The organism is Haloechinothrix halophila YIM 93223, from assembly GCF_000504245.1.
Classification (GTDB): Bacteria; Actinomycetota; Actinomycetes; order Mycobacteriales; family Pseudonocardiaceae; genus Haloechinothrix_A; species Haloechinothrix_A halophila.
Window position 1 is genome coordinate 115,344 of the sequence record NZ_KI632509.1, and the last position, 55,052, is coordinate 170,395.

61 protein-coding genes and 1 pseudogene (2 of these 62 cut by a window edge) are annotated in these 55,052 nt (G+C 67.3%); 20 read left to right on the forward strand and 42 right to left on the reverse strand.

Annotated elements, in window-relative coordinates; genetic code table 11:
- Together AMYHA_RS00525 and glmS are read right to left on the reverse strand one after the other, a co-directional pair.
- A protein-coding gene (locus tag AMYHA_RS00525; RefSeq protein ID WP_034266819.1) for a bifunctional ADP-dependent NAD(P)H-hydrate dehydratase/NAD(P)H-hydrate epimerase crosses the window boundary here: on the reverse strand, positions 1-1,236 show its 5' portion. The gene continues 234 nt to the left of window position 1, outside the view; 1,236 of the gene's 1,470 nt are visible here — the first part of the coding sequence; the start codon lies at positions 1,234-1,236; the stop codon falls past the left edge of the window.
- A 53-nt stretch (positions 1,237-1,289) separates the two neighbouring features.
- Positions 1,290-3,152 carry a glutamine--fructose-6-phosphate transaminase (isomerizing) gene (gene glmS, locus AMYHA_RS00530; RefSeq protein WP_034266821.1) on the reverse strand — a complete coding sequence of 621 codons (1,863 nt, stop codon included), beginning with the start codon at positions 3,150-3,152 and terminating at the stop codon, positions 1,290-1,292.
- Positions 3,153-3,272: 120 nt separating this feature from the next.
- On the opposite strand from glmS, the gene AMYHA_RS00535 reads away from it, so the two are divergent.
- Positions 3,273-4,091 carry a dienelactone hydrolase family protein gene (locus AMYHA_RS00535; RefSeq protein ID WP_034266823.1) on the forward strand — a complete coding sequence of 273 codons (819 nt, stop codon included), beginning with the start codon at positions 3,273-3,275 and terminating at the stop codon, positions 4,089-4,091.
- 35 nt (positions 4,092-4,126) lie between these two features.
- On the opposite strand, the gene AMYHA_RS00540 is transcribed toward AMYHA_RS00535, so the two are convergent.
- The 10 genes from AMYHA_RS00540 to AMYHA_RS00585 form a co-directional block, all read right to left on the reverse strand.
- Complete coding sequence (locus AMYHA_RS00540) at positions 4,127-4,582, reverse strand: hypothetical protein (RefSeq protein ID WP_034266826.1); 456 nt, start codon at positions 4,580-4,582, stop codon at positions 4,127-4,129.
- Between the two features lie 14 nt (positions 4,583-4,596).
- Positions 4,597-7,569, reverse strand: coding sequence for a WXG100 family type VII secretion target (locus AMYHA_RS25385; RefSeq protein ID WP_051399393.1), 2,973 nt, complete (start codon positions 7,567-7,569; stop codon positions 4,597-4,599).
- Positions 7,569-7,898, reverse strand: a complete 330-nt coding sequence (locus tag AMYHA_RS00550; RefSeq protein ID WP_034266828.1) for a hypothetical protein — start codon at positions 7,896-7,898, stop codon at positions 7,569-7,571. The genes AMYHA_RS25385 and AMYHA_RS00550 overlap by 1 nt, the downstream gene beginning before the upstream one ends.
- 374 nt (positions 7,899-8,272) lie before the next feature.
- Positions 8,273-9,607, reverse strand: a complete 1,335-nt coding sequence (glmM, locus tag AMYHA_RS00555; protein ID WP_034266831.1) for a phosphoglucosamine mutase — start codon at positions 9,605-9,607, stop codon at positions 8,273-8,275.
- A gap of 135 nt (positions 9,608-9,742) precedes the next feature.
- Entirely contained in the window at positions 9,743-10,210 is a 468-nt protein-coding gene (rpsI, locus tag AMYHA_RS00560) for a 30S ribosomal protein S9 (RefSeq protein ID WP_196776810.1), read from the reverse strand.
- 17 nt (positions 10,211-10,227) lie between these two features.
- On the reverse strand, positions 10,228-10,686 hold the full coding sequence (rplM, locus tag AMYHA_RS00565; RefSeq protein WP_034266836.1) for a 50S ribosomal protein L13: 459 nt from the start codon (positions 10,684-10,686) through the stop codon (positions 10,228-10,230).
- 262 nt (positions 10,687-10,948) lie between these two features.
- Positions 10,949-11,233, reverse strand: a complete 285-nt coding sequence (locus tag AMYHA_RS00570) for a WXG100 family type VII secretion target (RefSeq protein WP_051399394.1) — start codon at positions 11,231-11,233, stop codon at positions 10,949-10,951.
- 57 nt (positions 11,234-11,290) lie between these two features.
- Positions 11,291-11,605: a WXG100 family type VII secretion target gene (locus tag AMYHA_RS00575; RefSeq protein ID WP_034266838.1), complete on the reverse strand. Its 315-nt coding sequence runs from the start codon at positions 11,603-11,605 to the stop codon at positions 11,291-11,293.
- Between the two features lie 259 nt (positions 11,606-11,864).
- Positions 11,865-13,871, reverse strand: a complete 2,007-nt coding sequence (locus AMYHA_RS00580; protein ID WP_034266839.1) for a type VII secretion-associated protein — start codon at positions 13,869-13,871, stop codon at positions 11,865-11,867.
- On the reverse strand, positions 13,868-17,893 hold the full coding sequence (locus AMYHA_RS00585) for a type VII secretion protein EccC (protein ID WP_034275288.1): 4,026 nt from the start codon (positions 17,891-17,893) through the stop codon (positions 13,868-13,870). The genes AMYHA_RS00580 and AMYHA_RS00585 overlap by 4 nt, the downstream gene beginning before the upstream one ends.
- Positions 17,894-18,308: 415 nt before the next feature.
- On the opposite strand from AMYHA_RS00585, the gene AMYHA_RS26130 reads away from it, so the two are divergent.
- A complete protein-coding gene (locus tag AMYHA_RS26130; RefSeq protein WP_034266842.1) occupies positions 18,309-18,497 on the forward strand; it encodes a hypothetical protein in 189 nt (62 codons plus the stop codon).
- Here the strand turns inward: AMYHA_RS26130 and AMYHA_RS27485 are convergent.
- From AMYHA_RS27485 to AMYHA_RS28325, 5 genes are all read right to left on the reverse strand, one after another.
- The gene (locus AMYHA_RS27485; protein ID WP_051399395.1) at positions 18,460-21,162 is read right to left on the reverse strand and encodes a phage tail tape measure protein; all 2,703 of its coding nucleotides are present in this window, start codon (positions 21,160-21,162) and stop codon (positions 18,460-18,462) included. The genes AMYHA_RS26130 and AMYHA_RS27485 overlap by 38 nt on opposite strands.
- A gap of 67 nt (positions 21,163-21,229) precedes the next feature.
- Positions 21,230-21,430 (reverse strand): hypothetical protein, encoded by a 201-nt coding sequence (locus AMYHA_RS26705; RefSeq protein ID WP_157361683.1) that lies wholly within the window; start codon positions 21,428-21,430, stop codon positions 21,230-21,232.
- A 155-nt stretch (positions 21,431-21,585) separates the two neighbouring features.
- A complete protein-coding gene (locus tag AMYHA_RS00605) occupies positions 21,586-21,807 on the reverse strand; it encodes a hypothetical protein (protein ID WP_034266849.1) in 222 nt (73 codons plus the stop codon).
- The gene (locus AMYHA_RS00610) at positions 21,804-22,406 is read right to left on the reverse strand and encodes a hypothetical protein (protein ID WP_034266852.1); all 603 of its coding nucleotides are present in this window, start codon (positions 22,404-22,406) and stop codon (positions 21,804-21,806) included. The genes AMYHA_RS00605 and AMYHA_RS00610 overlap by 4 nt, the downstream gene beginning before the upstream one ends.
- Entirely contained in the window at positions 22,391-22,564 is a 174-nt protein-coding gene (locus AMYHA_RS28325) for a helix-turn-helix domain-containing protein (protein ID WP_169732881.1), read from the reverse strand. The genes AMYHA_RS00610 and AMYHA_RS28325 overlap by 16 nt, the downstream gene beginning before the upstream one ends.
- A 128-nt stretch (positions 22,565-22,692) precedes the next feature.
- Between AMYHA_RS28325 and AMYHA_RS00615 the strand changes: the two genes are divergently transcribed.
- The 3 genes from AMYHA_RS00615 (at position 22,693) to AMYHA_RS00625 (ending at position 24,517) form a co-directional block, all read left to right on the forward strand.
- On the forward strand, positions 22,693-22,956 hold the full coding sequence (locus AMYHA_RS00615) for a hypothetical protein (RefSeq protein ID WP_034266855.1): 264 nt from the start codon (positions 22,693-22,695) through the stop codon (positions 22,954-22,956).
- 43 nt (positions 22,957-22,999) lie between these two features.
- A complete protein-coding gene (locus AMYHA_RS27705) occupies positions 23,000-23,236 on the forward strand; it encodes a hypothetical protein (protein ID WP_034266858.1) in 237 nt (78 codons plus the stop codon).
- A 279-nt stretch (positions 23,237-23,515) separates the two neighbouring features.
- On the forward strand, positions 23,516-24,517 hold the full coding sequence (locus AMYHA_RS00625; protein WP_231104586.1) for an XRE family transcriptional regulator: 1,002 nt from the start codon (positions 23,516-23,518) through the stop codon (positions 24,515-24,517).
- A gap of 157 nt (positions 24,518-24,674) precedes the next feature.
- Here the strand turns inward: AMYHA_RS00625 and AMYHA_RS27710 are convergent, their stop codons facing one another.
- Positions 24,675-24,971, reverse strand: coding sequence for a hypothetical protein (locus AMYHA_RS27710; protein WP_231104587.1), 297 nt, complete (start codon positions 24,969-24,971; stop codon positions 24,675-24,677).
- Here AMYHA_RS27710 and AMYHA_RS28330 point away from each other — a divergent pair.
- From AMYHA_RS28330 to AMYHA_RS00690, 12 genes are all read left to right on the forward strand, one after another.
- Entirely contained in the window at positions 24,942-25,232 is a 291-nt protein-coding gene (locus AMYHA_RS28330) for a helix-turn-helix domain-containing protein (protein WP_407919897.1), read from the forward strand. The two genes, AMYHA_RS27710 and AMYHA_RS28330, sit on opposite strands and share 30 nt — an antisense overlap.
- Before the next feature lie 274 nt (positions 25,233-25,506).
- A complete protein-coding gene (locus AMYHA_RS27305) occupies positions 25,507-25,728 on the forward strand; it encodes a helix-turn-helix domain-containing protein (RefSeq protein ID WP_034266866.1) in 222 nt (73 codons plus the stop codon).
- A 451-nt stretch (positions 25,729-26,179) separates the two neighbouring features.
- The gene (locus tag AMYHA_RS25395; RefSeq protein ID WP_051399396.1) at positions 26,180-27,256 is read left to right on the forward strand and encodes a P-loop NTPase family protein; all 1,077 of its coding nucleotides are present in this window, start codon (positions 26,180-26,182) and stop codon (positions 27,254-27,256) included.
- 935 nt (positions 27,257-28,191) lie between these two features.
- Positions 28,192-28,620, forward strand: coding sequence for a hypothetical protein (locus AMYHA_RS00655; protein WP_034266871.1), 429 nt, complete (start codon positions 28,192-28,194; stop codon positions 28,618-28,620).
- Between the two features lie 5 nt (positions 28,621-28,625).
- Positions 28,626-29,072, forward strand: a complete 447-nt coding sequence (locus AMYHA_RS25400; RefSeq protein ID WP_157361685.1) for a hypothetical protein — start codon at positions 28,626-28,628, stop codon at positions 29,070-29,072.
- Positions 29,073-29,137: 65 nt separating this feature from the next.
- Positions 29,138-29,323 carry a hypothetical protein gene (locus AMYHA_RS00665; protein WP_034266876.1) on the forward strand — a complete coding sequence of 62 codons (186 nt, stop codon included), beginning with the start codon at positions 29,138-29,140 and terminating at the stop codon, positions 29,321-29,323.
- Positions 29,320-29,571: a hypothetical protein gene (locus tag AMYHA_RS00670; protein WP_034266878.1), complete on the forward strand. Its 252-nt coding sequence runs from the start codon at positions 29,320-29,322 to the stop codon at positions 29,569-29,571. Before AMYHA_RS00665 ends, AMYHA_RS00670 begins: the two co-directional genes overlap by 4 nt.
- Complete coding sequence (locus AMYHA_RS26710; RefSeq protein ID WP_157361687.1) at positions 29,564-29,773, forward strand: hypothetical protein; 210 nt, start codon at positions 29,564-29,566, stop codon at positions 29,771-29,773. The genes AMYHA_RS00670 and AMYHA_RS26710 overlap by 8 nt, the downstream gene beginning before the upstream one ends.
- Positions 29,766-30,239: a hypothetical protein gene (locus AMYHA_RS00675; protein WP_034266881.1), complete on the forward strand. Its 474-nt coding sequence runs from the start codon at positions 29,766-29,768 to the stop codon at positions 30,237-30,239. The genes AMYHA_RS26710 and AMYHA_RS00675 overlap by 8 nt, the downstream gene beginning before the upstream one ends.
- The gene (locus AMYHA_RS00680) at positions 30,239-31,453 is read left to right on the forward strand and encodes a tyrosine-type recombinase/integrase (protein ID WP_034266884.1); all 1,215 of its coding nucleotides are present in this window, start codon (positions 30,239-30,241) and stop codon (positions 31,451-31,453) included. Before AMYHA_RS00675 ends, AMYHA_RS00680 begins: the two co-directional genes overlap by 1 nt.
- A gap of 91 nt (positions 31,454-31,544) precedes the next feature.
- A complete protein-coding gene (gene eccD / locus AMYHA_RS00685) occupies positions 31,545-32,948 on the forward strand; it encodes a type VII secretion integral membrane protein EccD (RefSeq protein ID WP_034266886.1) in 1,404 nt (467 codons plus the stop codon).
- 204 nt (positions 32,949-33,152) lie between these two features.
- Positions 33,153-34,754, forward strand: coding sequence for a type VII secretion-associated serine protease mycosin (locus AMYHA_RS00690; protein WP_084037507.1), 1,602 nt, complete (start codon positions 33,153-33,155; stop codon positions 34,752-34,754).
- Between the two features lie 19 nt (positions 34,755-34,773).
- Here AMYHA_RS00690 and eccB read toward each other — a convergent pair whose 3' ends face one another.
- Positions 34,774-36,390 (reverse strand): type VII secretion protein EccB, encoded by a 1,617-nt coding sequence (gene eccB / locus AMYHA_RS00695; protein ID WP_084036659.1) that lies wholly within the window; start codon positions 36,388-36,390, stop codon positions 34,774-34,776.
- A 767-nt stretch (positions 36,391-37,157) separates the two neighbouring features.
- Here eccB and eccE point away from each other — a divergent pair.
- Both eccE and AMYHA_RS00710 read left to right on the forward strand, forming a co-directional pair.
- The gene (eccE, locus tag AMYHA_RS00705) at positions 37,158-38,342 is read left to right on the forward strand and encodes a type VII secretion protein EccE (protein ID WP_034275299.1); all 1,185 of its coding nucleotides are present in this window, start codon (positions 37,158-37,160) and stop codon (positions 38,340-38,342) included.
- Positions 38,343-38,484: 142 nt separating this feature from the next.
- On the forward strand, positions 38,485-39,207 hold the full coding sequence (locus AMYHA_RS00710; RefSeq protein ID WP_034266892.1) for a hypothetical protein: 723 nt from the start codon (positions 38,485-38,487) through the stop codon (positions 39,205-39,207).
- 31 nt (positions 39,208-39,238) lie between these two features.
- Here the strand turns inward: AMYHA_RS00710 and AMYHA_RS00715 are convergent, their stop codons facing one another.
- The 11 genes and pseudogenes from AMYHA_RS00715 to AMYHA_RS26150 form a co-directional block, all read right to left on the reverse strand.
- Positions 39,239-40,084, reverse strand: coding sequence for a tRNA pseudouridine synthase A (locus AMYHA_RS00715; RefSeq protein ID WP_084036661.1), 846 nt, complete (start codon positions 40,082-40,084; stop codon positions 39,239-39,241).
- 59 nt (positions 40,085-40,143) lie between these two features.
- Positions 40,144-40,884 carry a 50S ribosomal protein L17, sunset domain variant gene (gene rplQ, locus AMYHA_RS00720; RefSeq protein WP_034266897.1) on the reverse strand — a complete coding sequence of 247 codons (741 nt, stop codon included), beginning with the start codon at positions 40,882-40,884 and terminating at the stop codon, positions 40,144-40,146.
- A complete protein-coding gene (locus AMYHA_RS00725) occupies positions 40,884-41,960 on the reverse strand; it encodes a DNA-directed RNA polymerase subunit alpha (RefSeq protein WP_034266899.1) in 1,077 nt (358 codons plus the stop codon). Before AMYHA_RS00725 ends, rplQ begins: the two co-directional genes overlap by 1 nt.
- 109 nt (positions 41,961-42,069) lie before the next feature.
- Positions 42,070-42,675, reverse strand: coding sequence for a 30S ribosomal protein S4 (rpsD, locus tag AMYHA_RS00730; RefSeq protein WP_034266902.1), 606 nt, complete (start codon positions 42,673-42,675; stop codon positions 42,070-42,072).
- Positions 42,676-42,700: 25 nt separating this feature from the next.
- Complete coding sequence (gene rpsK, locus AMYHA_RS00735; RefSeq protein ID WP_034266904.1) at positions 42,701-43,102, reverse strand: 30S ribosomal protein S11; 402 nt, start codon at positions 43,100-43,102, stop codon at positions 42,701-42,703.
- A 19-nt stretch (positions 43,103-43,121) separates the two neighbouring features.
- Complete coding sequence (locus AMYHA_RS27715; RefSeq protein WP_084036663.1) at positions 43,122-43,307, reverse strand: hypothetical protein; 186 nt, start codon at positions 43,305-43,307, stop codon at positions 43,122-43,124.
- A gap of 2 nt (positions 43,308-43,309) precedes the next feature.
- A complete protein-coding gene (gene rpsM / locus AMYHA_RS00740) occupies positions 43,310-43,684 on the reverse strand; it encodes a 30S ribosomal protein S13 (protein WP_034266905.1) in 375 nt (124 codons plus the stop codon).
- Between the two features lie 209 nt (positions 43,685-43,893).
- Positions 43,894-44,007, reverse strand: a complete 114-nt coding sequence (rpmJ, locus tag AMYHA_RS00745) for a 50S ribosomal protein L36 (RefSeq protein ID WP_034275301.1) — start codon at positions 44,005-44,007, stop codon at positions 43,894-43,896.
- A gap of 70 nt (positions 44,008-44,077) precedes the next feature.
- Entirely contained in the window at positions 44,078-44,299 is a 222-nt protein-coding gene (gene infA / locus AMYHA_RS00750) for a translation initiation factor IF-1 (protein WP_005443304.1), read from the reverse strand.
- A 325-nt stretch (positions 44,300-44,624) separates the two neighbouring features.
- Positions 44,625-45,572 (reverse strand): trypsin-like serine peptidase, encoded by a 948-nt coding sequence (locus AMYHA_RS00755; protein ID WP_034266908.1) that lies wholly within the window; start codon positions 45,570-45,572, stop codon positions 44,625-44,627.
- Positions 45,573-45,758: 186 nt separating this feature from the next.
- Positions 45,759-46,242: pseudogene (locus AMYHA_RS26150) on the reverse strand (IS30 family transposase); the annotation flags it as partial.
- Between the two features lie 262 nt (positions 46,243-46,504).
- Here AMYHA_RS26150 and AMYHA_RS00765 point away from each other — a divergent pair.
- The gene (locus tag AMYHA_RS00765) at positions 46,505-47,707 is read left to right on the forward strand and encodes an IS110 family RNA-guided transposase (protein ID WP_034266911.1); all 1,203 of its coding nucleotides are present in this window, start codon (positions 46,505-46,507) and stop codon (positions 47,705-47,707) included.
- Between the two features lie 5 nt (positions 47,708-47,712).
- Here AMYHA_RS00765 and AMYHA_RS00770 read toward each other — a convergent pair whose 3' ends face one another.
- From AMYHA_RS00770 to rplE, 12 genes are all read right to left on the reverse strand, one after another.
- Positions 47,713-48,282, reverse strand: a complete 570-nt coding sequence (locus tag AMYHA_RS00770; protein ID WP_169732882.1) for an IS30 family transposase — start codon at positions 48,280-48,282, stop codon at positions 47,713-47,715.
- A 337-nt stretch (positions 48,283-48,619) separates the two neighbouring features.
- Positions 48,620-49,414, reverse strand: coding sequence for a type I methionyl aminopeptidase (gene map, locus AMYHA_RS00775; RefSeq protein ID WP_034275305.1), 795 nt, complete (start codon positions 49,412-49,414; stop codon positions 48,620-48,622).
- Between the two features lie 20 nt (positions 49,415-49,434).
- The gene (locus AMYHA_RS00780; RefSeq protein ID WP_034266913.1) at positions 49,435-49,986 is read right to left on the reverse strand and encodes an adenylate kinase; all 552 of its coding nucleotides are present in this window, start codon (positions 49,984-49,986) and stop codon (positions 49,435-49,437) included.
- Positions 49,983-51,302 carry a preprotein translocase subunit SecY gene (gene secY / locus AMYHA_RS00785; RefSeq protein ID WP_034266915.1) on the reverse strand — a complete coding sequence of 440 codons (1,320 nt, stop codon included), beginning with the start codon at positions 51,300-51,302 and terminating at the stop codon, positions 49,983-49,985. The genes AMYHA_RS00780 and secY overlap by 4 nt, the downstream gene beginning before the upstream one ends.
- 264 nt (positions 51,303-51,566) lie before the next feature.
- Positions 51,567-52,010, reverse strand: coding sequence for a 50S ribosomal protein L15 (gene rplO, locus AMYHA_RS00790; RefSeq protein WP_034266917.1), 444 nt, complete (start codon positions 52,008-52,010; stop codon positions 51,567-51,569).
- Positions 52,010-52,192 (reverse strand): 50S ribosomal protein L30, encoded by a 183-nt coding sequence (gene rpmD, locus AMYHA_RS00795; protein ID WP_034266919.1) that lies wholly within the window; start codon positions 52,190-52,192, stop codon positions 52,010-52,012. The genes rplO and rpmD overlap by 1 nt, the downstream gene beginning before the upstream one ends.
- A 1-nt stretch (position 52,193) precedes the next feature.
- Entirely contained in the window at positions 52,194-52,829 is a 636-nt protein-coding gene (gene rpsE, locus AMYHA_RS00800; RefSeq protein WP_034266921.1) for a 30S ribosomal protein S5, read from the reverse strand.
- Between the two features lie 32 nt (positions 52,830-52,861).
- Positions 52,862-53,293 (reverse strand): 50S ribosomal protein L18, encoded by a 432-nt coding sequence (rplR, locus tag AMYHA_RS00805; protein ID WP_034266923.1) that lies wholly within the window; start codon positions 53,291-53,293, stop codon positions 52,862-52,864.
- Positions 53,293-53,832: a 50S ribosomal protein L6 gene (rplF, locus tag AMYHA_RS00810; protein WP_034266925.1), complete on the reverse strand. Its 540-nt coding sequence runs from the start codon at positions 53,830-53,832 to the stop codon at positions 53,293-53,295. Before rplF ends, rplR begins: the two co-directional genes overlap by 1 nt.
- A 13-nt stretch (positions 53,833-53,845) precedes the next feature.
- Complete coding sequence (gene rpsH / locus AMYHA_RS00815; protein WP_034266927.1) at positions 53,846-54,244, reverse strand: 30S ribosomal protein S8; 399 nt, start codon at positions 54,242-54,244, stop codon at positions 53,846-53,848.
- Positions 54,245-54,314: 70 nt separating this feature from the next.
- Positions 54,315-54,500: a type Z 30S ribosomal protein S14 gene (locus AMYHA_RS00820; protein WP_034266930.1), complete on the reverse strand. Its 186-nt coding sequence runs from the start codon at positions 54,498-54,500 to the stop codon at positions 54,315-54,317.
- Positions 54,501-54,504: 4 nt separating this feature from the next.
- Positions 54,505-55,052, reverse strand: the 3' portion of a protein-coding gene (rplE, locus tag AMYHA_RS00825; protein ID WP_034266933.1) for a 50S ribosomal protein L5. Its footprint extends 16 nt past the window's final position; only the last 548 of its 564 coding nucleotides appear in the window; its start codon lies beyond the right edge, outside the window; the stop codon is at positions 54,505-54,507.

Here is a 55,052-nt window from a genome sequence, read left to right on the forward strand (position 1 = left end):
CACGCGGCCGTCCTGGTCGGCGATGACCGTGCTGTGGCCCTTGAGCAGCACGACGGCGTCGCAACGTTTCGCGGCGGCGACGACCGCGGCCACGTGGTCGTCGCCGATGTCGCCAGCCAGCCGGGCGAACTCGCGCTCGTGCGGGGTCAGCACCAGCGGCGTGCCCGGCTCGCGGGCGTCCCACAGGTCCGGGTGGGCGGCGAGGAGGTTCACCGCGTCGGCGTCCGCGATCACCGGAACATCGGCGGCCAGCACCTCGCGCACCGTCTCCCGCGCGCCGCTCGCGGTACCGAGCCCCGGCCCGGTCACCCACGCCTGCACCCGTCCCGCGTCGGACAGCGAGCCGGTCGCGATGACCTCGGGCCAGCGGGCGCGCACCACGTCGGCGGCGCTCCCCGCGTAGCGAACCATGCCGGACTTGGTCAGCACTGCCCCACTGGTGGTCAGCACAGCCGCGCCGGGATAGGTACTGCCACCCGCGGCGACACCCACGACGCCCTGCGTGTACTTGTCGTCGGCCGGTTTCGGCAGCGGCAGTCGCGCGGCGACGTCGCCGGGGTCAAGCACGCGGAAGTCCGGCTCGCCCAACTCGGGGCGCAGGCCGATGTCGATCAGGTGCACCTCGCCGCAACGGCTGGCGGCAGGGGCGAGCACGTGCAGCGGCTTGTACGCGCCGAACGTGACGGTGGCGGCCGCGGCGACTGCTGGTCCGGTGACCGCACCGGTGTCTGGGTCCACGCCGCTGGGCAGGTCGACGGCGATGATGGGCGCGGTCACCCGCTCGACCAGCGCTGCGGCGTCCGGGCGCAGCCCACCGCGTGCGGCGAGCCCGACGATGCCGTCGATGACCAGGTCGGCGGTGGCAAGCGCATTGGAGTCGCCGTCCGAGCGCTCGCTGCTGACGTCCGCCGCCGTCACCACCCTGCCGCCAGCGCGGCGCAGCGCGGCGAGCCCTTCGGTATGCGTCTTATCCGGAGCGAGCAGGACGGCGGTCACGCCGACCCCGCGCCTGCGCAGGAATGCCCCGGCCCACAGCGCGTCGCCGCCGTTATTGCCAGCGCCGACCAGCAACGCCACACGGCAACCAGCCACCCGGCCAGAACGTTCCCGCAACATCCGCGCGGCGTGCACCGACACGGCGAACGCCGCGCGCCGCATCAGCGCACCGGGCTGTGTTCGCGCCAGCACGACGTCCTCGGCCGCCCTGATCCGGCCGGTCGTCCACACCTCACGCATCACGGCTCCTCACGCTCGGGCGCGCCCGTCGTCATGCACGCTACCGGCGCGGGCTACTCCACCGTGACGGACTTCGCCAGGTTGCGCGGCTTGTCGATGTCGTAACCGCGGCTGCGGGCGATCTCGGCGGCCAGCACCTGCAACGGCACCGTCGCCACCAGCGGTTGCAGCAGCGTCGACGTCGCGGGAATCTCGATCAGCGAGTCGGCGTACGGCCGGACCGCGTCGTCACCCTCCTCGGCGATGACGATGGTGCGGGCGCCGCGCGCCTGGATCTCGCTGATGTTCGATACCAGCTTCGAGTGCAACACCGCCCTGCCCTTTGGCGACGGCATCACGACCACGACCGGCAGATCCTGCTCGATCAGCGCGATCGGACCGTGCTTCAGCTCGCCAGCCGCGAAGCCCTCGGCGTGCATGTAGGCGAGTTCCTTGAGCTTGAGCGCGCCCTCCAGCGCCACCGGGTACCCGACGTGGCGGCCGAGAAACAGCACCGCCTTGGAGTCGGCGATCTCACGACCGAGCGCACGCACCTGCTCGGTGGTGGCCAGCGTCTTCCGCACCGCGGCAGGGGTGTTGGCGAGATCGGCGAACTCGCGTGCCACCTCGTCCGGGTACTTGGTGCCGCGCGCCTGCGCAAGGGCCAGCCCGACCAGGTAGTTCGCCGCGATCTGCGCCAGGAACGCCTTGGTGGACGCGACGCCGATCTCCGGCCCGGCGTGGGTGTAGAGCACCGCGTCGGACTCGCGTGGGATCTGCGCGCCGTTGGTGTTGCACACGGCGAGCACCCGCGCCTTCTGCTCGCGCGCGTGCCGCACGGCTTCCAGGGTGTCCATCGTCTCGCCAGACTGCGAGACGGCGACGACAAGCGTGTCCCGGTCAAGCACCGGGTCGCGATAGCGGAACTCACTTGCCAGTTCCACCTCGACCGGCAGCCGGCACCAGTGCTCGATGGCGTACTTCGCGACCAGCCCTGAGTGGTACGCCGAGCCGCAGGCCACCACGAACACCTTGTCGATGTCGCGCAGGTCCTGATCGGCGAGCCGCTGCTCATCGAGGGTGATGCGGCCATTGTGGAAGTGCCCGCGCAGCGTGTTCGCCAGCGCGTCCGGCTGCTCCTCGATCTCCTTGAGCATGAAGTACTCGTGGCCGCCCTTCTCTGCGGCCGACAGGTCCCAGTCCACCGTGAACGGCTTGCCCTGCGCTGGCTCACCAGCGAAGTCGGTGACCTGGTAACCCTCGCGGGTGATCACGACGACCTGGTCCTGGCCCAGCTCGACGGCCTCGCGAGTGTGCTCGATGAACGCCGCGACGTCAGAGGCCACGAAGTGCTCGCCCTCTCCGACGCCGACGACCAGCGGCGACGACCGGCGCGCCGCGATGATCTTGTCCGGCACCTCGGCGTGCGTGACGACCAGCGTGAACGCGCCCTCCAGCCGCCGGCAGACCGCCCGCACGCTCGCCTCGAAGTCGCCAGCGAACTCACCATCTGCGTACGCCCGCGCGATCAGGTGCGCCGCGGTCTCGGTATCGGTGTCGCTGGCCAGCTCGACGCCGTCCGCTTCAAGCTCGGCGCGCAGCTCGGCGAAGTTCTCGATGATGCCGTTGTGCACGACGGCGACGGCGTGGGACGCGTCCCGGTGCGGGTGGGAGTTGCGATCGACCGGCGGGCCGTGGGTGGCCCAGCGGGTGTGGCCCATGCCAGCGGTGCCCGCGAACGCCTGTCTGTCGTCGGCGTCGAGCTGGGTCTCCAGGTTGGCCAGCCGCCCCGCCTTGCGCTGCACCCGCAGCGCACCAGCGCCGTCGAGCACCGCGACGCCCGCCGAGTCGTAGCCGCGGTACTCCAGGCGTCGCAATCCGCCGAGTACCACGTCGAGCGCCTGCCGATGTCCGACGTAACCCACGATTCCGCACACGTAGTCAGAGACTACTGGCGCGCGTGACATGTCAGCGGGTGGGTGGCGGGATAGGCACAGCGTGGGTGGCCAGATGGCACGTCCCCTTACATCCAGCCTGATTGGTATACGGTCTTGACCATGGCACGCAAGCCCAAGGCCCTGCTTGAGGAGCTGACCTACCCGGGACCGCACGACGTTCTCCGGGGCGACCTGGCGCTGGTCGGGACGCCGGGGATGGTGTTCGCCCCGCGTGAAGGGCTGAACCTGCCCGCCGTCGCCTTCGGTCACGGCTGGCTGCAGCCGGTGCACCGCTACCGGGGGCTGCTGCGCCACCTTGCTTCCTGGGGCATCGTCACGGCCGCGCCAGCGACGCAGCTCGGCCCGTTCCCGTCGCATCGGATCTTCGCGGCGAACCTGCGCGACACGCTGGACGCCGTGACGAAGGTCCGGCTCGGGCGGAACGGCATCAGCGTCGACCCGGTGCGGCTTGGTCTCGCGGGCCACTCAACCGGGGCTGGGTCCGCCGTGCTGGCCGCTGCCGCCGATGGCGCGCCCGAGGTCAGGGCCGTCGCCACCGTCGCACCAGCGCAGACCGTTCCATCCGCGTCCGAGGCTGCCAAAGGCCTCCGCATGCCATCGCTTCACCTGGCGGCGGAGAACGACCTCGTCGCGCCGCCGACCGGGCACGCGAAGGCCATCGCCCATGCCTGGGGCGGGCCGGTGCAGCTGCGCACGATCGAGAAGTCGACTCACCTCTCGGTGACCGAGGGCTTCCACTGGACGCAGCTGTTGGTGCAGGGCAAGCCGCACTACGGCACGCAGCGTCTGGTGTACGCGCTGCTGACGGCGTTCTTCCTGACACACCTCGGTGGAAAGAAGGAGTACCAGCCGCTGCTCGACAACGACGTCAAGCGCGCCCCGATCGACTTCGAACGCGAGGGCGCGAGCGCACGGTAGGCGCGCCGTACGACGTCGTCCCGGCGACCCGCCGCTTATCCCCGCAACCAGCCGTTGGCGGCGAAGTCCTCCTCGTCGTCGTCCAGGAAGCCCTCCTGCCTGCCGGGGCCGTCGAACCCGGCGGTCGGCATCGGGCGCGACACCGGGGTGGCCGGTGGGGCTGGCGCGAACGACGACGGGGAGAACTGCGGCACGGTGTTGCCGCCGCTCGGTGCCGCTGCTTCCTCCCCGGGCCACCCCTCAAACCCGAAATCACGCCCCTCCGGCACGGGATCCTTGGTCGCCTCGGCCTTCTCAGCCGCCAGCTTGTCCTTGTAGCGCTGGTCGAGCCGGGCGGCTACCTTCCCGGCGTAGGCCATCCGGTTCTTGAAGTCCTCGCGCGCGCCGTCGAGCGTTTCCTGCGCCTTCGCGCCAGCCAGCCGGTTCCGGTCCGTGAACTCGCGCTCCGCGTTGGCCAGGTTGTTTTTGAACGCCTCGAATCGATCACTCATCGTTGTCCCTCACGTCAGAGCGCTGGCTCGTCGTCATCGAGCGAGCCGGAGATGCGGGCGATGCCGAATGAGCCTTCGGCAACGTCCGGCTCGAACAGGCCCGTCTCATGGAGCGGGTAGGCGGCCGAGCGCTGCTGGTCCTCGCCACCGCCGCCAGCGCCCGCACCGGCACCGCCCATGCCGCCCATCATCGGAGCGCCCCCACCTGCCCCGCTCACGCCCGCGCCACCGGACTGCCCCGTCGGAGCAGACGTCGGTTCGCCGGGAACCGAGCCGACCCCAGCGCTGCCGTCCGTCGGCACGGCTCCGCTACGAAGGCCCTCGTCACGTGGGCTTTCACCTCCGGGGCTTTCCCCGTGGTGGCCGCCGCCCTGCGCGCCCTCGCCGTGGGGGCCACCGCCATCCGCGAAGCCCGCAGGTCCTCCGCCGGGACCGGCGGGTCCGCCAGGTCCGGGCTCCGGCGGGCTTCCGAAGGCCCCTGGAGCACCTCCGCCGGGGTCCCCAAACGCGCGCCCGACGCCTCCGGCGGATTCTCCGAACGCCCCCGCAGATCCGGCGCCGGGTCCGGCAGCACCTCCCGCGTTGGGGCCACCGCCCAGCTCAGCGCCGAGGGAACCGCCGACGCCTCGGGGCGGCTCCCCGCCCGCCGAACCGGATATGCCCGCACCGACGCCGTCGAGACTGCCCCTCGCGCCAATCGGTTCAGACGGTTCGGTGAACGCGTCCGCCACCCCAGCGGCCCCGCTGTCCTCGGCGGACACCGCAGCGGGCTGAACCACGCCGCTCTCCTGCGGGGCCGTGTCAAAGCCACCGCGCTGTGGCCCGGTGTCGATGCCCCCGCGTTGCGGCTCGGGCTCAAACCTGCCGTTTTCCGGCCGGTCGCCACTCACGGCATCGCCGCTCACCTGCGACGGGGTGTCACCGCCGACGTGCGGCGGGATTCCGGACTCGGCGCGCGGCGCGGCCTCGCTACCCGTCTGTGGTGGAGCGCTGGGCTCGGCCTGCGGCGGGGCGCCCGGCTCTGCTTGCGGTGGGGCGCCGAACTCGCCAATAGTCCGGCCGTTGTACTCCCGCACGGCATCCTCGTCGCCCATGACGTAGGTCTCGGGCTCGCCGCTCCCCACATCAACGGTGACGACGGTCGCTCCGTCGGGGCCGAGCGGCTGCTCCGCAACGATCGACAGCTCGCCGTCATGGATCTGGATCGTGCCGTCTTCGCTTGGGGTGTGAACGTCCACAGCACCGGGCGCCCCGGGACCCGCCATCGCAGCCGCACCACCGGGCACACCGTTCGCTCCTCCAGTGGGCCCGAAACCGGAGGCCGCCTGCTCACCGCCGGACGTTCCGCCCGATCCGAAGTCGAGTTTGTACTCGGCCGCCTTGCCGCTGCCGTCGTCGATGCGAACCGACATCTCGCCGTCGCGGTTGGGCTCGGTGATAGCGATTTCGCTCTCGCCCTGGCGAACCGTGACGGTATCGACGTCGGGAGCCGCGTCCTTGACGACGTCCCCGGTCTCCGGATCAATGGGATACGGACTGCCGGTCTTCGGGTCAACGTCCAGCGGATTACCGGTGACGGGACTGACCGAGTCCTGTCCCATGTCCGGTTTCGGCATGCTCGGCATCGTCGGGGAGGTCATGCCACCGCTGCCGGGACCACCGCCAGGCGTTCCGCCAAGCGCACCGGAGGGGCCGCCGCCGAGTCCGGCAGCGCCACCACCGCCAACGCTAGGACCGCCACCGACACTGCCGCTCGGGCCACCCACAGCGGCAGGTGCGGCGGGTGGTGCCGGGCTGCCCGCCGCCATAGCGGCGTAAGGGTCCTCCGGCAGGCCGTTCAGGAATTGCGTCAGGTTCCCCCACGCCTCATCCGTGGCGTTCTTCTCGTTGTCACACATGACATGGAAATCACTGACGAACTTGGCGAATGACCTAATGAAATCCTGTAGCCACTCCCGCGCCATTCTCTCCGCGGCGTCTTTGGTCTCGTCCTCGAGGTCACCCTTGTCGTCGTCAATAGTCGCTTGCTCCTCTGGCGGCAGGTGACGGACGAAATATTTGATCTCGGCATCCGTCGCATCGCGACCGCTGTTAGCGATTTTGACGGCCATATCGATCTCATACGGCTGGAGACCACACCAGTTCGGAATGGCGTACTTGAGTGACCACTCAGCCTTACGCTGACACGAGGCGGCGACAGTTGAACAGGCGCGAAGGATTGCTTCCGACGACTCCGCGAGACTTTCCTTGACTTCACTGTTCGACAGTTTTTCTATCTGTCGCCACCTGCCCTGCGCACTGTCGGCCGCAGCACCTTGCCAATGGCTAAACACCGTCGCCAAGCGATTAGACTGACTCGACAGCGACTCCACTAAATCTTCGCGGATCTTGCCGATCTTGTCGGCCTCTTCCGCGAAGACGTTGAAGGGGATGTTTCGCTGCTCGTCGTATCGCTGCAGCACGTCGCGTTCGTAGTTCACGGTGCCAGCGTCGGACCCCAAGACGCCAACCGCCCGGTTATATGCCGGACAGAAACGCTCCAACCCGCGAACAGCACCCTCGACACCCTTGTCGAGAATGTCATTGGAATTCGCTGCGCCCGGATCGGTTTCCGATCTATTCTTTCGGAAATCATCCAGCTGCTCTCCCGCTTCATTACGTTTCGTCTCGGTGTCCGATTCCTGCTTTTTCTGGGCCGCGACGACACCAGCGTCATGCTGCTTCTTGGCTTCCTCGTATTCACCGAAAATATCGTCTTCGTCACTGAATGCCTGATCGAGATCCCCGAAATCATAATTCTCACTGTACCAATCGTGAGTGTTATTCATATGGTCTTCGGAATCGAAGCCCAATTGGTACAGGTCCTCTTCGTCGAGGTCCTCGACGTAATCGAAGTAATCCTGCGCGACCTGACTCTTCACATCATCCGACAGGTGCGGACTATTAACGATCTCACGAAGATCGTCAAGGGTTGGGATGCGCGTCATCATTCACCCCCAAGCGAGCCGCGCTCGTGTTGCATGGACTGCTCGGTCTGCGATTCCACGGATTGATACGTCGAACTCGCGCCACCCATGCGCCCACCAAAGTCGCGCGAGACGTCCACATAGCTCTTGACCATGCCAACGAGGCGTTCAATACCCGCTGAGAACTGCTGGAAATGGTGCGTGTGCTCGGGGCCGAAGTCCTGCGCCGCGACAGCGATATCACCGGCCGCCTTCAACGGCGGCCCCATCCGGTCAGCGGCCTGCGTCTGGACGTGTTCACCGGCGCTCGTCAACTCGGCGGTGTCAACTCCGTATCCGCCAGACGTCATCGTGCCCCCTTAGAGACCGTGGCTTTGTCCGTCACCGATTCGACGTACCGGGTGGCTTATCGGTGCCGTGGCATACAGACCCTGAACTTACCGGTCGTCCCGCGCACGATGGGATGGTTCGCGCGGTTTGCTCCCGCACACGCGGTGCGAGCGAGTGAACACCCGGAGGTCACGCACGTGGGCCGCCCAATCCGACGACGTGGGCGTGGCACACGGCACTCGGCACGAGGAATACAACGTCCTGAGTGCCGAACACGACGTCCTGAGCGCATGACACAACGCGCTGAGTGCCTAATACGGCGTCCTGAGTGTCGGACACGCGTGCGAGAGTGCAGGACACGACGCAAGCCAGCCGTCACGCCCGCCTCGGCGCGCTAGGAGGCCACCGAGACGACGCCCGCGAGGCGGTCAGCGGCAGCCTGAGCGACGTCCTGACCCGGGGCCTCGACCATCACCCGGATGAGCTGCTCCGTCCCGGAGGGGCGCAGCAGCACCCTGCCGGTATCACCCAGTTCCGCCTCGACGTCGGCGACGGCGTCCGCCACCTGCTTCGACTTGGCGGCGGCCACCTTGTCCGCGACAGGAACGTTGACCAGCACCTGCGGCAGGCGTCGCATCACCCCGGCCAGCGAGGCGAGCGACTTACCCGTCGAGGCCATCCTGCTCATCAGCCGCAGCGCGGTCAGCAGGCCGTCACCGGTGGTGGCATAGCCGGGCAGCACCACGTGCCCGGACTGCTCACCGCCGAGCGAGTAGCCACTCGCCCGTAGTTCCTCAAGCACATACCGGTCGCCCACCGCCGTGGTGCGCAACGTCACGCCGTGCTCGCGCATCGCAAGGTGCAGGCCGAGGTTGCTCATCACCGTCGCGACCAGAGTGTTGTCGGCGAGCTCTCCCGCGTCGGACATCGCGAGTGCCAACACGGCCATGATCTGGTCGCCATCAACGAACTGCCCCTCAGCGTCGACGGCAAGGCAGCGATCGGCGTCGCCGTCGTGCGCGATACCGATATCGGCCTTGTGCTCCACGACGGCCGCCATGAGGCCGTCCATGTGAGTCGAACCGCAGCCGTCGTTGATGTTGATGCCGTCCGGCTCCGCGTTGATCGCGATCACCTCGGCGCCAGCCCTGCGATACGCCTCCGGCGCGGCTTTCGATGCCGCCCCGTTGGCGCAGTCGACGACGACCCGCAGGTCGTCCAGCCGCTGCGGCGTGGACCGCAGCAAGTGCTCGGCGTAGCGATCCAGGGCGTCGTCGACGTCGGTGACCCTGCCGATTTCGGAGCCGGTCGGCGCGGTGCCCAGGTTGTCGAGGGCGGACTCGATCTCGTCCTCGATGCCGTCGGGCAGCTTATGGCCCCCGCTGGCGAACAGCTTGATGCCGTTGTCCGGCATCGGGTTGTGCGACGCCGAGATCATCACCCCGAAGTCCGCCCGGGTGTCGGCGACGAGGAATGCCACGGCTGGTGTCGGCAACACGCCGACACGAAGCACGTCAGCGCCCGCCGAGGTCAGTCCCGCGACGACGGCGGCCTCCAGCATCTCGCCGCTCGCGCGCGGGTCTCTGCCGACCACGGCGACCGGGCGGTGCGATCGGTCGTGCGCGGCGAGCACGCTGGCCGCGCTAGCGGCGATCGAGAGGGCGAGCGTCGGGCTGAGCTCGGCGTTGGCGAGGCCACGCACCCCGTCCGTGCCGAAAAGCCGTGCCATCTTCCTGGACCTCCTTCGGGTGAATTGCTTCAACCTAGCGAGTCCCGCATGACCCGGTTCAGGCGGCCTACCACATGCGAAAGGCGCCCAACCCGAATATCGGGCGGGCGCCTTCGCATGGGCTGCGTCGCGCGATCAGCGCTTGCTGTACTGCGGGGCCTTACGGGCCTTCTTGAGGCCGTACTTCTTCCGCTCCTTGGCCCTGGAGTCACGGGTGAGGAACCCGGCGCGCTTCAGCGCGGGACGGTCCTCGGAGTCGATCTCGGCGAGCGCACGCGCGATGGCGAGCCGCAGCGCACCGGCCTGCCCGGAGCTGCCGCCGCCGACGAGGTTGCCCTTGATGTCGAACGACTCGGGCTTCTCCACCAGCTCAAGTGGCTCGCGGATGAGCTGCTGGTGCACCTTGTTCGGGAAATAGTCCTCAAGGCTCTTGCCGTTGAGGGTGAACTTGCCGCTGCCGGGGAGCAGTCGCACGCGCACCACGGCCTGCTTGCGGCGGCCAATCGCGTGGGCGCTGCCACCGGCCGCGCGGGAAGGCTTCGCCGCGGCGGGGGTCTCAGTCGTGGTCACGGCCGCGGTGGCCTCGTCGGTCTCTGTGGTCATCACAGGCTGCTCCTCGCTCACTGTGCGTTCACCTGCGCGATCTTCTTGGCGATCTCGAACGGCTTCGGCTGCTGCGCGGCGTGCGGGTGGTCAGGACCCGCGTAGACCTTCAGCTTCTTCGACTGCGCGCGGCCGAGCTTGGTCTTGGGCAGCATGCCCTTGACGACCTTCTCCACGGCACGGACGGGCTTGTGATCGAGCAGTTCGCCGAACGACTGCTTGCGCAGACCACCGGGGTAGCCGCTGTGGCGGTAGGCGAACTTCTGCTCGCGCTTGTTGCCGGTCAGGGCGACCTTGTCGGCGTTGACGATGATGACGAAGTCACCGGTGTCCACGTGCGGCGCGAACGTCGCCTTGTGCTTGCCGCGCAGCAGAGTCGCGACCTCTGTCGCCAAGCGGCCGAGGACAACGCCCTCGGCGTCGATCACATGCCAGGCGCGCGTGATGTCGCCGGGTTTCGGGCTGTACGTAGGCAAGGTACTACCTCATCATCGACATGGCTTGTGGGTACTGGGGTGCGGGCCTCGCGCGTCCTGGCAAAGTCGCACGACAGCGCACAACGACATACCAAGATACCCGGCGACATCTGTGCCACCGGAACCGGGGTCCCTTACCGGGCGACGCATAGCAGCGCAACCCGGCAGGACACAGCATACGCACACAGCACGGTGGCCCGGACGCGCACGTCCGGACCACCGTGTCATAACGCTGTGTCAGCGCCCTGTCGGGACGCTTCGCTCAGCCGCCGAAGCTGTTGGCGATGCCCTTGTCACCCTCCATGTAGCGGGTCTTGGTGTCGATGATCGCCGTCTCGATCGATGCCAAGACCTTGATCAGCTCGGCCTGCGCCTCGTCGTACTTCTTCTGCTGCACCTGGTAAGCCTCCTGCGCCTGACCGGTCCAGGTGGAGCACAGCCGCTTCACGTCCTGCTCGACCTGCTCCAGCGAGCCGGTCATCTGCTGCTGCGCCTTGTTGACGTCGTCGGCGCACTGCTCGAGCGCGGCGTAATTAACTTCAATCATGGTTTGATCTCCCTGTGAATGCCTGCGTTAGCCGTGGATGGACTGCGAGCGGACCGGTCAGCCGTCGAGCGCGGCGAAGCCGCCACCACTGAAGGTCTGCGAGGCTTCCTCTTCCTGCGCCTGGTACTTGCTGCCGGCGGACTCAAGGAGATCCGAAATGCCCTGCAGCGAGTCGTTGAGCTTGATGGCGTTCTCGTCAAAACGCTCCATGAGCCTGCGGAATGATTCCGCGGCCGGACCCTTCCAGGACGCGAGCGCCTGCTCCATGTTGCCCTGCAGACTCCTGAACGTCGAGTTCAGCTCGCTGTTCACCCCAGTCAGCGACTGGTGAATCCGAGTAAATTCGGCAACTTCACCGGTAAAACCACTCATGTGGGATTAACCCCCTTCGTTCGTGCGTCGTCGTACGTCATTGAGTTCGTACGCGGATTACGACGATGACCTTGCCACGGTTGGTTCCACCCTGTCTCGCAGACTTCTGAAGTAGTTGCAGGCGTGAACGCCGCCGGACGGAACCGACGCGGGATGGATGGGTCCGGCACGCCGCTATATCCCTGCTGACCTGCTGTTTCACTCGTTCCGCCGTTGGGACCGCCCCGGGCGTTCGCGGTCGTGAAGAACCGGCTGTGGGTCACCCACGCGATTCCGAACTCGTGCTCGGCTCGGTGATCCGCAGGGTCCGCACCACCTCTTCGCAGGCCGACTCCACCGCGTCTTTGGCATCGGAAGTCCAGCGACAGCCGACGCTGACCTGAATCTGATCGGCACCGACGACGAACCATTCCACGGTACTGTCGTCAGCCTTCTCGGTGTAATGAATGACGCTACGGCCAACGAAAACGAAATCCGGATTGAACCGGACGTAATCTCGTCCCGTTTCGTCCAGCCCGGTCCGCAGTTCGCTCAGGAATCGTTCCCGATCCTCGTCGAAGTCGTAGCTGAGCGAGAATTGCTGCACCGAAATCAGGTCGGTGCCGTCCGGTGCACTGGACGGGCGCACCACGACCCGGTTCTCGTCGCGAATGAGATCGGTCTGTTCCCAATCCGGCGGATGGTCGAACTGGTAGCTGAATTGCGCGACCATCGCGTCCGGTAGCCGCTCCTGCCCCGAGGACGTTGGCCACAGCGCGACAGCGGCGACCAGCGCGACCACGACGACCAGCGACCCGCCGAGCACCCACGGCAGCACCCGTCGCTTCTTCGCGGTCTGTTGTGGTTGACCGGGCTGCGCCTGGTGCGGCCCGCCTCCTGCCAGTCCCGATCGGTGATAGCCGTGTCGCTGGTGGTGGGGATAGTGCTGCCACGACGTCCCACCGTGGGCCGGACTCGCGGTTGGCGGTGCTCCCGGCGTCCCCGTGCCGGGTGCGGCTCCGGGCGCCGGGATCGGGCCCGATGGTGGACCCGATGCGGCCGCGCCCGGTATCCCTGCCCCTTGTGTCGCTGGTCCCGGCGCCGCTCCCGCAGGCGGGCCGGTTCGCGCTGGTCGTGCGGACTGCGCCGCGTGCGCCGTCCGACCCGAGCGCTGTCCCGCGAGCACTGACAACATGGCGCCGCGCGCCACGACGGTCTCCGGCTGGTCCAGCGTCGTCGGGACGACGCCCAGCTGCTCGTGGACCAGCCTGCCCACCATCGGGATCCGGCTCGACCCGCCGACGAGGAAGATGCCGCCAAGTTGGTCCGGCCGCAGCCCGGCCTCGTTGATCGCCGCCGACGTCAGCGCCACCGCCCTGCCGAGCGGCTCCGCGATGAGCCGTTCCAGGTCTTGCCTGGTCACGTGCGCATCAGCGAACGGCTGTGGCATCGGCACGTCGGTATAGGCGTGCCGAGACAACGTCTCCTTCGCGCCGCGCACGTCCTGCCGCAACACCCTGCGCCGTCGCCGGTCGGCTAGCTCGCGACCCTCCATCAGCGCGCGCCAGGCATCCTTCTTCTCCTCGGCGATCCGCGACCCGATGAACTCGAGCAGCGCCTGGTCGACGTCGGCGCCACCAAAGCCGGGATCGCCCTTGGTCGCCAACACCCGGAACCCACCGGCGGTCTCATCACCGTCCCCGCGCACCACGCTGACGTCGACGGTGCCACCGCCGAGGTCCAGCACGGCGAGCGCGGTCGGAGTACCGCTGCCGTTGCCACCGCCACCGTCGTGCCGGGAGAACGTCGAGGTGTGGAACACCGCGGCGGCCACCGGCTCCGGCAGCAGCGTCACCTCCTGTGCGAGTCCCGCGGCGGCCTGCCGCAACGTCCGCGTCCGGACAACGCCCCAGTCCGCGGGATGTGTCAGCACCAGCAGCCCGACCTCGGCACCACCGGCGAACCGGCGCGCCTCGGACACTGCCCTGCTCAGCACCGCACGGAACGCCTCCCGCACGGACAGCACCTGTGTGCCGAGCAACAGCTCGCCCTCGTCGACCCTGCGCTTCGGATGCGGCTCGTACCGCGAGGGGTCAACCGCGGCCTGTCGTTCGGCCTCCTGCCCGACGAACAGCGTGCCGTCCGGCGCGGCATACACCGCCGACCGCAGCAACGGCTGCCCGTCGATGACGACGACCTGCGGGTCCTCGCCCCTCGGTGATACCGCGACGCAGGTACTCGACGTACCGAAGTCGACGGCGACTCGCAAGGTCCGCGCGCCGCTCATTCAGGGTCGATCCACGACACCTGCATCAGCTGCTTCCCGACCTTGCGGCTGACGAAAGTGCCTCGACCGGGCGGCAGCGGCGTTGGCCGGATGTTGCCGAGCAGCTGGCCCTCGTCGCGGGAACCGCTCATGACGATGCCAGGCGCCGCGATCTCCTTGAGCTTGCCGATGATCGGATCGAACATCGCCCTGCTCGCGCCACCCGAGCGCCGCGCGACGATCATGTGCAGTCCGACGTCCTTGGCCTGAGCGAGGAACGGCGCGATCGGCTGCAGTGGATTGCCGCTCTGTGTGACCACCAGGTCGTAGTCGTCGACGACGACGAACAGCTCAGGACCCTTCCACCAGGAGCGGTTCTTGAGCTGTTCCTGCGTGACGTCCGGTCCCGGCAGTCGCTTCTCCATCGAAGCGACGACGTCTTTGACCATGCCGCCGAGCTGGTTGCTGGAGACCGCGTAACCGAGCAGCTGGTCGCCCTCGACGAAGCCAAGCATGGTCCGCCGGAAGTCGACCAAGATGACCAGCGCTTCCTTCGCCGTGTACCGCTGCGTGATGCCCTTGACGATCTGCCGCAACAGGTTCGTCTTGCCCGACTCACCATCGGCGAACGCGAGGAAGTGCGGGTCGGCGTTGAAGTCGAGGTAGACCGGGGCGAGCTCGTCCTCGTTGAGCCCGATCGGCACCAGCTTCGAGTCGCGGTAGTTGTCCTGCGCGACCATCTCGTCGTAGCGCACGAGGTCGGGCAGCAACCGCACCGATGGCGCGTGCGGCCCACTCCACGCCTCGTTGATGCGCTTGACCGCGTCCGCCACACCGTCACCGACGGTCTCGTCATCGCTTGAGCCGTCGATGCGCGGCAACCCGGCGAGAAAGTGCAGCTTGTCGTTGGTCAGACCGCGTCCTGGCCGCCCGCCCGGCACGTTCACCGCGACACGGCGGTCGATGTCGGACTCGCTCGGGTCGCCGAGCCGCAGCTCGAACCGGGTGCCGAGCATGTCCTTGATCGCGGGGCGGATGTCGGCCCAGCGGTTGTTCGCGATGACGACGTGCACACCGAAACCGAGACCCTGGGTGGCCAGCTTGGTGATCGGGCCTTCCAGCTCCTCGAAGTCGTCCCGCAACGCCTTCCAGCCGTCGACGAACAGGAAGACGTCGCCGAACGGGTCCTGCTCGCGGGTGATGCGCCCTTGCCGCTTCATGGTGCGGAAGTCGGCCATCGAGTCGACCGCCAGCTCACCGAACCGCGACTCCCGCTCGGTGATCAGCGTGGTGAGCTCCGCGACGACCCGGCGCGCCTTGTCCGGCTCGCGGCGGGCGACCGCGACGCCACCGCAGTGCGGCAGTCGTTCCAACGAAGCCAGCGAGCCACCGCCAAGGTCGACACCGAAAAATTGGAACTCCTCCGGGGTATGTGACAACGCCAGCGACATCGCGATCGTGCGCAGCATCATCGACTTACCGGACTGCGGCCCACCCACGACGGCACCGTGACCTGCGCCGCCGGAGAAGTCCGCCCATAGCGGGTCCCTGCGCTGCTCGTACGGCCGGTCGACGATCCCGATCGGCACCTGCAGCTTGCCGTTGCCGAAGAACCCGACCGGCGAGAGCCCGCGCTCCTCGGTGGGGTTGAGGTTCGGCAGCAGCGTGTCCAGCGAGTTCGGCTCGTTCAGCGGCGGCAGCCACACCTCGTGCGCTGGCGGACCCTGGCCGACCAGCCGGTCGACGATGGTGTCGAGCACGGTCGGCTCGTCGCCCTCGGACTTCTGCTCTTCCTTCTTGGGCTCTGGTTCCGGCTCCGGCTCGTGCACCGGCTCCGGCGGCGGGTCGATGTAGTCCGGCACGAACAGCTTCGGCCGCTTGTCGGCACTGACGGCCGTGGTCTTCGGGCCAGTCGTCTTGACCCCGGACGGCCGGTACGGGCCGGACACGTACAGCGCCTGAAACCGCTCCAGCGTCGATGTGTCGTACTTCAGGTAGCCGCCACCAGGCCGGGACGGCAGCTCGAAGGCATCCGGCACACCGATCACCGCGCGCGACTCCGCCGCGGAGAACGTCTTGAGGCCGATCCGGTAGGACAGGTGCGAGTCGAGCCCGCGCAGCTTGCCCTCTTCGAGCCGCTGCGTCGCGAGCAGCATGTGCATCTGTAGCGACCGGCCAAGACGTCCGATCGCGACGAACAAGTCGATGAAGTCCGGCTTGGCCGTCAGCAACTCGGTGAACTCGTCGACCACGATGAACAGCGCTGGCATCGGGTCGAGGTCAGCGCCGTTCTCCCAGGCCTTCTGGTACTCCCAGGCGTTCTTGAAGTTGCCGCCGTCCTTGAGCGCTTCCTGTCGCCGGTTCATCTCACCGGCCAGCGCATCCTTCATGCGGTCGACCAGCGTGACCTCGTCCGCCAAGTTGGTAATGACGGCGGAGACGTGCGGCGCCCGGTCGAGCCCGAGGAACGTCGCACCACCCTTGAAGTCGACCAGCACGAAGTTGAGCGACGTCGATGAGTGCGTCGCCATCATCGCGAGGACCACGGTGCGCAGGAACTCCGACTTACCGGAACCGGTCGCGCCGATGCAGAGCCCGTGCGGACCCATGCCCTCGGCGGCGGCTTCCTTGATGTCCAGCGACACCGGCTGACCGTGTTCCCCAACGCCGAACGGCACCCGGTAGCGGTCCCTGATCGGCCGGGGCCGCCACGCCTGCTGGACGTCGAACGTCATCGGATCGCCAGGAATGCCGAGCAGCTCGAGCATGTCCGGGTTGGACAGTAGCGGCGACTCCTCTTCCTCGTCACCGGCGGCGCTTGTGCCCATCCGGTACGGCGAGATCCGGCGGGCCAGCGACTCCATCTCGACCAGGCTGAGCTCGTCCGGGCTGCCGAACCACTCGGTGCCGCCCGCGTTCTGCGCGCCGAGCTGGGTGTCACCGACGACCATCCGCAGCCCTCGGCGCGCGGCGAGCTTGCCGAGCGACCCGGAGACGTCGATCATCGTGACGCCCGCGATGCCTTCCTCGATGATCAGCCGCTCCTCCTTGGTGAGGTCGGCTTCGTCGAGGATGATCACGATGTGCGGGCCGTCGTTGTACGGGGCCTTGCGTTGGAATCGCGGCCGGGGACCGAGTTCGTCGGCGAGCCACTCCTCGATCTGCTGCAACGAGCCGGACATCATGCGCAGCTGGCCGATGCCATCGGTGTGCACCGGATGCTGGGTGTGCGGCAGCCACTTCGCCCACTCCCACTGCTGCTTGGCACGACCTGCGCTGGCGACGGCGACCAAGACGTCTTCCGGGCTGTGCAGCGTAACCAGTTGGGCGATCATCGCCCGGGTGAACGCGCGGCATTTGTCGCGCTCGCCGCTGAGGTTGATCGCGGCGAATCCACGGATGGAGATCTGTGTCGGCAGGTCGCGAACCAGCGAGTTGGCGCGGGTGAACCGCCGCAACGCGAGCGTGGCGATCGGTTCGAGTTCCTCGATGGGGCCGGTCTGCGGTGGGACGAGCCTGGTGGCGAGCCGGTGCGAGCTCTTGCCGACGCGCAGGTGCAGGAAGTCCTTGTCGTTGGCGCGACGCTCCCACATTCTGCGGCTGGTCGCGATGGACAGCAGCGTGCGCGGTTCGGGATGCACCCACTCCAGCGCGGCGTGCTGTTCCACCATCGCCTCGCGGGCGCGCTCGCGCATCTGGCCGAGGTAGCGCAGGTAATCCTTGCGGTCCTCGTTCATCTCGGCCTTCTTCTGGCCACCGCCACGGCCGCCGCCCGCGAGCATGCCGACCATTGAGACCATCATCATCAGCGGCATCATCAGGAACATCGGGTTGCTGAACCCGCCGCCGCTCGACTTCATGGCCGTGAACATGAACGCGACCATCCCCAGCATCGCCACGATCATCACGACCGGCAGCAGCTTCTGCACGATGCTGCCGGGGATGTTGCGGGGGATCTCCGGTGGCGGCTCCAGGTGCACTTCGCCACCCGGCGTACGTGGCGCCTGCATTCGTGGCGCCCGCTTGAATTGCACCGTGCTCACCGAAAGACCCCTCTTCAACTCGGCGACTCCGACCAGCGGACACGGTATCGAACCGGCGGCCGTCATGGGTGCCGGGCGCGGAAATCTCCCGGCGTACGCGCTTCCCCCACGCGGGCGACGTGATGGATCCTGGCGGCCCTGACAGCACGCAACGATGAAGAGATAACCGTGAGACCGGCGAATGCACGCACGTCCAGTTGGGATTTCGCGGGTATGCGATGTAGGCGGCCAGGAAGTTCGATATCTCCAACCGACCGTCCGAGGAGTCCGGGAGCGTCCGTCTAGTCCGGAAACGGACACGTTAGACGGGCCTCTCGGGCTCTTTCTGTCCGGCTAGTCCGGCTACGTCCGGCCAGTCCGGTGGCCTTCGTGTGACATCCGCCGTGAAACGCCAGTCGCCAGCTACGCTCGTCTCATGGCGCAGCAGGTACCACAGCTGACGCAGGAAATGCTTGACGCGATCATCCAGCGGCACATCGAGCGCGAGCGGAAGAGGTTCGGCGACCTTCCCGAAGCCGAGGCCCGAGCCAAGCTGGCGGAAGCCGAACTGCGACGGGCCAGCGTGCTCATACCGGCACCACCGCCCCGAGGCTGTTCTGGCTGATCGCCGATGCGATCCGCTGTGCTCCCGCATCCGCCACCTGCTGCGGGCTCATGTTCTGCGGCGCGTTCACGGTCTGGTGGATCACGACCCGCTCGCCGCCTCCTGCGAGCTGCTGGCGCACCGCCTCGGCGATCCGGGCGGGCAGGATCATCTCGTCCTTGTGGACCAGCGCCCGCTCGGTGCGCGGCACCCTGATCGTGCCACGCGCGTAGCCGCCGGGCTGGTTCCAGCCGACGGGCGCGGCACCGTAACGGGCGTTGGCGTAGCGGATGCTGGCGACGATGTTCGCGAACGGGTCGTAGATGCCCCTGCCGACCAACTCCCGGGCGTAGGCGCGGAACGTCGAGCCGATGGTCTGCATGAGGCCCCGGCTCGGGTCGCCCCGCCGGGCGTTGATGTCCCAGTTGTTGATCGCGAAGGGGTTCCCGCCGGACTCCTGTTGCATCCTGCGCAACAGCGATCCGATCCACGACAGCGGGGAGCCGGTGTAGGCGAGTGCCCGCATCGCCAACCCGCGCCAGCGTTCGACGCCCGAACCGACGCCGGGCGCGCTGAACACCTTCGACAGTGCCTCGTCCAGCACACCCTGGAACTTCCGGGCGGCGATGCTGATGCTGCTCCCGTACTCGCTGGCGAACCGTCGGGCGTCGCGACCGCTGGGCACCACGGCGCGCGGCACCACGCCGCCTTCCGCGAATCCCGGCAGCCGGTCGGCGTTGACGGCCTCCAACAGTGGGCGATGCTTCCGCGTGCTGCGCGAGTTGACGACGAACTCGCCGGACGCGACGGCCGCGATCCGGTTGTCTCGGCTGCTGGGCGCGCCGGGGACGAGCCCGCCGGTGGCGAACGACGACGACAGCAGCCGGTTGACCGCCGTCGAACCGGTTCCGGCGCCACCGAACGCGAGCTTGCCGGTGACGGCGACGTCCTTGTCCTTGATGCCGCCCAGCGCGTTGTTGACGTCCCGGCGGAAGGTGCGGAACTTGTCGGCCGCGCTCCGCAGCTTCGGCCCGATCCCCGGTACCCAGCCGAACGCCTTAGCCGCGCCGTCCACGATCTTCTCCGCTACCCACAGGAAGGCGTCCACCAGCGTCTTGAACACCGGCCGCAGGACGCGGTCCCACACGCTGGAGAAGGTGTCACCGATCGACCGGAACGCCTTGCCGATCGCGCTGAACGCGGGCTTGAGGACGCGTTCCCACATCCATTTTCCGGCGGTGGCGATGGCCCGGAAGACCGCGTCCACGATCCGGCGGAACGTCTCGGACTTCTTGTAGGCCAGCACCAGCGCGGCACCGAGCGCCACAATCAACGTGATGACCGCCCCGATCGGGTTGGCGCGCAGAGCCTTGCTGACCGCCTTGATCCCGAAGGCGAACAGCGCCAACGGCCCCTTACTGGCCGCAGCCGCCGCCGAGGTCGCGAGGATGCCCGCGCGGAACGCGAACACGAGCTTGATCGCCTTGCCGATGACCACCAGCAGCGGTCCCAGTGTCGCGAGGAGCACCGCGAACACGCCGACCACCTTGAGCACCGGCCCCGGCAGGTTGGCAACCATGTTCACCATGTCGCCGAACATCGTCACTATCGCCGTGCCGACCGGCAACAGCACCTGCCCGAGCTTCACCGCGTTCGCCTGCACCTTGCCGAGAGCCGTCTTGAACCGGTTCGCCCCAGTCTCGGACGCCACCGCGAACGCCTTCCTGGTGGCGCCGGTGGCGTCGGACAGCTCCTTGAATGTTTTCTTGGCTTCTTTCGACCCCTTGCCGGTGATCGCCAGCACACCGGCGAACCCCTCCACCTGCGGGATGACCTTGGACAGCGCCTCGGTGTTGTCGCCGAACGCGTCCCGCAACGTCATCAGCGTCTTGAACAGGCCCTTCTCTTTCACCTGCTTGCGGAGATCCTCGTAGGTCAGCCCGACCTTCTTTAGCTCTTTCTTTCCCTGGACGGTGGGCTTGATCAGCGACTGCATGATCTGCCGCACCGCCGTGGTGGCCTCGGCCGCGTTCAAGCCGGTCTTCGACAGGACCGCGGCGGCGGCACCCACCTGGTCGAAGCTCACGCCCAGTTCGGAGGCGATCGGGATGACCCGGCCCAGCACCGGGGCTAGCGACGACGCCTCCAGCTTGCCCTCGCGCACCGAGGCCGTGAGGATGTCGGTCGCCTTCGACGCCGACAGGTTCTTGATGCCGTAGGCGTTGACCGCGGACGTCACGGCGTCGGCGATCGCCTCCGTGTCCCCCAGTCCGGCTGCCGAGGCTTTCGCGCTCGCGGTGAGCACATCGAGCGCTTCCTTGCCCCGGAAACCGGCGGACGTGACGAAGAACATCGCGTCGGCCAGGTCTTTCGGTGATTGCGGCAGATCCTTGGACAAGTTCAGTACTTGCTTGGACCAGGCGTCGACCTGCTTCTGCGAGATGCCGACCAGGCCGACGATCTTCTGCATCGACGACTCGTAGTCGGAGGCCATCTTCCCTGCCGCAGCCCCGGCCGCGAGCATCGGCAGCGTCAACCCCTTGCTCATTTTGGTGCCGGTCGCGGCCATCCGGGTGCCCGCCTTCTCCATGGACCTCACCCCGGCTTGCGCCTTGGCGAAGCCCCGGTCCATCGAGGCGGTGTTGGCGGTGAACAGGTAGCGCAGCTCGGCGACGGTGAGCGACACGACGCCCGCTCCTTACTGGGCTCCTCGTGTCGGTCGGTGGGGTCACATGCGGTGGGCTACCGCCGGGTCATTCCTGTCCGTCGACCTGGTGGTGCTCAAACTCCTGGTGGGAGCGTTCCGCCCGGCTGACGAAACCTCGTCGAGCAGCGGGGTCAGCGGCAGGCGTCTCCTGCCGTCCGCCGGGGTCCCGGGGCGGCTTGCGGACGGTCTCGGTGATCCCCAAGTCCGCGATGATCCGCGCCTCTTCCTCAGCGTGTGACTTGCTCATCGGTACCTCCATCACCTGCGGCGCCACGCCTCCGACTCGGCCAGGTGCCCGGTGGCGGTGCGAGGCTTCCTCCTCGCGGGGGGCTTCCGCCGCACCCGACGCTTCGGGGCGGGCTTCCGCCGGGCGGCCGTCTTCCTGCGCTTGGTAGCCATCCGTCACCTTCCTCGGTAGGGCTGGAACGTCTCGGCCAGCTCCGCTTCGGCCAGCCGCCGGTACACCTCGGCGTTCCTCGTGTGCAATTCGGCCCGCTGCTCGTACGTCATGGCCCGGAAGTCCCGCAGCGTCGGCTCGGCTGCAGACGGCGCGGCAGGCTCCAGCCGGTAGCCCTTCTCCGAGCCCGGGTCGAGAACGATCTTGTGTCGCTGGTCCGCGTTCACGGCTGGAACCGCCTTCCCCGGTTGATCACGTAGTCGGGCTGGATCAGCCAGCCGTTCGGGCACTGGAGGTTGACGTCCAACTCGCGCCGCCGCTCCAGCGTGGGTGCGAGAGCGGCGAAGATCGCGTCGGCCGCATCGGTCTCTTGCACAGCAAGGTTGCCGACACGGAAACCGTCCCGCGACGGCTTCATCGCCGCATCGGGCAGCGCGTCGTTGAGGACCTTCACGCGACCAGTCACGTCCCGCACCAGCTTGCGGTGTTGCCCGGCGACCACGACCAGGTGCTCGACGGCCTCCTGCGCCGCGATGACTGCCTCTCGCACCTGCCGCTGGCTGTGCCGCACGCTGCCCTCACCAGTCTCCGCCAGCTCGGCCAGCAGCACCTCCGCCTGCTCCTTGCGCGCCGCCTGCCGTGCCTTCTCGGCCTTGCGTCGAGCTGTCTCCCGCCGCAGTGCCTGGAAGCGAGCGAAGCCACGGGCACGGTCAAGCTGCTCCGGCGTGATCGACTCGTCGCCAGCTCGGATCTGCTCTTCCAAGAGTTCGACCTCTGCCGCCGCTGTGCGGGCGGCCTCGTCAGCCTCGGTCACGACGTCTGACATGCGCGATCCCTCCGGGTCGGAATCTTCTCGATGCTGGTGCGAGGTATGAACCAGTCCCGCCCGAGCCGGAATGCGCCCGGTATCCGGCCGCTGGCGCACATCCGACGGACCACGCGGTCCGTCACGCCCCACTGCTGGGCGACCTCTTGTGTCGTCACGCCAACGACGATGACCCACCCGGTGTCAGGCAACTTCCGCTTGCGGACACGTCCGGCCCGGCCGAAGCAGACTCACTCACCGCCGCTGGCGGACATCAGCTGCCACTGGGCAAGCGACACTCAGCCCCATGCACGCTGACTGGCTGCCTTCGACGGAGGCGTACAGCCGCGCCGCCGCCGTCGCGAAGCTGATCCTGACCGGCGATTCTGCGGGCGCCGAGCTGCTGCTAGCCGACCTAGACCGGCCCGACCTGATCGCCGTCGTTCGAGCCCTCACAGAGCTGCTCGACGCCGCGCTGTGCGAGCTGATCGGCCCGGACGGCGCGAAGGCCCTTGTCGACCGGATCATCACCGACTTCACCACCGAGGAGACGACCGATGGCACGCGGTAGGTGTCGCTGCGGCGCCGCAGCTTCCGTGAAAGGGCCAGGCGGGGTGCGAGCGTGTTTCGAGCACGCCGCCGAAGTTCCACTCCCCTGGTGGGTACGAGTCGCTCACGATTCGCCAGCAACCGAAGCGGCAGCAGCGCTCCGCGCGGCAGAGTCCCTGTCACCTGAGCTGGAACACCTGCTCGCGGAGTGCGAGCAGGTCGTCGCAAGTGCGACGTCCCCGGAGCACCTCGATGCCGAGCTTCGGCGGCTGTCGAACGAGCACATCAACGGCGACCCGTGACCTGTTCGCACAGGTGCGAGCGCGTTCGCGAACGTGGGATCGGCGTAAAAAACGCGCGCGCCTGGGCGCGAGATCGACCAAAGGAGCGCGCATCTCAGCCCGACCGGGTGGCCTCGGTGTGAGCGGGCCGCGCTAGAGCGCTCTCACCTCCTGAAACGCCCAAGCACATATCACCCAACTACCTACCAAGGGCTGGCGTCATAGCCGCAGGACCATCAACTTCCCCTACTCTCACAGTCCACTCGACGCTCATCGAGCGTGTGTGATTCGCTATGCCGCGTGACCAACGTGCAGCGATGGACCGGACGTGAGGCGGCCGCATTGCGGGCTGCGCTGCGGCTGAGCCTGCGCGAGTTCGCCGCCTACCTCGGCGTGAGTCAACGCATCGTGTCGCAATGGGAGCGGCTCAACGCCGCCACGGTGCCGCGCCCGCACATGCAGCAGATCCTCGACACCGCGCTCGCGCAGGCCGACGAGAGCCAGCGTCAGCGATTCGAGAGCCTGCTAGGCGGTGCCTCCTCATCGGGCGCGTTGGAGGCGGCCGAGCGTGTCTCTACGGCACTCGACGCAGGCCGCACCGACCCGGCCGCAGTCGACGCCGTGTCGTCGGTGCTCGCCGGGCTGCGCCGACTCGAAGACGCGACCAGCGCCGCCGACGTGCTGCCCTCGGTGCAGCACCAAGCCGCAGTGGCATCGAAGCTGGCCGACCATGCTCGCGCCGACGTGCGCGGCGAGGCCGTCGGGCTGGTCTCCGAACTAGAGCAGTACCTGGGGTGGCTGGCGATCCCGATGCAGCGATGGGACGACGCGCGGCACCACTTCGACCGTGCGGCCGTGCTGGCGTTCGAGGTCGACGACCCGCAGCGGCTCGCCTCGGCGCTGAGCTTCTCGGCGTACCGATGCCTGCTCACCGGCCAGCTGCGCCAAGCCGAGGCGCTCAACCGGGCCGCCGCGCGAGACACCCGCACCGATCCCGGTCTGCGGGCCTACATGGCATTCCAGCGCGCCGAGGTGCTCGCCCACGACGACGACCATCGTGCCGCGCTCGACGCGCTCGCCGAGGCCGAGACCAGCCTTGAGCGCATCGACGTCGACGAGCTGCCTACGTCGAGCTACTGGTACACCCCGGCGGTATTGCTCGGCCACAAAGGGTTCGTGCTCGCCGCCCTCGGCGACATCGCAGCGGCACGCCGTGCTGCGGCCGAGTCGCTGGAAGCGATGCCAGCCGAGTGGGCCGCTTCGGAGTGGGCCGCGCAGCACCGCCAGCTCGCTGAGAGGTAACTGCCTGCTCGATACGGCGCCGCTCGGGAAGAGGTCCGCGACTGAGGCCAGCGGCAGGATGCCGAGAACCCTCCTCCCACGGTGACCTCGGTGTGAGTAGGCCGCTTTTTGGGTGCGTCCACCACCCGAAACGCGGCGGCTCATTACTACCTACTACCTACAATGCGACGGTTCGCTGCTCCGACCAGCCGTGCCTGGGTTCGCTGACTGTCGCCCCCGTTTTGCTCTCTGCTGCACCGCCCGGGAATCGCCGCGCAGTGACTTGCATCACAATGACATCCTCGATGTAGCGAATATCGGCGATATCGTCAATACTCGCGATATGAAAGGTTATGACCCACTCGGCGTGCTCAGCCCCCTCGCCACCCTCCTCAGCGAGCGTCGCAATCAGAGGAACCTCAAGCAGTCGGAACTCGCAGAGTGCATGACGCAACATGGTGACCGCGTAACCCAAGGAATGATCTCGGGCTGGGAGCGTGGCCACAGCATCCCGTCCGAGCGGTACTGGCCGTCGCTTGAGAGATGCCTCGGCGTTACACCCGACGACTTGGGGTCATGCTTTGCCGCGAGCGAGTCGGAACGAGCCCTTCTGCGTGAGAAGGCGCTACCTAAGGAGACCCGCGAGGCCCTGGCGAAAATCGTCCGAGACCTCATCGCGGCTCACGAACGAGAGGCCCAGGAAGTGCCTGGGGGTGGAGCGGATACAGACGCGTGACCGTTCGCCGCGCTTCTTGGACCTGTTCTGCCCTCTGGTGAACCTCCGGACAGACACGCCGAAAATGGAACCAGGGCACTGACACCGGAGCGGATAGGCTGTACCCGGAACGCCAGAAGGCGGCGCGGACCTAGCGGTCCGTACAGGGATTTTCCCGGCTACCCACCGGGCGGCGACGGCCGTAAAGCGGACCAGCGGTAGCTGGTGTACGCGCATTGCGCGGGGTACCGAGAGGTATCCGCCCGTGTCTGCTCTCTTAGATGACCATGGCAGGTTGACGAAGGACGAGATCGAGTCCCTGCCGCGAGTACTAACCCCGTCGGAGTTCGCCCGCCTGTTCGGTGTCGGCAAGTCCACGGTTTACGACGCCATCGGCACCGGCCGGTTGCCCATCGAGCCGATACGCATCGGTAACAGGTGGATGTTTCCGACGCTGCCCGTGATCCGTCTGCTCGGCTACGAGGCGGATCGGGCGGCTGCTGAGGAAGGCCGGTGACCGGGCGTCAGGCGTGCTTGAGGAGCCCCGCGCCCACCCGGATCACCGACCCAGCAGGCAACCTGAGCATCGCCCCCGCAGTGGCAGCCGCACGCCGCCGCTGGTCGACGTGCGACCTGTGCAGCGACGCCCCGCCCGAACCTGGTCACTGGTGGTGCCGACGCTGCCTCGCCGATGTCGCGACTCAGGTACGGCGTCGGCAGCACGCCGCGCTATATCACCCGCCACTGCCCTGTGGCCGCCGTGACCCGCTGGCGGAGGTGCCGCGCGAGCAGGGAGTGGCGGCATGAACTACGACCTCGCTGCCGCGACTAGCGAAGCACCTCCGACCGGGGAACCGTTCCCCGTTCCCCCACCCCCTGTGTCGGGAACGGGGAACATTAGCAATGCGAACGTTCCCTGTTCCCCCACACATAGGGAGGGGAACGGGGAACAGCCTCTCTACGTCGACGTGGCCGCACTGCTCGACGGTGGGCTACCCGACCCTCCCGAGCCGGTGCTGCTGTACCGCGACGACGGGGTTGCACTGTTCTACGCAGGACAGGTCAACCTCATCTTCGGCGATCCCGAGTCGGGAAAGACGATGGTGGCGCAAGCCGCCGCCAACGAAGCCCTCAAGGCGGGCCGTCGCGTACTGTTTGTCGACCTCGACCACAACGGCGCCGATGCCACCGTGTACCGGTTCCTCGATATGGGCGCGCCCGAATCGGCGCTACGTGACCCGGGTCTGTTCCGCTACGTCGAGCCCGACGACAAGGCGCACCTCGCCGCCGTGGTCGCCGACGCGAAGGAATGGCGACCAGCCGTCGCTGTGGTCGACTCCGTGGGCGAGCTGCTGCCGATGTTGCGGCTCTCCAGCAACTCGCCGGACGACTTCACCATCGCGCACAGCGCGGTACTAAAGCCGCTGGCGCTATCCGGGGCATCCGTCCTCGCCGTCGACCACCTGCCGAAGAACAGCGAGACCCGAGCATCCGGACCCACCGGCACGACGGCGAAGCGACGCGCCATCGGCGGCGTGGCGCTGCGGATCACGGTCAACGAACCGTTCGCACCGGGGCGGCAGGGTTCGGCATTTCTGAGTCTGAACAAGGACCGACACGCCGGTCTACGCCGCCATTGTCCCGCCGAGGGGAGGGAACCGTCTGCCGGACTGTTCCTCCTCGACAGCCGTGGCCACGAGATCACCTACTCGATCCGGCCTCCGCAGCTCGGCGACGCTGCCCGGGCGATCGGCGTCAGTGACAGCGACCTCGACGCGATCGACCAGCTCGACCCGCCGCCGACATCGGTGCGTGACGTCAAGACGCGGCTGCGGTGGCGCTCGGAACGTGCCGCCGACGTCTTGCGCGCCTGGCGGGAGCGTTCCCGCGCCGTATCCGGGGAACAGGGAACACGCACAGCTTCGGACACTCGGACGCTTCGGACAGGAAACTGCCAGGGCTGCGAAGAGTACCGGCCCATCAACCCCAACACGCGGCTGTGCGCGGACTGCGCGAGCGACAACGAACTGGAGGGGCGGCCATGAGCTACCTCGCCCCCTGCGCCGGTGGCTGTGACCGCTGGCTCCCCGCCCGCAGTCCACGGCCAGTGCGGCAGACCTGCTCCGCCTGCGCACCACGGGCTGGAGGACACCGCCGGTGCGTGGAGTGTGGCGCTCGGCTCGCCTCGGACCGGTACCCGCGCTGCCGACCGTGCTGGACCGCGTGGAGGCGGTTCGCATGATCACGCAACGGCCGGACGGCACCACCACACTCCACGACCCGGACGACTCTGCCCGCCCACGTCGCCGCTCCGGCGCTTTCCGGACTCGACCCAACACACCACACTCGGCTCGTTCTTCCGACGCGACTATGGCGATCTCCGTGCCGAACGCCCATTCGATCACGACTGCACGATGTCTCGACCCCGGATGCGGCTGGACTGCCCGTGGAGAATGGGCAGACACGGACAGGGAAGCGGAGCGCCACACACGCCGGGAATCGCATTCAACCACCTGCGGAACACGTTTCTGTCATGGACAGAATCACGACTGCACAGTGGCGACTGAAAAGCCGCTGAGCTGCGGCAATGACCATTATCAGTAGTCAAAGTGACCATTGGAATTCTTCATTCCACTACCTACCGATCCGCCTACCACCACATTCGCAGGACAATTTACAAAAATCTCACAGCATATCTTCCATTAGCGGCGCTAACGACTAAGCTGAAAAGAAAAACCCCCATCCAAAAGGAGCCCATCATGTCCGCACGCCCGCCCGCAGCGAGAACACCTGCTGCGAGTTCCCGTACCCGTCGATCGTCGACCCGAGCGAATGCCGCCGGTGCGGCCAGCCGTTCGACGCCAAGAAGCGCGAGACCGTCCACGAGCTAGCCAAGAAACTCCGGCCGGGCGTCGTGCTGCACGACCGGGCGCACCGGACGATCTGATCTTCCCCACTCAACCCCAAAAGGAGCCCCACGATGAGTACGCAGTACGCGGAGCACGTCAACCCCAACACCTTCTCCGTGATCTTCGACGGCGCGCGGTACGACGCCAACTGCTCGACCGATCTCGGCAAGCTGTTCATCACAACCGCGACCGACGCCAACATGGCCCGGTCGCAGCTGCTCGACACGCTCCGGCAGGTCGCGACCGTGGCCAGCCAGCGCCTGGAGAGCCTAGAAGGCGGCTGGGACACCGGTACCCAGCCACTCCAGGGATACGAGCGGGACATTAACGAGAAGGCCGCCCGCTACGAGCTGCTCGCCAAGCAGGTCCGGCGACTCGCCAAGATCGCCGGTATCGAACCGGTGACCGACGAGGACAAGCGCGACCGTCAGGAGCGGATGGACCACGCGGTCACGACCGACGTCTACCGCACCGAGTACATCGAAGAGTCCGGGGAGTGATCGCCGTGGACACGATGCTCGACATCAACTGGCGAGATGACTGCCTGTACGGCGTCGCGCGCCTTCGTCAGCAGGACGAGCTGGACGGCCGAGTTCGCGAGAACCTCACGGGCCACTTCCGGTTCGCCTACGAGCGCGGGCGGAAGGCCGGTCTTGAACGCAAGGCTGGCCGACCGCTGCGGTACACGCTCGGCGCCTACGGCTACGGGCAGTGCCCGCTCGCGGAATGCGAACGGATCGCCGACGACGACCGCCCTCACGACCCGTCGATGCCGATGGATTGGCCGTGGTGGGACACCGTGATCTCGATTTGGAACCTCGGCCGCGACGACGCACTGCGCGGCCGCCGCCGTGGCGACGGCCTTCTCGACCGGCTGTGGTTCGAGTACAGCGGCGAGCAGCGGGGACGCCAGTACGCCCACCTGACCGTGTTCAACGGCGGGCGCAAGTAGAAGAGCGGCTCCGGCCGGTGTGTCTGCACCGACCGGAGCCTTGATCGGCTGGAAGGAGCCGACCCATGAAACACGATCCCACAACCCGCGACCCGGCAGCCGAGGCGCTGGCGAACCTGCTGCTGAGCGCGTACGAACGCCACGACGCGCTGATCGAACGCATCGGCCACCTGATCGGCCAACACCGCGCCGACGGCTTTGTGCCCGTCGAGGAGCTGCGCACGGCGCTAGACGGCGGTGAGCAGCGATGAAGCGCGAGCAAGACGATCTTGAGCTGGGCCGAGAGCTGGTATCCGAGGCCCGACGGCTGCTGAGCGAGGTCGAGGGTCTCGTTGCCAACATCCGCGAAGCCAAGCAGGAGTTCGAGACCGCGCTGGACGACGCCTACGCCCTGGGTCGTGCCGACGCGCTGATCGGTGCCTCCGCCCCGAGGCCGTCCGCCCGCGACCGCGCCCGAGCCCTCGGCTGGCGCATCAACGAGGAGGCCCGCGATGAGTAGCCCTAGCGATCACGCCCGGCAGTGCCTCTCCGCACGCGCCGTGCGGAACGCCCTCCACGGCCCCGACGTGCCCTCAACGGCACCGGTGCTGGTCCTCGGCGCCGGGCAGCAGCTCACGGCCGTCACAGAGATCTTCACCGAGCCGGACGGCACCGGCGGCACCCGTGTCGTGCTGGTCTGCGAGGTGAGCGGTCATGGTTGAGCTGTTCACCTGTTCGCACTATCGATTCGCGTCGGCCATGGGCCAGCCGGTCAGGATCAGCCTGATGCTGCCGCGCTGGCGGCCGGAGGCCCGTGACTGGCCGGTGTGCTGGACGCTGTGCGTGCGCTGGCGGTACTTCAACGCGGACGACTGGGAGCAGCAGTACCTGGCGCAGCTCGACCGCTACGGCGTAGCGGCCATCCGGAGCGAGCTGGAAGGCATCGCGGCCGAGCACGACACCACCCAGCTCGTACTGCTGTGCTTCGAACGGCAGATCGACCCGCACGGTTGCCATCGCCGCACGTTCGCCCGCTGGTGGTGGCGACACACCCGCGAGTCGGTACCTGAGCTAGACCCGGCACCGCATACACCGCTGGGCGAGCGCTGGGCTACCGACCAGCTCACCCAAACCGGACCCGGGCAGTACGAGGTTTCGTCAGTCGAAGAACCCACCGAGGAGGAGTGATGGCGAAGAGAGTCAAGACAAGCACACCAGGAATCTGGCGGATCGAGCACGACGACGGCCAGGTCACATACCGCGCCGTCGTGGACGCCGGTCCAGGCCCGGACCCGAAGACCGGCACGTGGAAGAAGCGCCGCCAGATATTCATCACGCGTCGCCGGTTCAAGGACGTGAAGGCCGAGCGGGACAAGATCAATGCACGGCGAGAAGAGTCGACGCACCGGCAGCTCGACCTGCCGAAGCGGATCACCGTTCAGGAGGCCGTCGAGGCTTGGCTGGCATCACGCCGCGTCGGCAAACGCGGAAAGCCCTTGTCGGAGGAGACACGACGGCTGTACCGGAACTGCGCCACGCACGTCATCGACTTCATGGGCGGCGAGCTGGTGCAGAACATCACCGAGGAGCACGTCGAGGCGCTGCGGGACGGCATGGAGTCCGGTCAGCTACGCCGGATCGGTCAACCCGGCCAGCCCATGTCGGCCGGGGCCATACGCCTCACCATCCGGACGGTGCTCGGCGGCACTCTAGCCCAGCTGGTGAAGCGCAGGCAGCTGCAGCGCAACCCGGTCGACAACGTCGAACTGCCCGCGCTCCCGGAGCGGGACCAGTATCGGGGGTGGACCGTCGACGAAGTCGTCACGTTCCTGCGCCATGTCCGAGGTCATCGGCTGCACGCGCTGTTCCTGCTCAGCACTCTCGGGATGCGGCGCGGCGAGGTCTTGGCGCTCACGTGGGCGAATATCGACCTCGACGGCGGCAGGCTGTCGATCCCCCAAGGGAAGACCGAGAACGCTGTTCGCAACCTGCCGATACCACCACTGGTTGTCGACGCGCTGCGGTCTCACCGCGACCTGCTGCGTGCGGAGGCGAGTCTCGCCGAGGACGCGTACAGCGACTCGGGTTTTCTGGCCGTGGACGAACTCGGCCGCCCGCTCTCGTCGCGTTGGTACTCGGACGAGTTTCACAGGGTGTCGCACGCTGCCGGGCTGCGACGTATCCGCCTGCACGACCTCCGGCACACGGCGGGAACGCTCATGCGGCAGAAACTCGGCCTACATCCTGAGGTAATCGCGAAGTGGCTTGGCCACGCACGTGGCAGTATCTCGATGAAGCTGTACGTTGACGATCCTCGGGAGGAGGCGCTGCATGACGCGGCGGAGCGTTTCGGGACGCTGCTGTCCCCGCCTGCAGAGCCTCCCTCTGTGGCCCCAGGGTGAGATTTGGGCCTTAGAAGGGGTCCTCACCTCGGAATCTCTCTTTATTCGATATAAACACCCTGGCAGTCTTTCTAGGTAGGGGGCAGTTCAGGTGGCTACGAGCACCACGGTTTTCAGCCGAGTGACGGTTGTGGCGCCACGCACGAGAATCGACGTCGCGCTGCCAGCCGACGTCGCGGTGGCGGACATCCTGCCGCTCGTGGTCGAGATGGCCAATGAGCGCAGCGCGGACGGCGGGTCGTCGCACGGCGGGTGGGTGCTCGCCAAGCTGGGCGATGCCCCGCTCGACCCGAGCCGGACGCTCGCGTCGCTCGGCGTCGTCGATGGGGACCTGCTACAGCTGCGCAAGCGCAACGAGAACCCTCCGCCACCGCTGTTCGACGACGTCGTCGACGCCATCGCCGAGGCGAAACCGGACAACTTCCGCCCGTGGACGCCGGAGACCGCCAAGCGGGCAGGGCACATCGCGGGCGGGCTCGCGCTGGCCGTCGCGGCGGTCGCGCTGTTCATGGGCGGCACACTGTGGGGCGGCAGCGGCCTCACCGCGGCCATCGTCGGGGGCATCGGCGCGATCGGCGCCGTCGCGCTCGGCGCCGTGCTCGCCCAGGCGTACAACGACCCGGAGACCGGGGTCGTCGTCGCGGCGACCGGCGGGCTACCGCTAGCGTTCGTGAGCGGGTTCTACACCGTCCCCGGGGTGTCCATGACGGCGAACCTGCTGCTCGGCAGCGTATGGGTGGTCATCGTGGCCGCCGCGTCGATCATGCTCATCGGGCACGGCATTTCGGCGTTCATCGCGGCCGCCACGGCGGGCACGCTCGGCGCGGTCACGTTCCTGTTCGCGCTGTTCATCGACCAGCCACCAGCCGGGTTCGCCTCGGCAGCGGCAGCGGTCTCCCTCGGCCTGATCTCAGCGCTGCCGCGCGCGACGCTCCTGCTCGCGAAGCTGCCGTCGCCTGTTGTGCCGAGCAGCGCGGAAGAACTCAAACAGGACAGCGCGTTCCCCGACTTCGGCATCATCGAACGCCGCACAACCGTCGCGCACCAGTACATGACCGGCCTGCTGGTCGGCTGCGGCGCGATCGTGGCGATCTCGGCGGTGATCGCGTCGTCGTCAGCGACGTGGTACGGCATCGCGCTCGCCGTCGCCGCGACGCTCGCCCTGCTGCTGCGCGCCCGCACCTACGCCAACGGCAGCCAGGCCATCGCGCTGCTGACCATGGGTGTGCTCGCCAGCGCGGGCATCATGATCGGCTGGACGATGACCGCGGACTGGTCGACCCGACTGATCTGGATCTTCACCATCCTGATCGTGATGGCTGCGGGTGCGCTCGTCGTCGGGGTGATCTTCCCGCACCAGCGGTTCTCGCCGCCGCTGCGGCGCACTGTCGAGATCATCGAGGCCATCTGCATCGCCGTCGTGCTGCCGCTGGCGCTTGGCGTGCTCGGGCTGTACTCCGAGCTGCGGTCGGTCGGCTCGAGCATTCTGGGCTGACCTGCCCACACCGGCCGGTAGGGTCGTGCCGTTCACGGATCGTCGCTGAGGGGATGTCGAGTGGGGACTGCTCGGGCAACGCGGAGAGAGCCGCGGAGGAAGCCATGGCGGGCGCCGCGAACAGCGCCGACGGCCGTCACACGGGCTGGCGCCCTGGTGGCGGCCGCCCTGTTCACTACCATCGCGCCGGGACTCAACCCGGGCATGGCCATCGCACAGGAGGACGCGCGTCCGCCGTGGGCGCCTACTGGCCAGCCGGGTCCACCGCCAGCTGACCCCGGCAAGCCGGACAAGCAGTACAAGCAGCGTGTGGAGTGCGTCAAGTCCAGCGTCGAGGGCCACACCACGGTGTCCGGCAACCAGATCCAGGACATCCCGTGGGGCCAGGCGCACCTACGGCTCGACGACGTGCATGACTACGTCCGCGCACACAGCAAGCACGACAAGATCGGCGTCAACGAGCGCACCGGCAAGCCACTCAAGGTCGCCGTCATCGACACCGGCGTCACCAAGCATCCGTACCTGCAAAATCGGGTCACCGGAGGCGGCGACTACGTCCAGCGTGGCGGTAAGGGCAACAACGGCCTGCTCGACTGCGACGGCCACGGCACGCAGGTAGCGGGCATCATCGGGGCCAACCCGAAGAACTCCGACATCGGCTTCATCGGCGTCGCACCGGACGTCGAGATCGTCTCGATCCGGCAGTCGAGCCAGAACTTCTCCGAGAAGACCGAGGACGAGATCAAGCGGGAGAAGGAAGCCGCTCGCGCCAAGCGCAAGGCCGCGCGCGAGAAGGCAGAGGCACGTCGACGCCAGCAGGAGAGCCAGCAGAAGATCGAGGAACTGCAGCGCGAGCTGGAGAAGGAACGCCAGGGCAACGACGGCGGGTCCGGCGACACCGGACCAAGCCAGAACCCCGGCCAGCGCACGCAGGGCAGCTCGAGCGGCGCTGGCAACCAGAAGACGCTGGCGCAGGCGATCGTGCGAGCGGTCGACAAGCACGGCGTCGATGTCATCAACATGTCGGTGGACGCCTGCCGTCCAAACACCGGCAGCACCCAGCCGGTCAGCGAAGAAGAGCGGAAGCTGCGCGCCGCGGTGCGCTACGCGACGAAGCAGGACGTCGTCGTCGTGGCCGCCGCTGGCAACACGGGTGGCGCGTGCCAGCAGAACGGCGTGCCGATCCAGGGCGACCCACGCGTCACCGATCCAAACAAGCCGCGCACCATCGTCACGCCGCCGTGGTTCTCCGAGGATCTGCTCGCGGTCGGGGCGATCGACGCGACCGGCAGCGTCGCGGACTTCAGCATGCACGGGCCGTGGGTGAGCGTCGCAGCGCCAGGAACCGACATCATCTCGCTCGACCCGGCGAAGGGGTCAAGCGCGCTGGTGAACGTGATGTTCGAGGGCAAGCAGGCGGTACGCATCCAGGGCACGAGCTTCGCGGCGCCATATGTAGCCGGGCTCGCGGCGCTGGTCAGGCAGATGCATCCGGAGCTGAGCGCGCGCGAGGTCATGCACCGCATCACGACGACGGCGCAGCACCCCGGCGCTGGTGACGGCCACGACCCGTTCATCGGCCACGGCGTGATCAACCCGATGGCGGCGCTGACCATGACACTGCCCGAGGAGATCGGTGCGACACCCGCGCAGGACGTCGCGCTGCCATCGAGCATGCCGCCGCCGGACAACGCCAGCCCGATGCCGGTGATCGTCGCGCTCGCGGGCAGCGGCGGCGGGCTCGCCGCGCTCGGCTGCACGATGTTCGCGGTGCACACCGTTCGCCGGAACCGCAAGGCGGCCTGAGCGGCCGGGCGGTGCGGCCTCAGCCGGTCGCCTCGTCCGCTCCGGCCGTCTGACCGTCGTAGTCACCGGAATTCACCGGAAGGTCGACCGAGTCGAAGGTCCGTGCCGCGGCCTGGACGTTGAGTGACTCTCCGGTCGGTAGCAACCGCAGGATGCTTTCCGGCGCTGGCCTGCGCTCGGCAAGGCCGAGGAATGCCGCCGTCTCGGTGTCAGGAATTCCGTAGCGCAAACCGCGATCGGACACCAGCTGAATGGGCCCGGATTCGAATGACGCTTCACTGGTCGCCGAATTCACGACCGCAGCCCTACCGGGTGGCATGTAGAAGTAGTCAACAGCGATTCCGTCTTCGTTCGCCTTTCCGACTCGCAGCCGTTCCGGCTTGCCGTTCTCGTCCTCGGGGAACGGAATCTCGTTGTTCACATACAGCGTCGTGCGCGATTCCTGATTGTCGCCCGAACCGGTCAGCGTCCAACCAAGGCAGGTGGCCGGACTACCCTTGAGCGGGTCGAGCACGGTCGGGATCTGATCCGGGTAGTCGTCGACAGGGAGTTCGTCGTCCGGCGACACCGTCGGCAACTCGTCGAGCCGGTCGGGACTAACCTGCGGGATCGTCGTTTCGGTCGAGTGCTCATGCCGGAGCATATTGGCAACAGCCTGCGTGACCTGCTGCTTTCCGTCCTTCAACACGACGTAGTAGTCGACGGTGCCACCAGCCTGCGTGACGGAGAAGACGTCGCCGACGACAGCGGTCCTGCCGTCGATGTCAAACGACACCGGCTCGTCAAGCCCCTCGGGAACCGGCGGCTCGAGCGGGTCGACCTCGGGGATCGCGTTCGTCAGGCCGAGTGACATCGGCCGGGGCGTGTGGCGGTCGAGTTTCAGCGCCTCGATGACGGATTCCTCGTCAGGAACCTTGGCCAGCACGATGTCCGACTTGCGGTTCGGATTCTCTTCTGGCCGGTAGATCAGATAGCGGTCGCCATTGAGGCGCTCGACGTAGATGGCCTCGTTCTTCTCCAGCGGCGTACCCAGATCCGACCCCGGCAGGCCTGCGAGAACAGCGGTTTGCTGCGTTTCCTTAGCCTTGTCCAGCCGCACGCTTTCGTTGAACCGATCGTCGAGCGGCAGGTAGTGACACACCGCCCACTCGTCCGAGATGCGCTGCTCATCGTTCGGCAGCAGCGGCGGACCGCCTGGGATGCCCTGCAGCCTGCCGCGCGGAATGTCCTTCAGGTTGTCGTCGGAGACCAGCACCGGCTCCACCGGGTCCGCCGGCACATCGCCGCCCTGCCCCTGTGACTGCCTGCTCATCAGAATGAGCCGTGCCGACGCAAGGTTGAACGTCGGAATGAGCATTTCCTCGGGGTCAGCCACTTTTACATACATCTGACCGGATTCTTTGCCCATCACGATGCCATCCGACGGTGGCTGCGTGGCGGGCTTGAGGATGCCGAAGATCATGAAGCCGAGTAGTCCGACGGCGGCCAGGATCACACCGACGACAGTCGCTCTTGTGTGGGTGCGCAACGGGTCATGCAGCATCACCGCGTCCTTGCGTACCAGCGCGGAGTTCATCCGCCTTACTTCGAACCGATACGCCTGAACTTCGGTTTTTCTCGTTGGCTTTGATGGCATTCCAGACCCACACGCCTCCCAGTCACGGTACGGTTCGCAGGATAGCCGCAGTCGAACCGTCAGGTGGTGGCTTTCTACCAATTCCCGATAGTGTTCACGTGCCCGGGACCGGGTAGCGTGCCGGGGGCAGGACGTACGAGGGGAAGAGACACAAGCGGATGTCCGTAAGCACTCCGCCACGCCCGGGCGGGCGTGGTCAACGACCACAACAGCCAGGGGGAAACCCGTCCGGACCGCCAGCGAACCCACCTGGACGGGGGACGCCTCCTGGTGGGAATCCACGCCCCTCCGCACCCGCTGGCCCTGCCGGGCCGGGTCGTCCTAGCGCGCCCGCTCCCCCAGCGCACCCTGGGCCCGGTGGGCCTGTCGGCCCCGGTGGTCCGGCTCGCCCCGGACGTCCTGGTACGCCTGGTGGTCCGTCCGCCCCGGGTGCGCCCGGGGTTCCTTCGACGCCCCCAGGGCGGCAGGCACCTCCACAACACCCCGGCGCGATGCCACCTGGAAGGCAGGGTGGCCCCGGCGCGCCTGGCGGCCCCGCCGGGCCTCCCCCCGGTGGCCCTGGTGGTCCCGGTGGGGGCGGTCCTGGCGGGCCAGGTGGGGGCGGCCCTGGTGGCCCCGGCGGTCCTGGTGGTCCTGGTGGCCCCGGCGGTGGTCAGCCGCCCGGCCAGCCCGGCCCGAATCAGCCGTCCGCATCGACGGCGACCGCGGCGCGACCGGTCCCGGCTGCGCGGCGGCGTAGCGGCACCATGAACCTGCTCGGCCTGCCGATGCTCAACCTCGTCATCATCGAGGTGGGTTTCGCCGTCGGCCTCATCCTGATCGCGATCATGCGCACCACGGCCGCCGTCGGCATCGCGGGTGGCATCCTCGCTGTCGCCCTGCTGATCGCACTACTGCGGCTCCGGGGCCAGTGGTTCACCCAGTGGGCCGTCCTCGAGTTGCGCTACCTGATGCGCTCGCATGACAAGCCGCGACCGCCAGTCGCCCGCGCCAGCCTCGAAGACCTCAAGGACGAGGACGCCATCATCGGCGACGAGGACCCCAAGGTGAACGTGCTGCGCGCCGCGATCCCGAAGCTGGTCGTCGCGCAGGGCATAGACCACGACCGGCAGCCGGTCGGCCTCGCCTGGGACGACGGCTGCTGGACGGCCGTGCTGATGGTGGAGCCGAGCCCAGCACTGATCTCGGGCGCGAGCGACGCGGCGCCACTACCGCTGTCCACACTGGCCCCCTGCCTCGAGGACAGGGGCGTCGTGCTCGACTCCATCCAGGTCATCTGGCACACCTATCCCGGCAGCGCCGCGCTGCCAGCCGACTCACCAGCGTTGAACTCCTACCTCGAAGTGCTCGGTCCGCTGCCCGCCGCGGCACGACGCACGACGTGGATCGCGGTACGGCTCGACCCACTGCGGTGCCCGGCGGCGGTCCGGGAGCGCGGTGGCGGCGTCGTCGGCGCGCACCGAGCGCTGATCGGCGCGCTCTCCCGGGTGCGCAACGCGCTGGAATCGAGCGGGGTCAACACTCGGCCGCTCGACCCGGACGAACTGCTCCGCGCGGGTGTCAGCGCCTGCGAGCTGAACGCGGCAGTCGCGGCGGGCGACGGCGTCAAGCTGACCGAACACAAGAACTACGTCACCGCTGCCGGTGTCCACCACGCCAGCTACGCCATCACCAAGTGGCCCAAGGGCACGGTGACGACGACGCTGAACGCGCTCACCAGCGTCCGCACGTTGTCGGCAACGGTCGCCATGTCGATCACGCCTGCCGTTGACGACGGCGAGGTCGGACTGCGCGGCGTCGTGCGGGTCAGTACCCGCAATGAGCAGGAACTAGACGCTGCGGACAAGCGGCTCGACACCATCGCGGATCGCGCGGACATCGCGCTGACGCCGCTGCGTGGGCTCCAGGTGGATGGGTTGTCCGCGACGTTGCCGCTGGGAGGAACGACATGAGGACTGCTTGCAGGCGTGAGGGCCGCTCGCGGGCCCGAACCGAAATGGCCGAATCATCAAACGCGAGGACTGCTTGCAGGCGTGAGGGCCGCTCGCGGGCCCGAACCGAAATGGTCGAATCATCGGGCCATGAGGAGGCCGCGTGAGCTCACGGGTGCGTGACACGACGGGCCAGGGCGGCGTCGCCCCGGAGTTCACCGTCGACCCGAGCCTGCTCGACGCGATCAGCCCGTCGGGTGACCGGGGCGGGATCGTGCTCGGTTCCAGCAGCAACGGCGAGCCGCTGACGGTCTCCGCGCTGCGAGCAGAGCCGACCAGGATCGTGCTTGCTGGCGGGCTGTACCTGGGACGGCAGTTCGCGCTACGCGCCATGGCCGTCGGCGCGTGGGTGGTGATCGCGACCGGGCGGGAGCAGGCGTGGCACGCGGTGCAGCGCTCCGCGGGTATGGGGCCGGACGGCAGGCCGTCGCCGCACGTCCAGATCCGCAGACTGTCGCCGGTGGAGCTGCCCCGCGCGTCGGAGAACGCGCCGCTGGTCGTCGTCCACGACGGCGGTCCAACACCACAGGACCTGTTCCCGCCGCGCGCGCCGTGGCACACCACGGTGTACCTGCTGCCGTACCTGCACCCGCAGGCGTCGACCATCGCGAACGCCGCCGACCTGGTGTTGATGCAACGGCTGCCTGCCGGTCAGGCGGAGCTGGCTGGCCGGATCTGGAACCTGCCACAGCAGATGACACACCAGTTGACGTCGTTGCAGGACGACCAGGTGATCGCGCTGGGACGGAATCTCTGGCAGCCGATCCGGCTGGTCACCACGGCGAAGGAGCAGCAGATCCTTGGGCCGGTGCGCCGGGGCGATTGAGGCGTCCCGGCTGCGTGGCGGGGCCGCGGGCCTACGACAGCTCCGTGTGGTCGCGGACCTTGCGCGTCCGCTCGGCACGGTCGGCCAGTTCCTCGTCCGGCGGGTAGTCGACGCCGACGAGGCACAGGCCGTGCGCCGGGGCGACCGTGCTGCCCCGGACACCCTTGCGCAGCAGCTCCACTGGCCACTGCTGGTTCCTGCGGCCGTCACCGACGTGCAGGATCTCGCCGACGAGGCTGCGCACCATGGAGTGGCAGAACGCGTCGGCGGACACGTGCGCCCGCACCAGGTGCGGCTCGACGCGCTCCCAGCGCAGCCGTTGCAGCTCGCGGATAGTGGTGGCGCCCTCGCGCTGCTTGCAGTACGCCTTGAAATCGTTGAGGCCGACCAGCGCCGCTGAGGCGGCGTTCATCCGCTCGACGTCGAGAGCACGCCCCCAGGCCAGGGTGTCGTTGCGGCGCAGTGGATCGACGCCCCACGGCGCGTCGGAAACCTGGTACACGTAATGCCTGCGCACGGCGGAGAACCGCGCGTCGAATCCCGCCGGTGCGACGCGGGCGCGCAGCACCCGGATGTCGGGCGGCAGGTAACGGTTCCAGCGATGCCGCATCCGGTCCAGCTCGGGGACGCCATGGTCGTCCACCGGCAGCCGGGTGTACGCGCCGTCGGCATATGGGACGACGTCGATGTGGATGACCTGCCCGGTCGCGTGCACCCCGGCGTCGGTGCGGCCAGCGACGACGATCGAGTGCGGTACCTCCACACCGGGCGGCTGCCGCGCGAACGCCTCCTCAAGCACGCCCTGGACGGTCCTGCGGTCGGGCTGTTTCGCCCAGCCGGAGAAGTCGATGCCGTCGTAGGAAACGTCAACGCGCAGACGAACGAGCCCGCCCTCCCTGGTGGGAGTGGCGGGCTCGTTCGATGGCTGTTCAGGCCTCAGGACTCGTCCTCCGAAGAGGACTCCTCGTCCTTGGCCTCGCGCTGCGACGGCGGCAGCTGGAAGCCCGCGGCCTCCGCTGCCTCCTCGCTGGCGAACCAGACCTCGGCCGTGGTGCGCTCGTAGTGCGAGCTGCCGGGCACGTGGTACAGCTTCGAGCTGGCGTTGCCCTTGATCGGGAAGCCCTCTGGCTGCGAACCGTCCTCCAGTGGGGCATGGCTGCCCTCACCGAACGGCGCCTCGGTGGCCTCGGCGGAATCCGCAGCCTCGTCGGCGCTGGCGGGGGCCTCGGCCTCCTGCGTCTCGACCGACTTCGGCGCCTCGGCAGGCTGGTCCTTGGCGAACTTCGTCTTGCGCGCGGCCTCGGCCTCCGCGGTGACCGTCTTCTCCGACACGAGCTCGATGACGGCCATCGGCGCGTTGTCGCCCTTGCGCGGCAGCGTCCTGGTGATGCGCAGGTAGCCGCCGTTGCGGTCGGAGTAGAACGGGCCGATCTCGGCCATCAGCCGGTGCACGACGTCCTTGTTGCGGATGACCCGCTGAATCTGCCGCCGATTGTGCAGATCACCGCGCTTGGCCTTGGTGATCAGCTTCTCGGCAAGCGGGCGCACTCGCTTGGCCTTGGCCTCGGTGGTGGTGATCTTGCCGTGCTCGAAGAGCGACGTGGCCAGGTTGGCCAGCATCAACCGCTCGTGCGTCGGCGAACCGCCGAGGCGTGGGCCCTTGGTTGGCGTGGGCATTACAGCTGCTCCGTCTCTGCGTAATCCTGACCGTCGTCGCCGAGGTCACTGCCGTTGTCCGACAACCCGTTGACCGTGGGGCCAGCCGACCAGCCTTCGCCCTCGTAGCTGGCGGCGGCAGCGGTCGGGTCGAACCCGGGCGGGCTGTCCTTGAGGGTGAGGCCGAGGCCGACGAGCTTCATCTTGACCTCGTCGATCGACTTCGCGCCGAAGTTCCGGATGTCGAGCAGGTCCGCCTCGCTGCGAGACACCAGTTCACCGACGGTGTGGATGCCCTCGCGCTTGAGGCAGTTGTAGGACCGCACCGTGAGGTCGAGGTCCTCGATCGGCATCGCGTAGGCGGCGATGGTGTCGGCTTCCTGCGGCGACGGCCCGATCTCGATGCCCTCGGCGTCGACGTTGAGCTCGCGGGCAAGCCCGAACAGCTCGACCAGCGTCTTACCAGCGGACGCGACGGCGTCGCGCGGGGTGATCGACGGCTTGGTCTCGACGTCGATGATGAGCTTGTCGAAGTCGGTGCGCTGCTCGACACGAGTCGCCTCGACCTTGTAGGTCACCTTCAGCACCGGCGAGTAGATCGAGTCGACCGGAATGCGACCGATCTCGGCACCGGACTCCTTGTTCTGCGCCGCGGGCACGTAGCCACGACCGCGCTCGACAACCAGCTCGACCTCGAGCTTGCCCTTGCCGTTGAGCGAAGCGATGTGCAGGTCGGGGTTGTGCACCGTCACACCAGCGGGCGGCACGATGTCGGCCGCGGTGACGTCACCGGGGCCCTGCTTGCGCAGGTACATGGTCACCGGCTCGTCCTCCTCGGACGAGATGACCAGCTCCTTGAGGTTCAGGATGACGTCGGTGACGTCCTCCTTGACCCCGGGAACCGTGGTGAACTCGTGCAGCACGCCGTCAATGCGGATGCTGGTCACGGCAGCGCCAGGGATGGACGACAGCAGCGTCCTGCGGATGGAGTTGCCGAGGGTGTAGCCGAAGCCGGGCTCGAGCGGTTCCAGCATGAACCGGGAGCGCGTCTCGGAGACCGCCTCCTCTGAGAGGCTCGGTCGCTGCGAAATCAGCACTGTCAATCTTCCTTTCCTGCCGACGCCCGCTATTTGACGCCGGGTTTCTTTATGGGGTGGGCCCCGCCGGACCACATGTCGACATATGGCCGGGCGGGGCCCGTGCGCCCTACTTCGAGTAGAGCTCGACGATCAGCTGTTCCTGGACAGGAACGTCGATCTGCGCACGCTCGGGCAGCTGGTGCACCAGCACCCGCAGCGACGAGGGAACGACCTGCAGCCAGCCGGGGATCGGCCGGTCGCCGAAGGACTCCTTGGCCGCCACGAACGGCAGCATGTTCATCGACTTCGGCTTGATGTCGATGATGTCGAACTTGGTGACCCGGTAGCTGGGGATGTTGACCTTCTTGCCGTTGACAAGGAAGTGGCCGTGACTGACCAGCTGCCGCGCCTGCCGCCGTGTGCGGGCGATGCCAGCGCGGTACACGACATTGTCCAGCCGTGTCTCAAGGATCTGCAGCAGGTTCTCACCAGTCTTGCCCTGGCGCTTGACCGCTTCGTCGTAGTAGCGGCGGAACTGCCGCTCCAGGATGCCGTAGGTGAAGCGAGCCTTCTGCTTCTCCTGCAGCTGGAGCAGGTACTCGCTCTCCTTGATCCGGCCACGGCCGTGCTGGCCCGGCGGGTAGGGACGACGCTCGAAGGCCTTGTCGCCGCCGATCAGGTCGACCTTCAGTCGACGCGACTTCCGAGTGGCGGGTCCGGTGTAACGTGCCATGGTTTTACTCCTCCGTTCCCGCTCGTCAGACCCTGCGCCGCTTCGGCGGGCGGCAGCCGTTGTGCGGCTGCGGGGTCACGTCCTGAATGGTGCCGACTTCGAGGCCGGCCGCCTGCAGCGAACGGATCGCCGTCTCCCTGCCAGAGCCGGGGCCCTTGACGAACACGTCTACCTTCTTCATGCCGTGCTCCGCGGCCTTGCGGGCGGCGTTCTCGGCGGCCATCTGGGCGGCGTACGGCGTGGACTTACGGGAGCCCTTGAAGCCGACGTGACCGGAAGAGGCCCACGAGATCACCGCACCATACGGGTCGGTGATGGAGACGATGGTGTTGTTGAAGGTGCTCTTGATGTGCGCATGACCATGCGCGACATTCTTCTTTTCCTTGCGCCTGACCTTCTTGGCCCCGGCGCGAGCCTTGGGTGGCATCGTTGAGGTTGCTCCTGTTTCAGCGCGAGTTCTTTTGGTGTGCGGCAGCAGCGGCTTCCTGCTGGCTCTTGCGAATGACGGATCCAGCGTCGGTGTACAGCTGGCGCAGTGCCATCGGACGCGCGTAGAGCGCCCGAGCCGATACACACGTGCCGCGCCGCTGGCTGCGAGCCATGCGCACGACCTTCCTGCCTTGAACGCCCACGGTTACCGTGCCTTCTTCTTGCCTGCGACGGTCTTCTTCGGGCCCTTGCGCGTGCGCGCGTTGGTCTTCGTGCGCTGTCCGCGCACCGGAAGCCCGCGCCGCCAGCGCAGGCCCTCGTAGCATCCGATCTCGATCTTGCGACGGATGTCGGCGTTCACTTCGCGGCGGAGGTCACCCTCGACCCTGAAGTTCTCTTCGATGTAGTCGCGCAGTCGTGCCACGTCGTCGTCGGTGAGGTCGCGAACGCGAGCGTCCGCGTTCATCTCCGTCGCCGCGACGATGCCCTGCGCGCGGGTACGGCCAATGCCGTAGATATAGGTCAGCGCGATCTCCAGCCGCTTTTCGCGGGGGAGGTCGACGCCTGCGAGTCGTGCCATGGGCGCGTCTGCTCCTTGTTGTCGTCGTTACTTCAGGTGTGCTCCCCGTCCGTTCCGGGACCGACTCGCCGTCGGCCACGTGCTTTCGCCCGTGGTGTCCCGGCCCCAGCCTGAAGTCCGGGGGTGAACCTCGGTGTAAGTAGCTACCGAGGCAGGTGCGGGGAGGTGATGTAGTTGTCGTCTCGGATCAGCCGACTGTCAGGCGGTGATCAGCCCTGCCGCTGCTTGTGCCGCAGGTTGTCGCAGATCACCATGATCCGGCCGTGCCGGCGGATCACCCTGCACTTGTCGCAGATCTTCTTGACGCTCGGTTGCACCTTCACGTCTTCGTTCTCCTGCTTCGTGCGGTGTTGTCGGTCCGTGATGGCTGGCGCCACCACGGGCTCGCCGTGATCACTTGTAGCGGTAGACGATGCGGCCTCGGGAGAGGTCATAAGGCGAGAGCTCCACCACGACCCTGTCCTCAGGAAGGATCCGGATGTAGTGCTGCCGCATCTTGCCGCTGATGTGTGCAAGGACCTTGTGACCGTTCTCCAACTCGACGCGAAACATCGCGTTGGGAAGCGGCTCGATCACGCGGCCTTCGACCTCGATGGCCCCGTCCTTCTTAGCCATGTCCTCCGCGTTTCGTGATTGGTTGAGCGCTGAGTGCATGCTGTGTTACACAAGCACTGGTTGCGGGTGTGGGGGGCTGGCCTGCTGACGAGCAGCGGACATACCTCCACTGGCAGACGAGTCACGCCGAACCCCCATGAGCCATTTTAGCGCTGCGGAGATGGCGTGATACGCACACCAGTCCACAAGTGTACTGGGCGCGACCTCGGCAAAGAAACTGGGGTTCACTCCGACGCGTCAGCTCACAGCGAACGAGCCCACGGTCGGTCACCGTGGGCTCGTTCCAGGGAGTTGTTCGAGTCAGTCTTGCCGACCCTGATCCGACCTAGGCGGCCGACGCCGTCTGGTACACCGATTCGATGACGCTGCCGAAGTACGGTCCGTACATCGTCGAATCGTCACCCCGGTACTTATAGCTGTTCACCGAGTTGAGCTGGCCACCGGTGATCCAGCCGCCGCCGGAGGAACCGCCGGTCATCTCACACGGAATGCCCTGGGTGCTCGACCCGTTCGGGTCATCCGTCGCGGTGCCGGTGCAGGACCACAGGGTCTCGCCGTCGAACGGCGACGCGGCGGGGTAACCGTACGACTTGTAGTCGAGGCCGCGGCTCAGGTTGAACGCGATCGGGTAGGAGCCGACGACATCGGTGAGGCTCTGACCGCTCGCGTTCTCGTTCATCACCGCGAACCCGGCGTCATACTCGAAGTCACCCGCCGTTGCCCACTGCTCCGTCGTGAACAGCTCCGCCGCCGTCCACTTGCCGTACGGCTCGGCGCCGTTCTCGTAGGCTGGCACGAACGCGAAGTTGGTCGCGAAATCGCCAGGCCCCTCGTTCAGGCAGTGGCCGGCAGTGGTCACCACGTCACCGTTGCTGCTGCTCGTGGCGGTACCGGAGCAGACGTAGTCGGTGCCGCTCAGGGTGAAGAACACCTTGCCCAGCTCCGGCTGCGGCTCCTCCTGGGTAGCAGTGGAGTCCTCGTCGGGGCAGGCCCACCTGCCGTTGCCACGGCAGTCGTCCGGGCCCTGGTGGTCCTTCTTCGGCCGGTTACCGAACCGGGTTTCGGCTGGTACGGCGTCTTCCATCCGGTCGTCGGTCCAGTAGGAATCGATGCGGCTCTGCTCGCCCTTCGTCGTCGCGGCCGACTGCGACACGACGGCGTCAGACTGCTCGGCTTGCGCGGTGTCGGCGGCCGCGGGCGCCATCGACACCACGACGGAGCCACCGAGCATCGCGGCACCTACCAACAGGGACCTGACCAGTGGTCGTTTCATGACCTCTCCCTTCGAAAACCGCCTCGCAGGGGTTGGTGAATCTTTGGCGGTTTCGAGCACGCTAGGCGTGCGGGAGTTCGACGCTGTAGCACCGAAAGTCGGGAATCAGCCACGCGGGGTGGGTGCGGTCGGGGCGGAACAGGGACGCGCCGCGAGGCCGATCTTGAGGCGATGTGGTAGGTGGATTCAGGCGGTGGATGCAACGTCGGGTGGTTCGGATTGGGATAGTAGTTGGTCGAGGGCTTCGGCGGGGGTGCGCCAGGCTAGGGTTTTGCGGGGTCGGCCATTGAGTTCGGTGGCGATGTTGTCGAGCATGCCGGGTCCGTAGAAGGACAGGTCGCTGCCTTTGGGGCAGGTATTGGCGGAGCAGGCCGTTGGTGTTCTCGTTGGTTCCGCGCTGCCAGGGCGAGTGCGGGTCACAGAAGTAGATGTCCAGGCCGGTGGCCTCGGCGATGTGGGCGTGGTTGGCCATCTCATGGCCCTGGTCCCAGGTCAGGGAGCGGCGCAGTTGCTCGGGCAGTGTGGCCATCTTGGTGATCATCGCGTCGGCGACTTCGGGGGCGCGGTGGCCGTCGGGAAGGTGCAGCAGCATCACGAAGCGGGTGCTGCGTTCGACCAGAGTCCCCACCGCGGAGTTCGACGCGGCCGAGCCCAGGATCAGGTCACCCTCCTTACGTTTCAGGCGTGGGTGATGTCGGGGCCGTCGTAGGGTCCTGATCGCTCTCCTTGGGGGCAGCGGGTATGGCTTAGATCTCCCTGTCGAACCGGCCGCGGTTGTGGCCGGTGACGGCTTACTGGGAATGGCCGCCCGCTGCCCTGCTGGTGGCTCGACCGCTCATTGAGACTCGCGCAGATGGATCGTTGGGTAAGGACGTGCCGGCGTGGCTGCCGCGCAAGGAGAACCCTTCGGTAGTAGCGACGCGAGGAGCCAAATGACAGCGGTGTGGGCAGGGATCGACACAGGCAAGCGGACGCACCACTGCGTGGTCATCAACGACGCGGGGCGCGTATTACTGTCCCGCCGTGTCGTCAATGACGAGACGGCGCTGCTGCAGCTGATCGCTGCCGTACACGAGGTCGCCGACGGCGACGACACGGTGTGGGCGACAGACCTCAACTCCGGAGGCGCGGCACTGCTGATCGCGTTGCTCGCCGAACGTGGCCAGCAGGTGCTCTACATCCCGGGCCGGATCGTCCACCACGCGGCAGCGACCTACCGAGGTGATGGCAAGACCGACGCGAAGGACGCACGGATCATCGCCGACCAGGCCAGGATGCGCACCGACCTGCAACCGGTACGCGGTGGTGACCGAATCAGTACCGACCTGCGGCTGCTCACCGCCAGGCGCACCGATCTCACCTTCGACCGTGTCCGTGCGATCAACCGGCTGAGGGCCACGATGCTGGACTACTTTCCCGCGCTGGAGGCGGCGTTCGACTACTCCAAGAAAGCGCCGCTCATCCTCGTCGCCGGGTATCAGACGCCGGACGGGATCCGGCGGATAGGCGCCTCACGGCTGACCGCGTGGCTGAAGAAGCGCGGCGCACGCAACGCCACGGCGTTCGCGGCCAAGGCCGTGGAAGCGGCGCATGCCCAGCACACGGTGTTGGCCACTCAGGCGACAGGCTCGCGACTCGTTGCGCGCTTGGCCGAACAGATCATGGCGATCGACGCCGACATCGCCGAACTGGACGCCGAGATCGAGGACCGGTTCGGACAGCATCCCGACGCACCGATCCTGCTCAGCATGCCCGGCTTCGGCGTCGTATCAGCTGCGACGTTCCTGGCCAACACCGGCGGAGACCTGAACGCCTTCGAGACCGTCGACCGACTCGCCAGCGTCGCCGGCCTCGCACCGGCGCCACGTGACTCCGGCCGAATTAGCGGCAACCACCACCGGCCGCACCGTTTCAACAGGCGCCTGATGCGAACCTGCTACCTAGCCGCGCTCTCCAGCCTGAAGAACAGTCCAGCATCCCGGACGTTCTATGACAGGAAGCGCGCCGAAGGGAAGTCTCACAAACAGGCCGTCATTGCGCTCGCCAGACGGCGCATCAACACGATCTGGGCGATGCTGCGTGACCGCACCCTCTACCACGAACCCGCCCCGACCCGGCTCGCCGCAGCGGCTTGACAAGATCATTGAGATTCCCAGTGACCGGGCACGGCCCGGTCTTCCACCGTCGGGGGGCGTTCACTGATATTGACCATGTCCGGGATGCGTCCGCGGCGCTCGTCCGCGACACGGTGGGGTTTGCGCAGACGGCGGCCGGTGCGCAGGTGCTTGACCAGTTCGCGTTTCAGGCCGCCGCGGGACTGGACGTAGAGCGACTGATAGATCGTCTCGTGCGACACCCACATCTCCGGATCATCGGGAAAGTCCTCCCGTAGCCGCCGCGAGATCTGCTCGGGGCTGTGGTTGTTCCGCAACCGATCCCGTACCGCTCGCCGCAGCCTCAGGTTCGAGACTAACTTGGCCCGCTTGGGACGCCGCGCGTCCTCGTCGGCCTGTGACTGGGCATGGTCCGCGCGATACCGGCCGTCACGGCACCGCCGATGCCGGGCCAACTCCCGACTGATCGTGCTCGGACTCCGCCCAAGATCCCGCGCGATCGCGGCCTGCGTCCAACCGGCATCACCCAGATCCTCGATCCGACACCGCTCCCGATACGACAGCCGCACCCGCGGCTCGCTCAATCTCGGTTTCACCCCGCCACGATTCACCGCCCACCGCCACGCCGACCCCTCCGACACGCCAACCGCCGCACCCGCCGCCTGCCACGACTCACACCACCGGACCCGCAGCCAGAACTCCCGCTCCAGCCCACTACGCAAACGAGGACGACCAACACGCACAACAACCTCCAACAGAGATCACGTGTTGCGTCCACCGCATGAACCCAAGGTAGCCAGAGCGACCACAATGTCTACAGCTCGCGATCGGCGGGCACGCCACGTAACCCAGGAGATCTTCAGCGACTTTGGCGAAACGGGTCGCCAACCAGCATCAAGATCCACACGCGCTGGGGCGAGGCGGGCGCGTGTCCTACTCCGGGAGAGTCAGGATCCAGATGCCGTCGTCGGTGATAGCGACGGTGTGCTCCCAGTGCGCGGCGCGGGAACCGTCGGCGGTAACGACGGTCCAGCCATCGTCGAGTTCGATGGTGTCGTCGGTGCCGCCGGTCAGCATCGGCTCGATGGCCAGTGCCATGCCGGGGCGCAGCCGTGGCCCCTTGCCTGGCTTGCCCGCGTTGGGCAGGAACGGATCCATATGCATCGACGTGCCGATGCCGTGGCCGCCATACGTGGTGATCAGGCCGTACTCGACATCGTCGCGCACGGAAGCCGCGTCAGCGGCGGTCTCCACGGCGTGCGAGATGTCGGTGAGCCTGCCGCCAGGCCGAACGGCGTCGATCCCCGCGGTCATCGCCTCGCGGGTGGCCTCGGACAGCTTGCGGTCGGCCTCCGAGACGTCGCCGACGGCGATCGTCACGGCGGAGTCGCCGTGCCAGCCTTCCAAGATCGCGCCGCAGTCGACGGAGAGCAGGTCACCATCGGCAAGCACTTGCTTCGTCGACGGAATGCCGTGCACAACCTGCTCATTCACCGAGGCGCACACCGATGCGGGGAAGCCGTGGTAGCCCTTGAACGACGGGACCGCGCCCGCATCCCGGATCGTCGCCTCGGCGAGCGCATCCAGCTCACCGGTGCTGACGCCCGGCTTGGCGGCCTCGGTGACGGCGGCGAGCGTACTCGCTACCACGAGCCCAGCGGCTCGCATCGCTTCCAGCTCACCCGCCGACTTAAGTTCAATCGACGACGCGACTCGCAATGACCGCATCAGTGCTGTCAGCCGGGCCGTCACCGCGAGTTCAGCGCATCCAATGCGCGTGCGGAGACCTCGTCGACTTCACCGACTCCGTCGACGGCGATGAGCCGGTCGGAGTAGTAGTCGAGCAACGGCGCCGTCTCGTCGCGGTAGACGGACTGCCGGTGCCGGATGACGTCTTCGGTGTCGTCCGCCCTGCCTCGGTCGAGCAGCCTGCGCACAAGCTCGTCCTCGTCGACCCGCAGCTCGATGACGGCGTCGATCTCGGTGCCCTGCTCGGCGAGGATCTCGCCAAGCACGTCAGCCTGCGCGGTGTTCCTGGGGAAACCGTCGAGCAAGAAGCCGTTCGCCGCGTCGTCCTCGGCGAGCCGCTCCCGCACCATCTCATTGGTAACCGAGTCCGGCACCAGCTTGCCGGAGTCGAGGTAGCTCTGCACCTCGGCACCGAGCGGTGTCTGCTGCGAGATGTGCCCCCGGAAAAGATCCCCCGTCGAAATGTGCGGCACGCCGAGCTTGCCAGCGAGTACACCCGCCTGGGTGCCCTTGCCCGCGCCCGGTGGGCCAACAAGAACAACACGTGTCATCGGAGGAACCCTTCATAATTGCGCTGCATGAGCTGGCTTTCGATCTGCTTCATAGTGTCCAGACCGACACCCACCATGATCAGGACGGCGGTTCCACCGAACGGGAAGTTCTGGTTCGCGCCCTCCTGGGTCACGGAGAGGAAGAAGTTCGGAAGCACAGCGACCGTGCCGAGGTAGATCGAGCCCGGCAGGGTGATCCTGCCTAGCACGAAGTGCAGGTACTCGGCGGTCGGCCGCCCGGGCCGGATACCGGGGATGAATCCGCCGTACTTCTTCATGTCCTCGGCCCGTTCGTCGACGTTGAACGTGATCGAGATGTAGAAGTACGTGAAGAAGATGATCAGCAGGAAGTAGCCACCGATGTGGATCGGGCTCGACTGGTTCACCACGTGGGTCTGCAGGAACTGCTGGAACCAGGAGTCCGCGTCGGTCGGGTCGCCGACAAGCCTGCCAACGAGGTCCGGCAAGTACAGCAGCGACGAGGCGAAGATGACCGGAATAACGCCAGCCTGGTTCACCTTGATCGGCAGGTAGGTCGACGTCCCGCCGTACATCCTGCGGCCAACCATGCGTTTGGCGTACTGCACCGGGATTCGGCGCTGGCCCTGCTCGACGAACACGACGCTCGCGATGATCGCCAGCGCGAATACACAGACCACGGCGAACACCGCGCCACCGCGGCTATCCAGGATCTGCTTGCCCTCGATCGGGATGCGCGCCGCGATGTTCAGGAAGATCAGCATCGACATGCCATTGCCGATACCGCGCTCGGTGATCAGCTCACCCATCCACATCATCACGGCCGTACCGGCGGCCATGGTCAGCACGATCAGGCTGGTGCCGATGATGCCGTCATCCGGGATGACCTCACGGTCGCAGCCCTGGAACATGCCGCCACGCGCGGCGAGTGCGACCACACCGGTTGCCTGCAATACCGCGAGCGCGATGGTGAGGTACCGGGTGTACTGGGTGAGCTTGCCCTGGCCGGACTGCCCTTCCTTCTTCAGCTCCTCGAACCGAGGGATGACCACGGTGAGCAGCTGAATGATGATGCTCGCGGTGATGTACGGCATGATGCCGGTCGCGAAGATCGACAGCTGGAGGAGCGCACCACCGCTGAAGAGGTTCAGCAGGCTGTAGACCCCCTGCGCGCCAGAATCGCCGATCTGCTCACCACACGCCTGTACGTTTTCGTACGAAACGCCGGGAGCCGGGGTCACGGCACCGATCCGGTACACCACCACGATGAAAAGGGTGAACAGGATCTTCTTGCGCAGGTCTGGCGTCGCGAGAGCCGAGCGGATGACGCTGAGCACGCGGGGGACCTCCTGTCGCATCGTCGATTGGTGTACCGACGATCGGCTTGGCCGGCATCACGCCGGCGGATAACGGTAGTCACTGACGGGCAGCCAGCGGCGCTTCGGACCACAGGGTGCCCCGAAGACTCTCGCGAGCCTAACAGCAAGGCGTCCTCGCCTAGCAGCCCAGGGCGGAAGTTCCGGGCCAACGCGCCGCATGAGACGACGAAAGCCCCCGGTTGTGGCGGGAGGTCACAACCAGGGGCTCATCGTCTGAGCTGCTCAGCGGGTGGTGGCGGAGCCACCGGCCGCTTCGAGCTTCTCCTTCGCGCTCTTCGAGAACGCATCCGCGGTGACGTTCAGCGTCACGCCGCCGACGTCGCCGTTGCCGAGCACCTTGACGAGCTTGCCCTTGCGGACAAGGCCCTTCTCAGCCAGCGCCTCGGCGGAGACGTCACCGCCGTCGGCGAAGACGCGCGCGATGTCACCGACGTTGACCGGCTGGTACTCGGTGCGGAACCGGTTCTTGAAGCCGCGCAGCTTCGGCAGCCGCATCTGGATGGGCATCTGCCCACCTTCGAAACCGGCTGGCACCTGCTTGCGCGCCTTCGTGCCCTTCGTACCGCGACCGGCGGTCTTGCCCTTCGTGGCCTCACCGCGACCGACGCGGATCTTGTCCTTCTTGGCGCCGGGGGCAGGCCGCAAGTGGTGGATCTTGATGGTCATTACTTGACCTCCTCGACATCGACGAGATGCCGCACGGCGTGGACGAGCCCACGGACCTCTGACGTGTCCTCACGCACCACCGACTGCCTGATCTTGCGCAGCCCGAGGGTGCGCAGCGAGTCACGGTGATTGCGCTTGGCGCCGATCTTGCTCTTGACCTGGGTGATCTTCCACTGTGCCATGTCAGACCCCCTGCCCAGCACGCTGCCGCAGCATCCGGGGCGGGGCGACGTCCTCGAGCGGCAGGCCACGGCGAGCCGCGACCTCCTCGGGACGCTGCAGCCCCTTGAGGGCCGCGACGGTCGCGTGCACGATGTTGATCGCGTTGTCGCTGCCGAGCGACTTCGTCAGCACGTCGTGCACACCGGCGCACTCAAGCACCGCACGCACCGGGCCACCGGCGATAACACCGGTACCGGGGCTGGCGGGCCGAAGCAGCACCACACCGGCAGCAGCCTCACCCGTGATCGGGTGCGGGATGCTGCCAGCGATGCGCGGCACCTTGAAGAAGTTCTTCTTGGCTTCCTCGACGCCCTTGGCGATCGCGGCAGGCACTTCCTTGGCCTTGCCGTAGCCGACGCCGACCTGGCCATCGCCGTCACCGACGACGACAAGCGCGGTGAAGCTGAAGCGCCGACCACCCTTGACGACCTTGGCGACACGGTTGATCGCTACGACACGCTCGAGGTGCGGGGTCTTGTCCTGGGCCGCCCCGCCACGGCCACCATCACGACGGTCCCTGCGGTCCCGGCCGCCACCGCGTTCGCGGTCGCCGCCAGGGCCGCCCTGGCCGCCGCCCTGCCGTGTACGTCCCGGCATCAGGCTTCCCTTCCGTTCTCGTGCTTGTTCATCTACAGCTCCAACCCCGCTTCACGCGCGGCGTCAGCAAGGGCCGCGATACGGCCGTGGTAGCGGTTGCCGCCACGGTCGAACACCGCCGTCGAAATGCCCTTGGCCTTGGCCCGGCCAGCGACAAGCTCGCCGACCTTGGCCGCCTTGGCCTTCTTGTCACCGTCGGCAGCGCGCACGTCAGCCTCGATGCTCGACGCCGCTGCCAGCGTGTGGCCAGCGATATCGTCGACAAGCTGCACCGAGATGTGGCGCGACGACCGGTTCACCACGAGGCGGGGACGCTCCGGCGTACCGCTGATCTTCTTGCGGAGCCGGAAGTGCCGCCGCGACCTCGCGACGCGCCGCCGGGTGGAGATGTCCTTGCCGACGGGCTTCCTTTTGGCACGGGAGACCTGCTTGTCAGGGTCGACCTTAGTACCTGTCTCGCTCATCACTTACCCGTCTTTCCGACCTTGCGGCGGATCCGCTCACCCTCGTAGCGCACGCCCTTGCCCTTGTACGGGTCGGGACGACGCAGCTTGCGGATGACCGCCGCGGTCTGGCCGACCTGCTGCTTGTCAATGCCGGACACGGAGAACTTCGTGGGGCTCTCCACCGCGAACGTGATGCCTTCCGGCGCCTCGATCTTGATCGGGTGGCTGTAGCCGAGTGCGAACTCCAGGTCGGAACCCTTGGCCTGCACACGGTAGCCGACGCCGTGGATCTCGAGCTTCTTCTCGTATCCCTCGGTGACACCGACGACGAGGTTGTTCACCAGCGTCCTGGTCAGGCCGTGCAGCGAACGCGACTCGCGCTCGTCGTCCGGCCGCGTGACCAGCAACGCGCCATCCTCGTCACGCTCGACGGTGATCGGCTCGACGACGGTGTGCTCCAGGGTGCCCTTGGGCCCCTTCACGGTGACGTGCTGGCCGTCGATGGTCACATCGACACCGGAGGGGATGGTGATGGGTTCTTTACCAATACGGGACATGCCTCTCCTCCCCTCACCACACGTAGGCGAGGACTTCCCCGCCGACGCCGTTGCGCTTGGCCTGCCGGTCGGTCTGCAACCCGGCGGACGTGGAAATGATCGCCACACCGAGGCCGCCGAGCACGTTCGGCATCTCGGTCGACTTCGCGTACACCCGCAGGCCGGGCTTGGAAACCCGGCGCAGACCGGCGATGCTGCGCTCCCGGTTCGGGCCGAACTTCAGCGACACAACGAGGTTCTTGTGCTTCTCGCCGTCCTCCACGCGGTAGTCGGCGATGTAGCCCTCCCGCTTGAGGATCTCGGAGATGTTGGCCTTGAGTTTGGAATGCGGCAGCACGACCTCGTCGTGGAACGCCGAGTTCGCGTTACGCAGACGCGTCAAGAAGTCTGCGATCGGGTCGGTCATCGTCATGTGTGACCAGTCAACCTTTCTCGCCCCGGTTCCCAGCTCCATCGGCTGGGCCTGTGGCGAAGTGGAGTAATTACCAGCTGGACTTGTTCACGCCAGGCAGTTCGCCCGCATGCGCCATCTCACGCAGGCACACCCGGCACAGCCCGAACTTGCGGTACACCGAATGCGGGCGACCGCACTTCTGGCACCTGGTGTAGGCCCGCACCTTGAACTTGGGCTTGCGGGCCGCCTTGGCGATCAGTGCTTTCTTGGCCATCGGCTCAGTTCTCCTTGAACGGGAAGCCGAGCTTGCGAAGCAGCGCACGGCCCTCGTCGTCGGTGGTTGCTGTGGTGACGACAGTGATGTCCATGCCACGAGGCCGGTCGATCTGGTCCGGGTTGATCTCGTGGAACATCGACTGCTCGTTCAGCCCGAACGTGTAGTTGCCGTTGCCGTCGAACTGCTTGGGCGAGAGACCGCGGAAGTCGCGGATACGCGGCAGTGCGATGGTCAGCAACCGGTCGAGGAACTCCCACATCCGGTCGCCGCGCAGCGTCGACTTCGCACCGATCGGCATGCCCTCACGCAGCTTGAACTGCGCGATGGACTTGCGGGCCTTGCGCACAGCCGGCTTCTGCCCGGTGATGGTGGCGAGGTCGACGAGAGCGCCCTGCAGCAGCTTGCTGTCGCGGGCCGCGTCGCCAACACCCATGTTGACGACGACCTTCACCAAGCCCGGGATCTGGTGCACGTTGGCGTACTCGAACTCCTGCTGGAGCTCGTCCTTGATCTGCTCGCGGTATCGAGTCTTCAGCCGCGGCGTCACTT

Excerpts from the sequence above, each read along its gene's own strand:
- AMYHA_RS00535 (WP_034266823.1), top strand. The coding sequence starts at position 3,273 with ATGGCACGCAAGCCCAAGGCCCTGCTTGAGGAGCTGACCTACCCGGGA.
- AMYHA_RS00540 (WP_034266826.1), bottom strand. The coding sequence starts at position 4,582 with ATGAGTGATCGATTCGAGGCGTTCAAAAACAACCTGGCCAACGCGGAG.
- AMYHA_RS25385 (WP_051399393.1), bottom strand. The coding sequence starts at position 7,569 with ATGACGCGCATCCCAACCCTTGACGATCTTCGTGAGATCGTTAATAGT.
- AMYHA_RS00550 (WP_034266828.1), bottom strand. The coding sequence starts at position 7,898 with ATGACGTCTGGCGGATACGGAGTTGACACCGCCGAGTTGACGAGCGCC.
- glmM (WP_034266831.1), bottom strand. The coding sequence starts at position 9,607 with ATGGCACGGCTTTTCGGCACGGACGGGGTGCGTGGCCTCGCCAACGCC.
- rpsI (WP_196776810.1), bottom strand. The coding sequence starts at position 10,210 with ATGACCACAGAGACCGACGAGGCCACCGCGGCCGTGACCACGACTGAG.
- AMYHA_RS00570 (WP_051399394.1), bottom strand. The coding sequence starts at position 11,233 with ATGATTGAAGTTAATTACGCCGCGCTCGAGCAGTGCGCCGACGACGTC.
- AMYHA_RS00575 (WP_034266838.1), bottom strand. The coding sequence starts at position 11,605 with ATGAGTGGTTTTACCGGTGAAGTTGCCGAATTTACTCGGATTCACCAG.
- AMYHA_RS00580 (WP_034266839.1), bottom strand. The coding sequence starts at position 13,871 with ATGAGCGGCGCGCGGACCTTGCGAGTCGCCGTCGACTTCGGTACGTCG.
- AMYHA_RS26130 (WP_034266842.1), top strand. The coding sequence starts at position 18,309 with ATGGCGCAGCAGGTACCACAGCTGACGCAGGAAATGCTTGACGCGATC.
- AMYHA_RS26705 (WP_157361683.1), bottom strand. The coding sequence starts at position 21,430 with ATGAGCAAGTCACACGCTGAGGAAGAGGCGCGGATCATCGCGGACTTG.
- AMYHA_RS00610 (WP_034266852.1), bottom strand. The coding sequence starts at position 22,406 with ATGTCAGACGTCGTGACCGAGGCTGACGAGGCCGCCCGCACAGCGGCG.
- AMYHA_RS00615 (WP_034266855.1), top strand. The coding sequence starts at position 22,693 with ATGCACGCTGACTGGCTGCCTTCGACGGAGGCGTACAGCCGCGCCGCC.
- AMYHA_RS28330 (WP_407919897.1), top strand. The coding sequence starts at position 24,942 with ATGACGCAACATGGTGACCGCGTAACCCAAGGAATGATCTCGGGCTGG.
- AMYHA_RS00655 (WP_034266871.1), top strand. The coding sequence starts at position 28,192 with ATGAGTACGCAGTACGCGGAGCACGTCAACCCCAACACCTTCTCCGTG.
- AMYHA_RS00665 (WP_034266876.1), top strand. The coding sequence starts at position 29,138 with ATGAAACACGATCCCACAACCCGCGACCCGGCAGCCGAGGCGCTGGCG.
- AMYHA_RS00670 (WP_034266878.1), top strand. The coding sequence starts at position 29,320 with ATGAAGCGCGAGCAAGACGATCTTGAGCTGGGCCGAGAGCTGGTATCC.
- AMYHA_RS26710 (WP_157361687.1), top strand. The coding sequence starts at position 29,564 with ATGAGTAGCCCTAGCGATCACGCCCGGCAGTGCCTCTCCGCACGCGCC.
- AMYHA_RS00675 (WP_034266881.1), top strand. The coding sequence starts at position 29,766 with ATGGTTGAGCTGTTCACCTGTTCGCACTATCGATTCGCGTCGGCCATG.
- AMYHA_RS00680 (WP_034266884.1), top strand. The coding sequence starts at position 30,239 with ATGGCGAAGAGAGTCAAGACAAGCACACCAGGAATCTGGCGGATCGAG.
- AMYHA_RS00690 (WP_084037507.1), top strand. The coding sequence starts at position 33,153 with ATGGCCATCGCACAGGAGGACGCGCGTCCGCCGTGGGCGCCTACTGGC.
- eccB (WP_084036659.1), bottom strand. The coding sequence starts at position 36,390 with ATGCCATCAAAGCCAACGAGAAAAACCGAAGTTCAGGCGTATCGGTTC.
- eccE (WP_034275299.1), top strand. The coding sequence starts at position 37,158 with ATGCTCAACCTCGTCATCATCGAGGTGGGTTTCGCCGTCGGCCTCATC.
- rplQ (WP_034266897.1), bottom strand. The coding sequence starts at position 40,884 with ATGCCCACGCCAACCAAGGGCCCACGCCTCGGCGGTTCGCCGACGCAC.
- rpsD (WP_034266902.1), bottom strand. The coding sequence starts at position 42,675 with ATGGCACGTTACACCGGACCCGCCACTCGGAAGTCGCGTCGACTGAAG.
- rpsK (WP_034266904.1), bottom strand. The coding sequence starts at position 43,102 with ATGCCACCCAAGGCTCGCGCCGGGGCCAAGAAGGTCAGGCGCAAGGAA.
- rpsM (WP_034266905.1), bottom strand. The coding sequence starts at position 43,684 with ATGGCACGACTCGCAGGCGTCGACCTCCCCCGCGAAAAGCGGCTGGAG.
- infA (WP_005443304.1), bottom strand. The coding sequence starts at position 44,299 with ATGGCTAAGAAGGACGGGGCCATCGAGGTCGAAGGCCGCGTGATCGAG.
- AMYHA_RS00755 (WP_034266908.1), bottom strand. The coding sequence starts at position 45,572 with ATGAAACGACCACTGGTCAGGTCCCTGTTGGTAGGTGCCGCGATGCTC.
- AMYHA_RS00765 (WP_034266911.1), top strand. The coding sequence starts at position 46,505 with ATGACAGCGGTGTGGGCAGGGATCGACACAGGCAAGCGGACGCACCAC.
- map (WP_034275305.1), bottom strand. The coding sequence starts at position 49,414 with ATGCGGTCATTGCGAGTCGCGTCGTCGATTGAACTTAAGTCGGCGGGT.
- AMYHA_RS00780 (WP_034266913.1), bottom strand. The coding sequence starts at position 49,986 with ATGACACGTGTTGTTCTTGTTGGCCCACCGGGCGCGGGCAAGGGCACC.
- rplO (WP_034266917.1), bottom strand. The coding sequence starts at position 52,010 with ATGACCATCAAGATCCACCACTTGCGGCCTGCCCCCGGCGCCAAGAAG.
- rpmD (WP_034266919.1), bottom strand. The coding sequence starts at position 52,192 with ATGGCACAGTGGAAGATCACCCAGGTCAAGAGCAAGATCGGCGCCAAG.
- rpsE (WP_034266921.1), bottom strand. The coding sequence starts at position 52,829 with ATGCCGGGACGTACACGGCAGGGCGGCGGCCAGGGCGGCCCTGGCGGC.
- rplR (WP_034266923.1), bottom strand. The coding sequence starts at position 53,293 with ATGAGCGAGACAGGTACTAAGGTCGACCCTGACAAGCAGGTCTCCCGT.
- rplF (WP_034266925.1), bottom strand. The coding sequence starts at position 53,832 with ATGTCCCGTATTGGTAAAGAACCCATCACCATCCCCTCCGGTGTCGAT.
- rpsH (WP_034266927.1), bottom strand. The coding sequence starts at position 54,244 with ATGACGATGACCGACCCGATCGCAGACTTCTTGACGCGTCTGCGTAAC.
- AMYHA_RS00820 (WP_034266930.1), bottom strand. The coding sequence starts at position 54,500 with ATGGCCAAGAAAGCACTGATCGCCAAGGCGGCCCGCAAGCCCAAGTTC.